This window comes from Pseudomonas sp. Q11, assembly GCF_024494355.1.
GTDB classification, from domain to species: domain Bacteria; phylum Pseudomonadota; class Gammaproteobacteria; order Pseudomonadales; family Pseudomonadaceae; genus Aquipseudomonas; species Aquipseudomonas hefeiensis.
In genome coordinates, this window is sequence record NZ_JAKNQY010000001.1 from 400,469 (window position 1) to 457,345 (window position 56,877).

Genomic DNA, 56,877 nt, shown 5'->3' on the forward strand with positions numbered 1-56,877 from the left:
CAACCGTGGCTTCGACCGGTTCGGCGACCGCTATCAAGGCTGGGTGGCCTATGCGCTGAAACGTAGCGGTCGTTATCTGCTGATCTATGGCGTGCTGCTGGTGGGCATGGGCCTGCTGTTCAGTCGCCTGCCCTCCTCGTTCCTGCCGGTGGAAGACCAGGGCTACACCATCACCGACATCCAGCTACCGCCGGGTGCCAGCAAACACCGTACGGTGCAGGTGGTGGAGCAGATCGAAGCCCACAACGCCGGCGAGCCGGGGGTCAGCGACAGCACGGTCATCCTCGGTTTCAGCTTTTCCGGCAGTGGCCAGAACGCGGCGCTGGCCTTCACCACCCTCAAGGACTGGTCGCAACGCGGTGCCGAGGATTCGGCAGCGTCGATTGCCGACCGTGCCAACCTGGCGCTGGGTCAAATCAAGGACGCCATGGCGTTCTCGGTGCTGCCACCGCCCGTGGATGGCCTGGGCACTTCCAGCGGTTTCGAGTTCCGTTTGCAGGACCGGGGAGGCCTCGGCCATGCCACCTTGATGCAGGCCCGCAGCGAATTGCTCGCCGCCGCCGAAAAAAGCCCGATGCTGATGAATGTGCGCGAAAGCGCCCTGGCGGAGGCACCGCAGGTGCAATTGGAGGTCGACCGCAAGCAGGCCAATGCCCTGGGCATTTCCTTTGCAGATGTCGGTAGCGTGTTGTCCACGGCGGTGGGTTCGGCCTACATCAACGACTTCCCCAACCAGGGCCGCATGCAACGGGTGGTGGTCCAGGCCGAAGGCGACCAGCGCAGCCAGGTCGAGGATTTGCTGAAGATCCACGTGCGCAACAACAGCGGGAAAATGGTCCCGTTGTCGGCGTTCGTCCAGGCCCGCTGGACCCAGGGGCCGGCGCAATTGACCCGCTATAACGGTTATCCGGCGGTGAGCATTTCCGGCGAACCGGCACCGGGCTACAGCACCGGGCAAGCCATGGCCGAAATCGAACGGCTGGTGGCCCAAGGGCCGACGGGCCTGGGCCAGGAATGGACCGGGTTGTCCTTGCAGGAACGCCTGTCCGGCAGCCAGGCACCCATCCTGTTGGGCCTGTCGCTGCTGGTGGTGTTCTTGTGCCTGGCGGCGCTGTACGAGAGCTGGTCGATCCCGACCTCGGTGCTGCTGGTGGTGCCGCTGGGTGTGCTCGGTGCGGTACTGGCCGTGTCATTGCGCGGCATGCCCAACGATGTGTTCTTCAAGATCGGGCTGATCACCATCATCGGCCTGTCGGCGAAAAACGCGATCCTGATCATCGAGTTCGCCAAGAGCCTGTACGACGAGGGCCACGACCTGATCGACGCCACGCTCCAGGCCGCACGCCTGCGCCTGCGGCCGATCATCATGACCTCGCTGGCGTTCATCCTTGGGGTGGTGCCGTTGGCGATTGCCAGCGGTGCCAGCTCGGCGAGCCAGCAGGCCATCGGCACCGGGGTGATCGGCGGGATGATCACAGCCACGCTGGCGGTGGTGTTCGTGCCGGTGTTTTTTGTGGTGGTGATGAAGCGTGCCAGGCGTGTTGATCCCAAGTGAGGCTAGGCCGGAGCAACGCCATCGCGAGCAGGCTCGCTCCCACAGTTGATCTTCAGCAGACACCCTATCCGCGTGCATCCGAAGTCCTTCTGTGGGAGCGGGCTTGCTCGCGAAGAGGCCAGCACATTCAGCATCTTCATTGACGGTGACGCCGCCTTCGCGAGCAAGCCCGCTCCCACAGGAGTTTGAGGGGCACATGAGTTTTGTGCCTGTCGAAGATCAACTGTGGGAGCGAGCCTGCTCGCGAAGACGGCAGCGAGCCCAGCCATCTCAGTCCGCCTGCACCGTGACCTGACGCTGTTCGCCCAAGCCCTCGATCCCCAGGCGCATGGTCTGGCCCGGACGCAGGAACACCGGGTGGGGCTTGATGCCCAGGCCGACACCAGGCGGCGTGCCGGTGGAGATCACATCCCCCGGTTGCAGGCTCATGCACCGACTCAAGTAGGCAATCAATTGCGGCACGCTGAAGATCAGCGTTCGGGTATTGCCGTTCTGATAGCGGTGCCCGTCGACCTCCAGCCACAGGTCCAGTGCATGCGGGTCGGCGATTTCGTCCCGGGTCACCAGCCAGGGCCCAAGAGGGCCAAAGGTGTCGAAACCTTTGCCCTTGTCCCAGGTGCCCCCGCGCTCCAGTTGCCATTCGCGCTCGGAGACATCATTGATGACGCAGTAGCCGGCGACATGCTCCATGGCGTTGGCTTCGTCGATGTAGCGCCCGCCCTTACCGATGACCACGCCCAACTCGACTTCCCAGTCGGTCTTGAGTGAGCCACGGGGGATCTGGATGTCGTCGTTCGGTCCGCAGATGGCGCTGGTCCACTTGTTGAAGATAATCGGCTCTTTCGGCACGTCCATGTTCGACTCGGCCGCATGGTCGGCATAGTTCAGGCCAATGCAGATGAATTTGCCGACCTGCCCGACACAGGCACCGATCCGAGGCTGGCCGGCAACAAGGGGCAGGTTGTACGGATCGAGAGCAGCGAGCGCTGCCAGGCTGTCCGGGCCCAGGGCCTGTCCGGCGATATCCGGCACATGGCCCGACAGGTCGCGGATCTGCTGATCGGCATCCAGCAGGCCGGGTTTTTCCGAACCTTTTTCGCCGTAGCGCAACAGTTTCATGGCGTTCTCCTGTTCAGATTCAAAGTAAAAACCGGGTTCAGATACTCATGCCGCCATCGATCACATGCACACCACCGGTGGTGTAGCTCGACGCATCGCTGCCCAGGTACACGGCCAACTGCGCGATTTCTTCGGTACTGCCGATACGACCCATGGGCTGGCGCTCAAGGAACTGCCGGTAAACCTGTGTCTCATCCACCCCTTGTTGCGCAGCCTGGGCGGCGATGCGCTGACGGAGTGACGGAGAGTCCACGGTTCCAGGGCATATGGCGTTACAACGGATGCCCTGAGTGACGAAGTCGATAGCCACAGCCTTCGTCAAGCCCACTACCGCCGCCTTGCTGGCCGCATAGGCGAAACGGTTGGGCACGCCTTTGATGCTGGAGGCCACCGACGACATGTTGATGATCGAACCGCCGCCCCGCGCCTGCATGCCTGGCAGAAATGCGCGGATCATCCGGTACATGGCCGTGACGTTGAGGTCCAGCGAACGCGCCCAGGCGGCTTCGTCGCACTCCAGGATGTTGCCGCTGTGAACGTAACCGGCGCAATTGAAGAGCACGTCCAGCCCACCGATACGCTCGCAAGCGGCGCTGATGGCAACGGTCGACGTGACGTCCAGGGTGATGGCAGTGACCCCTTCAATGCCTGTGAGGGCATGGATATCGATGTCAGTGGCGAACACCTCGGCGCCGGCCCGGGCGAAAGCAATGGCGCTGGCCAAGCCAATGCCCTGCCCCGCTGCCGTCACCAGCACCCGCTTATTCTGCAGATTCATGCAGTCTCCAGTTGCGCTGCCGTGTCGGCGTGCTTGGGAGTCCTGCCGAGCATCGAGGCAGGGATGGCCAGGATCAGTGCGCCGCTGACCAAAAGACACAGGGCGAGTACATAGGTGCCGTTGTTGATGTTGCCCGTGAGGGTTTCCGCCACGGCGGTGATCATCGAACCGGTGAAACCCGACAAGTTACCGATGGCGTTGATCATGCCGATGCCGGCCGCGGCGGCGACGCCCGACAGCACGGTGCCCGGCAAGGTCCAGAAAATCGGCATCAGGCTGAGGATTCCCGAGGCGGAGACGCTGAGGAAAAGCACGGACAACACCAGGTTGTCGGCGAAGAAGGCACTGAGGATCAGGCCGACACCACCAATGAAGGCCGGAATCGCCGCGTGCAGGCGTCGCTCACCGGTGCGGTTGGAGTGGCGTGCGTTGAGCAGCATCGCCACGATTGCCACCGAGTACGGGATGGCCGTCAGCAAACCGATGTGCAAACTGTTGGTGATACCGGTGCTCTTGATGATCGAGGGCATCCAGAACGCCAGGCCGTAGAAGCCGGTATTGAAGGTCAGCAGAATCAGCACCAGCAACCACACCCGCGGGTTGAAAAATACTTCGCTCAGCCGTGTGGCCTTACCCTGGTTGTCGGTTTGCAGATTGGCCTTGAGCATGGCTTTTTCCGCGACGCTCAGCCATTTGGCTTTATCGATGTTGTCGGCCAGGCAGACGATCACCACAAACGCCATGATGATCGAAGGGATGCCTTCAATGAGCAGCATCCATTGCCAGCCGGACAGGCCTTGTACCCCGTGCATGCTGTTCATCAGCCAGCCGGAGAGAATGCCGCCCAAGGTCAGGCTGACCGGCAACGCCAGCAGGAACCCGGACATCACCCGGCTCTGCCGGTGGGTCGGAAACCAGTAATTGAGGTAGAGGATCACGCCAGGGAAAAAGCCCGCTTCGCAGATCCCCAACAGGAAACGCAGCACATAGAACATCGTGCTCGATTCGATGTGGAAGAAAGTCGCCAACGGCACGGTGTAGGCCACGGCCATGGAGACCACCGCCCAGGTCAGCATGATCCGGGCAATCCAGAACCGTGCGCCAAAGCGATGCAGCAACAGGTTGCTGGGGACCTCGAAGAGGAAGTAGCCCCAGAAGAACATACTGGCGCCCAAGGCATACACAGTGTTGCTGAATTGCAGCTCGTTGAGCATATCGAGCTTGGCAAAACCGATGTTCACCCGATCAAGGTAGGCTGCCATGTAACACAACAGCAGGACAGGCAGGATGCGCCAGATAACCTTGCGGTAGGTCCGGTCCTCAAAATCGAGTCCGCTGGCTTGCGACTGCGCGGGTAAATGCTCGGATACGGTTTGCATGAGGTCACCCCTGGGCATGTGGGCATGCCTGATTGTTTTTATTGAGTCAGTCACTCTACTGGCGGGATCTGATTCTTTCCCAATGGCATTTTTGGATTAAGCGATAACGGTCAGTTATCGGAGTGACACCGACAAGTGCTCAACTTGTGCCGAGGGGATTTATCTGTGGGAGCAAGGCTTGCCCGCGATGCAGGCGCCTCGTATTTGCGCTGACCGCGTCGTCTTCATCGCGGGCAAGCCTTGCTCCTACAGATTCACCTACTTTCTTGAGTGGACGATGGTGCGGCCAGGCGCGCGTTTTCCTTGAGGATTTCGGCGAACTCCAGCGCCGCCCCCACCAGTTGCTCGCCCTTGCGCGTGAGGATGCCGTAATCCTGCGGCACCAGGTGCAAGGGCGTATCGAGGGTTATCAACTGGCCGCTTTCAAGCAGCGGGTTGACCATGGCATTGGGCAGCATGCCGATCATGGGTCCGCGCTGTAGAACCTGGAGGAAAGTCTGCATGGAGATGGTGTCGATGGTGTTACGCGGCATGCCTACCCCGGCCTCGGCAAAGGCCAGTTCCATGCGTGCGCGAATCGGTGTGCCTATCGGGTAGAGAATCCAGGGCAAGTCCACCAGTTGCTGCAAGGACGTGGGCCCCGCGTTTGCCAGCGGATGCCGGTTGTTAACCACGATGCAGAACGGCTCCGGCGCCAGCGCCTGGAAGTCATAGCGCTGCTGCTGGCTTTGATCGGTAAAGCGGGCCACTGCCAGATCGAGGGTTTTTTCTTCGAGCATCTCCATCAAATGGTTACTGGTCTGTTCAACGACCTCGATCGATAGCAGCGGCCATCGTTGCTTGATCTGCAGGATCGCCTCGGGCAAGGCCACCGCCGTGGCGGCAAAAATCCCGCCGACCTTGAGATAACCGTGACCGCCCTCGCGCAGGCTGCTGATTTGCTCAACGAACGAACGTGCATCATTCAAGGCGATTTGCGCATAACGCAACACATGCTCCCCCAGCGCCGTAGGTGGCATGCTGCGGGGCAGCCGTTCGAACAATGCAAAGCCAAGCAGGCTTTCTATTTCCTTGAGCATCTTGCTGATGGCCGGCTGACTGAGGTTCATCTGCTGCGCCGCCAAATGCATATTGCGTGTGCGCCCCAAGGTATCGATCAACATCAGGTGGCGAAATTTGAGCCAGCCGCAGAAGCTGGAAAAGGACAGATCTGACATGGACGTTCCTCGGATCAGCAATAACCTGACGTTATCAAATACTGAATATATCTCATTGGAGTTTATCGACCACCCACCCTAGCGTGAAGGCTTTACGAATCAGGAAACCTTTCCATGTCGCTACTGCTTACTCCCGAAAATACCCTGCCGGTCGATGGCGTGGCCGGAGCCCTGATTGGCCGTGCCTGGGTGCCGGGCCGGATTGCCGGGCCTTCGCCCATTGTGCTGCGCAGCGACGGGGTGTTTGATCTGTCGGAGCGTTTTGCGACCTTGAGTGACTTGCTGGAAACAGAATCACCACTGGCTGCAGTGCGGCAGACACCCGGCACCTTCATCGCTACTGTCCAGGCCCTGCTGGCCAACAGCGGCCTCGACGCCGACCCGTCCAAACCGTCGCTGTTGCCCCCCCTGGATTTGCAAGTCATCAAGGCCGCCGGCGTGACCTTCGCCGCCAGCATGATCGAGCGGGTAATCGAGGAGCAGGCTGGCGGCGACTCAACGAAAGCCCGAGCCGTACGCGCCACCGTGCAAAGCGTAATCGGCGACAACTTGCGTTCGATCGTGCCGGGCTCTGAGCAGGCCATGCGCCTGAAAGCCTTGCTCATCGAACAAGGCATGTGGTCGCAGTATCTGGAAGTCGGCATCGGCCCGGATGCGGAAATTTTCACCAAGGCACCGGTTCTCGCCGCCGTCGGCAGCGGCAGCCGCATCGGCATTCATCCCGGCTCCCAATGGAACAACCCGGAACCGGAAGTGGTGCTAGCGGTGAACAGCCGTGGCCAGATCCACGGCGCCACGTTGGGTAACGATGTCAACCTGCGGGATTTCGAAGGCCGCAGCGCGCTGCTGCTGAGCAAGGCCAAGGACAACAATGCGTCCTGCGCCATCGGGCCGTTTATTCGCCTGTTCGACGAGCACTTCAGCCTGGATGATGTGCGGGCCTGCGTGGTCGATCTGCAGGTACAAGGTGAAGACGGTTACCGGCTGCATGGGTCGAGCTCCATGAGCCAGATCAGCCGCGACCCGCAGGACCTGGTCAGGCAGACACTCAATGCCAATCACCAATACCCGGATGGTTTTCTGCTGTTTCTCGGTACCCTGTTCGCCCCCACAGAAGACCGTGATCAGGCCGGCGGCGGGTTTACCCACAAACTGGGTGACCGGGTCAGTATCAGCAGCCCGTTGCTTGGCAGCCTGCATAACCAGGTGACCCACAGCGCTGACGCCGCACCCTGGACCTTTGGCGTGAGCGCTCTGCTGCACAATCTCGCCTCCCGGGGGTTGCTCGCCCGCTGACGCAGAACCGTTTGCCGATTCGCCCAATTACAAGAGAGAAATGAATCATGACTGACACGCCAAAACGCCGACTGCGCAGCGAGCAATGGTTCAATGATCCTGCCCACGCAGACATGACCGCCCTGTATGTCGAACGCTACATGAACTACGGGATGACTCGCGAAGAGCTGCAATCGGGACGCCCGATCATCGGCATCGCCCAGACTGGCAGCGACCTGACACCCTGCAACCGTCATCACCTGGAGCTGGCGCAACGGGTCAAGGCCGGTATTCGTGATGCTGGCGGCATTCCCATGGAATTCCCGGTGCACCCGATCGCCGAGCAGTCGCGCCGCCCCACTGCGGCACTGGACCGGAACCTGGCCTACCTGGGGTTGGTGGAGATCCTTCACGGTTATCCATTGGACGGCGTGGTGCTCACCACCGGTTGCGACAAGACCACCCCGGCCTGCCTGATGGCCGCGGCCACAACCGACCTGCCGGCCATTGTGCTGTCCGGGGGCCCGATGCTCGACGGTCACCACAAGGGCGAGCTGATCGGCTCCGGCACCGTGCTCTGGCATGCGCGCAACCTGATGGCTGCCGGCGAGATCGACTACGAAGGCTTCATGGAAATGACCACTGCGGCATCGCCGTCGGTGGGCCACTGCAACACCATGGGCACCGCCCTGTCGATGAACGCCCTGGCCGAAGCCCTGGGCATGTCGTTGCCCGGTTGTGCGAGCATTCCAGCGCCCTATCGCGAGCGCGGGCAAATGGCCTATGCCACCGGCAAACGCATTTGCGAACTGGTACTACAAGACGTACGCCCGTCACAGATCATGACCCGCCAGGCGTTCGAGAACGCTATTGCCGTCGCTTCGGCATTGGGTGCCTCGAGTAACTGCCCCCCGCATCTGATCGCCATCGCCCGGCACATGGGCGTCGAACTGAGCCTGGATGACTGGCAACGGATCGGCGAGGAGGTGCCATTGCTGGTCAATTGCATGCCGGCGGGCCAGTACCTGGGCGAAGGCTTCCACCGGGCCGGGGGCGTACCAGCGGTCATGCATGAGCTGCAAAAAGCCGGGCGCCTGCATGAAGACTGTGCCACGGTCAGCGGCAGAACCATCGGCGAAATCGTACGCAGCAGCCTGACCAGTAACGCCGATGTGATTTATCCCTTCGACACCCCGCTCAAGCACCGTGCCGGCTTCATCGTGCTCAGCGGCAATTTCTTCGACAGCGCGATCATGAAAATGTCGGTTGTTGGTGAAGCGTTCCGCAAGACCTACCTGTCCGAACCCGGCGCCGAGAATAGCTTCGAAGCCCGCGCCATCGTGTTCGAAGGACCGGAGGACTACCACGCCCGGATCGACGACCCGGCGCTGGACATCGACGAACGCTGCATCCTGGTCATCCGCGGTGTTGGCACCGTGGGTTACCCCGGCAGTGCCGAAGTGGTGAACATGGCCCCGCCGGCCGCGCTGATCAAACAGGGCATCGACTCCCTGCCCTGCCTCGGTGACGGGCGCCAGAGCGGCACATCGGCGAGCCCGTCAATCCTCAACATGTCCCCTGAGGCGGCGGTGGGAGGCGGCTTGGCATTATTGAAAACCAACGACCGCCTGAAAGTGGACCTGAACACACGCACCGTGAACCTGCTGATCGACGAGGCCGAGATGACCCGGCGCCGACTCGAATGGACGCCGAACATCCCGCCATCGCAAACGCCCTGGCAGGAGCTTTATCGGCAGTTGGTGGGCCAGCTATCCACGGGGGGCTGCCTTGAACCTGCCACGTTGCACCTCAGAGTGATTGCCCGCAGCGGTGAGCCGCGCCACTCTCACTGACGAAGGCGAGCCTGTTCGTTGACCCACTACCGCTCGGACTGCATGGTGGCTTAGAGCTTGTGGCTGCCCAATGCCAGGTACCGCTGCGGTGACGCCTTACGAAGTCGGGCCGCCAGAAATACACCCGCCAACAGGGCCACGGGAATAATCGCGCAGAGACCGTATGACAAGGCCTTGCTGGCGCCCGTCAACACATCGAAATGCATGACCGCGATGACCAGGACCGACAATAGGGCAAGACAAGAAAAACCGGGGAAAATCCGCCCACGCCAAACGCCCAGCTTGAGCTCAGGGTGGCGCCGGAAGAAGACGAAGACTGCTGCCGAAGTGATCGCCATCAGTAGAATCACGCAAAGCGTCGCCAAGTTGGACAGCCAGGCAAATAGCTGCAGGATCGGATCGGCATCCATGGCGGCGAAAATCAGCACGACCACGGCAGAAATCAGGCTCTGCAAAGCCGACCCCATATGGGGACTTTGGTGGACGCGATGAGTAGTACCCAACTGGCGCGGCAACAGGCCGTCACGCCCGATGGCGTAGAAGTAACGCGCCGCGGCGTTATGAAAAGCCAGCAGGCCGGCATATATGCTGACCATGAACAGCACCCGGATAATCTGAGTCAGATACGGGCCGACGAAATGGTCGGACATGCCATAAATGAACGTGGTGGGATCCTGCAGGGCTTGCAGCGTTGCAACGATCTTGTCTGCCCCGACGCCCACCACCATCGACCAGACCGACAGCGCGTAGAAACCACCAATCAGCAATACCGAGCAGTAGGTGGCAATCGGAATGGTACGTTGCGGGTTCTTGGCCTCTTCGCCATAAATAGTCGTGGCCTCAAAGCCGATAAACGCCGCAAAGCAGAACAGCAAGCCGATTGACGGCGTGCCGCTGAACACATGGCTGCGATCAAACGAGTCCAGATTGATGCCGCTGTCGCCACCGGTTTTCAGAATGGCGAAATCCAGGGTCAGGATGGCCAGATACTCGGCAATGACCACAATCGACAGCAGCCGGGCCGAGAGATCGATCTTGCGATAACCCAGAATCGCGATGCTGGCCATGGCCATCAACGAGTAGGACCACCAGGGCAACTCCAGGCCGAAGACGCTGGCCATGGTGCCACTGACCACTCCCCCGAACATGCCATAGAGGCCGACCTGCAGGATATTGTAGGCAAACATCGCCAGCACCCCTGCCGCTCCTCCGGCCATCCCCCCCAGGCCTCGGGCGGTGAACGCATAGAAACCACCGGCGTTGGTGAGATGTCGGGACATGGTGGTGTAGCCCACTGAAAACGCGAGTAACACCAGCAAAGCCAGAAGCAACAATGCCGGTGTGCCGGCGCCATTGCCTAGCATGATGCCTATGGGGAAGCCTCCGGCGATGACACTCAAGGGGCTCGCCGCCGAAACCACGAAGAAGATGATGAAGCCGACACCCAGGGCGCCACGCTTGAGCTCCGTGGAGCTGTTGACCGGGGTAAATACACTCATGTTATTGACCTTATTGTATGAGGCAGTCGCTGTGAGATCGGTGAGGTCAATCGCTACCGTCACCCAATAGCGTGTCGTGTTGTCGCACGCGGGCTTCGATCCTATGCCCGCCCGTGTGCACCCCACTATCCCAAATCGGTAACTCGCAGAGCTCGCCCCAAAAAAGTCAGTCAATCCGCAGGTTATTTCTGCTTATTCGGAGATAGCCGCCTGGCTTTTAATACCGCCAGCCATCCACCCGGCTCTTATCACCTCATTGCAAAGCGATACGTGTCGTCAGTTGCGCCGCCGCGCCCATCACCAGGTCACACAGGTAGCTGCGCTGAAACGCGTGGAACCGCTCACTGCGCCCAACCAGGGTCATGCTCCCGAGGATTCGCCGCTTTTCGTCGAAGATCGGCGCCGCCACGCCACTGCGTCCCGGGTACAGCTCACTTTCGCTGATGCAGTAACCTTGTTTGCGAATGGCGAGCAGGCTCTTGGTAAACGGCTTCCATTCCAGCCCCAGATGCAGCAATTGGTCCTGGTCCGCATGGGCATCATAGAGGCGTCGTATCTGGCGTGGCAGCAGATAAGCCAATACCACCCGGGAGGTCGCGCTATGGAAAAGGTCGATCGGTCGTCCCTTGCCACCACCGACCGGGCCGGCATCGGAGCCACGCTGGATCAGCACATTGACCACTGAGTCGCCATGCCACTCGCTGACCAACGCATCCAGACCGGTGTCGGCGACCAGTTTGTCGACCAGGTCCCGACTGCACGCCAGCAGCGGATCGTAGTTCGCCATCTGATGCTCCAGCGTGATGATTCGCGGGCCCAGCGCGTAACCGCGCGGCAAGCGTTTCAACAAGCCGGCATCGCCCAGTTCGCGCAGATAGCGGTAGGCGGTGGCGGGCGTGTAGCCAAGCTCCCGGCAAATGATTTCCACGTCAATGAGCGGCTGTTCCGGGCGAAAGAGGTCGAAGACCTGGAGCAGGCGGCGAAGGCTATTCATGTTTTCTTGAGATCCTGATGAAGTGACAGCTCCCCCCGCTGCCGGGTACAGCGGGGTTGTTGTTCAGGCACGCGCGCAGACAGGGATGGCGGCACGGGCGGTTTGGGAGGGTAACTCTGCGAACAACGCCTGGTACTCCTCGGCAAAATGGCTGAGGTGGTAGAAGCCCCATTGGGCGGCGGCATCGCCGATCGAGAGATGGGAGGCCGGGGTAGACATCAACGTGCGCCGCACACCGTTGAGCCGAACCGAACGCAAGTAGTTCAGCGGGGTGGTCTCGGCCACCGAGCGGAAGCTGTTCTGCACCGTGCGCCGACTCACCTGGAGGCGCTGGCACAACTCGATCACGCTGGGCACATTGAGCATCTCGACAGTCGTTAGACGGTGGCACTTCTCGACAATAAAGCTGCGCGTGGAGCTCGGGCTGCGCTGCTGCTTGTCGCAGGCCGGGTCGGTGAGCAGTTGCAACAACTCACCGAGCATCGCCTGCTCCAGCCCCTGCTCGCCCACGCTGTCGAGCGCTTCGTCGACAACGGCCAGAGAGAGCACCGCCAGCAATCGACGCCGGGCCTGGGCGAAGCGCTGCGCGGACACCCGGATCACCGGCTGGCGCAGCAACCGGCTGATTTCCCTGGCCGACGCTGTTTGCTCCAGCGCCTGCTCGAACCATTCGCGTTCGAATGTGATGGACAACAGTTCCATGCCCATCGGCATATGGAACATGAACTCCTCGCCGCCGTGCAGAAAGAACAGGCTGCTGTCGTCCACCTCGCGACCTTGCATCCGCGTCGAACCCGGCACGTTGATCGGCACGGCAAAGCACATCTTGCCGCGCGGAGCCACGCCGTGCTGCACCACACGCTGGTTGATCTGCTCGCTGAACACGTGGCAACGCGCGGTGCTCAGCTGCATCAAAGAACTTTCGGCAAGGCCGGCGGTTAACTGGCTGTAGTCCTGGTTCCACTCCTGAATGGTGGCCGCATGGACATGGATATCGCGAAAATGGCTGATCTGGTGGTTTTTCATGATGCGCGAAAACCTCGGCCGATATTATTGTTTTTTGCCCGCGTTTATTTGCGATATTCGCACATAGATAAAATAGCGCATAGCTAATTCTCGTATCTGCCACTCGTCGAAACCGGCGGGTGGGGTCGGCTCGTCTATTTGCCGATTCGGGATAACGGCCAGGGACGCTCCATGAGAATGATCGGCACACTGAAAACGCCATCCAGAGAGTTCGTCATGAGTGAATCCAAACTAGAATCCCTACACTTCGCGGATGCCCCGCGGATTATTTCCAGCACACTGCCCGGCCCCCTGACCCGCGAGGCCCTGGCGTTATCGGCGCGTACCGAGTCGATGGCGCGTGGCGGCGGCCGCATGCCCATCGCCATGGACCGCGCGTTCGGCGCGACTTTCAAGGACCCGGATGGCAACACCTATATCGATCTGTCCGCAGGCGTGGGCGTCAGCAGCGTAGGCCGCTGCCACCCCAAGGTGGTACAAGCGATCCGCGAACAGTCCGAGGTGCTGATGCATGCCCTGGAAATCAACAGCACCCGGCGCACCGAACTGGCCGCCAAGCTCTCGGAGATCGCTCCCGACGGCCTGCGCGGCGACTGCATCACCTTCTTCACGCAAAGCGGCAGCGATGCGCTGGAGGCCGCGATCAAGTTCGCCAAGCGCATCACCGGGCGCCACCAGATCCTCGCCTTCCACGGCGGCTACCACGGCGTGTGGAACGCCTCCGGCGCCCTGACTACCGGCACGGCCTACCGCAAGGGCTACGGTCCGATGATGGGCGGCGTGATTCACGCGCCCTACCCCTATGCCTACCGCTTTCCCTTCGACACCACGCACAAAAGCGCCGAGCAGATCGCCGGCGACTACGTGGACTATCTGCTGAACAGCCCCTACACCGCCGCCGATGACGTGGCGGCCGTGATCGTGGAACCGGTACAGGGCGAAGGCGGCTACGTGCCGCCCTCGCCAGAGTTCCTGCAACTGTTGCGCAAGGCCTGTGATCGCGCCGGCGCGCTGCTGATCGTGGATGAAGTACAGTCCGGCGCCGGGCGTACCGGCAAGATGTGGGCAGTCGAACATTCCGGCGTGAAACCCGACATGCTGACCTTCGGCAAGGGCATCGGCAGCGACCTGCCAATGGCAGGGCTGATCATGCGCTCGGACCTCGCGGCCTTGATTCCCGACGGCTCAATGCCCAACACCTTCGCCGCCAACTCGTTGTCCGCGGCCGTGGCGCTGACCAATATCAGCATACTGCAGGACCCGGAGCTCGGTCTGCTCGAGCGTGCCCACACCCTGGGACTGGAGGCGCAGGAACGTATCCGTGGCTTCAACAGCCCATTCGTTGGCGAAGTCCGCGGCCGCGGTCTGATGATCGGTATCGAACTCGTCGAAGACCCCATCACCAAGACACCGCTGGAAGGCGCCAAGATCGGTCAGCTCATGGGCTACCTGATGAACCACGGTGTGCTGATGATCCCGTGCGGACGCTACAGCAACGTGATGCGCGTGATGCCCTCGCTGACGATCCCGCGCTCACTGTTCTTCAAGGCCCTGGACATCTTCGGCGACGCCCTGGCCTCCCTCAAGGCATGAGGTGTGTCACCTCCGACCATTCCCCATCACGCATGGACACCTACATGACTCAGTACCTGAAACACTTCATCCAGGGTGCGCCCTTCGAAGCCAGCGACGGAGGTCGTATTCCTCTTATCAACCCCGTGACCGAACAGGTCAACGGCAGCTGCGCAAGCGGTACCGCCGAGGATGTGGACCGCGCCGTGGCAGCGGCGCGCGCCCAACTTGAGGGGGGCGCCTGGAGCCGCCTGGACGGCGCCCAGCGCGGTCGCCTGTTGTCGAAACTGGCTGACCTGGTGGAGCGCGACAGCGAATTGCTGGCCGATATGGACGCCAACGCCATCGGTCGCTCACCGCTCGAACCACGCCGGATGGACCTGCCCAACGCAATCGCCAACCTGCGCGCCGCCGCCGGCTGGGCCAACCAGCTTGAAGGGCGCACCATTCCCACCGGCGGCTACTTCGGCAGCAAAACCCTCTCGTACACCGTACGTGAGCCGGTAGGTGTGGTCGGTGCCATCGTGCCGTGGAACTCACCGCTGATGATCACCGTGTGGAAGCTCGCCGCATTGCTGGCGGCAGGCTGCACCGTGGTCATCAAACCCTCGGAAGAAACCCCGCAATCGGCCCTGCATCTGGCAGCACTGGCTCAAGAAGCGGGATTTCCCGACGGCGTGATCAACGTGGTCACCGGTTACGGTGCGCAGGTGGGTCGAGCCCTGTGCGAACACCCGCACGTCGCCAAGATCAGCTTCACCGGCAGCCCCGAGGCCGGGCGCGAGATCCAGCGTACCGCCGGAGTCCTGTTCAAGCGTGTGGCGCTGGAACTGGGCGGCAAGAGCCCACAGATTGTGTTCGACGATGCGCCCTTCGATGACGCGCTGTTTGGCTGCACGCTGGGCCTGTTCGTCAACCAGGGGCAGATCTGTGCCGCCGGCTCGCGCATCCTGGTACACCGCAGCCTGGCCGAGCGCTTCGCCGCGGCGCTTGCCGAGGCCGCGCGCGCGGTCAAGGTAGGCGACCCTCGCGAGCCTGGCGTACAGATGGGGCCGGTAGCCAAGAAAGCGCAGTTCGATCGCGTCAACCGTTACATCCAGATGGGTATCGACCAAGGCGCCTCTTTGTTGGCCGGCGGTGTATCCACCCCGGAGCAAGGCTGGTTCGTGCGACCGACGATCTTCGCCAACGCCCGCAATGACATGACGATTGCCCAGGACGAAATTTTCGGCCCCGTCGGCACGGTCATCACGTTCGACAGCGAAGAAGAGGCTGTGGCACTGGCCAACGATAGCGCCTACGGCCTGGCGGCCACAGTCTGGACGACCGATCTGGTACGTGCGCACCGCGTGGCCGCTGCGGTAAAGGCCGGCGCCATCGGCGTCAACTGCTGGAGCCCGCTGGACGCCAACCTGCCATGGGGCGGCGTCAAGGCCAGCGGCATTGGTCGTGAAGGTGGGCTTGCCGGTGCGCTGGCCTACACCGAGGAGAAAGTCATCACCGTGCTACTGCCCACCTGAGAAAACTCACTGCACCTACCCTCTCAGGGCCTTGGGTCCCGAGGGGGTATGAATCGTGCATTTTCGATGCCTTGATGATCAATGAAGAGACTGCGATGAACACCCTAAAACAAGCGACAATTGATCGGTATCCGACCTCCCTGCGCATGCTGCACTGGGTGCGTGCCATCGTCATAGCCGGCCTGCTCTGGGCCGGCTGGCATATGACCGGGCTTGATGATGAAGTGGCGAGCAAGTATGAGCTCTATTACCCATGGCACAAATCCTTCGGGGTGCTGGCATTCCTGTTGGTGCTGGTCCAGATCGCCCTGCGTTGGCGTACCCCCACGCTTCCGCAACCACCGCAAACACTGGCCGGGCATGAGCGATTCCTGTCGCGTTTTGTGCAACGTTCCATGTACGTACTGATCGTGGCCGTACCGTTGATGGGCTATTCGATGTCGAGCAGCTACACCATGAGCGACGGCGTGTTCTTTTTTGGCGTGAACCTCCCGGAGCTGCTGGCGAAGAATGACGATTTGTTCGTCGTGTTCCAATGGCTGCACAAAGTGCTGGCCTATACCCTGCTCGGGCTGATCCTGTTGCATGTCGTGGGCGCCCTCAAGCACCGCTTCCTCGACCGGGACCCTCGAAACGACGTCTTGCGGCGCATGCTGTGACTGAATCACGGCTCGGTGAATGCAGGGATGCGCCACCGTTGGTGACGCCCCTGGTCTAACTATTCTTACGTCGCAAACAGCGGCTCAGAATGCGACCCAAACAATGAATTGGAAGTAGGTGTTGAGCGATGCGCTACCACTCTGGTTGCCTCCGTTGCCGAGCCACTTGTCAGGCTTGTAGAAACCAACGAGCGGCGAGAGCGTGATGTTATCCGTCACCATCCAATCCAGAAACAGATTGACCTCACGCGCACTGTAATCCTGATCTTGCCGATCAGAGAGCTGATGGTAGTCGAAGTACATTGCGTTAAGGGTCAACTTATCGGTCGGGTTGACTGAGAGCAGCACGTCGCTGATACGCATGTTCGAGGTGACTGAGCCGGCGTAGTTCACACCGATCTCACCCTGGTAACGTTTGCGGTAGCCGCCCTGAAACAGGAAGTCCCACCCTTCGGAGTAACGCGCGTAGCGATAGCTCACCGTCGGTTGCCATTTGACATCGGCAAAGGTGTAGCCCGCATCAAAGAACATCGCCCGCTGCGAGCCCGAACGTTTTTCCTGGCGCGCCACCTCGAACGCGAAGTCGGCATTCTCGATGCCAGCATTGCCCTGGCCACGGATGCTGTAGATATCCATGCCCTTGCGCTCACCCCGATCGGCAAAAACGTATCGCTCTTCGACATCCAGGCCACGCACGTACGTCGAACCGATCGAGCCAATGGGCGTCGTGTAGTCGATGGTGGCGGCCGCCACTTCGGTCTTCGACTGCCCGGGATTATCCGATTTCAACCATATCAGGCTACCGTGAAGGCCCTGCGTACCACCCACCTTGAGGACAGCGGTGTTCCCGAACGCCAATCGCGGGCCCAGGTAAAAGGCTCCGCCGCGATTGAACCGGCCATCCGCTACGCCCTCGATAGGGTTGAAGGCATTTCCGGGGGCGAACCCATCATCGGTGATCAGAAAACCGTCCACCGTAACGACCTGTCGGCCAAAGGAGAAATCAACGCCGTCCGTGCCCAGCGCCGGAATCAGATCACCCGACTTCCAGCCCAGGTAGGCGTCTTCCACGGCTGTTTCCCTTTCATTCCCGGCGGTGAGTGATCCTGCGTCCCCATCACCCCATGATCCCGTACTGATCAGACTGAATCCGCCGTAGATCGAACCTGCACCGATCTTATCCGTCGTGCCGTTTACACCATACTTGGCGAAGCCTTCCTGCCATCGCATCCTGCCGGGCTCTGCTTCGGGGTCGCCGATGTAATTCTTTTCGCTGCCGAACCAGCCAAATCCCGCCCACAGCTCGGCGTTCAGCACGGTGGCACCTTCATTTTCATTGTAGAGCTCGTAGCCATGAGCCTGGGGCTCAAATGCACAGAGTGCGACCAGCGAAAGCAATGGGGCGTAAGGGGGGGTGCGCATGACGTCTCTCCTGTTTTTATATTTATGAGGCGAGGCGCGAGTGTTCCGCCTGGGTTGCGCAAGCGGTAACCCAAATCAGCACTTGCAGGGGCTCGATGCCCGTTTCTTCGTGCGCGTTATCCCTTCTCTGCAATAAACATTTCCACGACGGGCAGCGGTTGCCGTTTTGGGCTACGGCCCCTGCTCCCATCCCCCTATGCTGGGCCCATAAGAACGTATAAAAACCGAGGCACTCGCCATGACACCTTTGTCGTCCCCGCTATTACGCAAGGGGCTTGGTCTGCTGACCATTGCCGCCTGCATCGCCCTACCCTCCGTGGTCTCTGCCCACCATTCGTTCGCGATTTTCGACCAGACCAAAACGATCACGCTCAAGGGCGTGGTCGGACGCTTCGTCTGGAGCAACCCCCACGTCTCGATTTATTTCGATTCGCCAGGGCCCCCGCCTCAGCAATTCAAGATCGAGACCGGCAGTGTCAACGCCTTAAGCCGCACCGGCTGGAAGTCCGACTTGATCAAGGCCGGCGATGCCGCCGAGATCACCTTCAAGCCGCTGAAAAACGGTGATCCGGGCGGGCTGCTCGTGGAGATCAAGATCGGTGACGTGGTGCTGTCCGGTGGAGGCTGAGAAACCGCATTCCTACGCCATGAGACCTGAATGAACAGACCAACGGGATGGAGACGCTTTCAATGAAACCGACACGAACCTTGAACCTGACAAGCTTCTTCCTGGGCGTGCTACTCATGACTGTCGCCGGGGTGAGCAGCGCGGCCGCCTCTAAAACCCAGGACGCCAAACACGGCGCGGGCACACGCCCCGACATCAGCGGCACGTGGGAGCGGACTCCGGACGACTGGTTCGGAGAGGACCCGGACAATCCGGTGCACCCCGGTGGCCCGATGGACCTGAAGGAGCCCTATGCCAGCGAATACGTCGCGTTGAAAAAGCGCCAGGCCGCCGCGAACGAGGCCGGCACGCCACTGGCCACCACCAGCTCCATGTGCCTGCCCGAAGGCATGCCGGTATTGATGGCGGCGCTCTTCCCCATCCAACTCATTCATGACGATAAGCAAGTGGTGGTGCTCGGCGAATATCTCCAGCAAGTGCGCCGCATCATCCTCAACGAAGCCATGCCTGCGCTGGATACGCTGGACCCCAGCTACCAGGGCTACTCGCGCGGCCGCTGGGAGGGCGACACGCTGGTGGTGCAAACACAAGGCGTGCGCACAGATGTGGCCTTCTACGACGTTCCGCACAGCAAGGAAATGAAAATCACCGAGCGCATCAGACTGAAGGCGCCGGATCGCCTGGAGAACCAGGTAGTGATCGAGGACCCGCAGGTACTCAACAGCCCTTACCGCTTCACGTTCGACTACAAGCGCTCCGACTACCGCATTCACGAATATGTCTGCGAGAACAACCAGATCGTGATCGACAGCGAGGGCAAGACGAGCCTCAAACGCGACTGAACCGATGCCCTCATCGATAACCACTTGGAGGTGACCTAATGGAACGACTGATCAAAATCAGCATCCTGCGGCCGTCGATGCAAAGCGCCTTTCTGTCACTCGTGTTGATCTCCAGCGCGTCCGCCGAGGTGCCCCGGATGCCCACGGCCATTGCGGTGCCGCCGTCCGGCCAACTGCCTCTGTCATCGGCAGAGCGCGCGGGCACCGAACACAGCGACCTCGACCGCTACGGTTACGTCGAGGAGGAGTTCTACCTGCAAGGCATTGCCCCGGCAATCACTGCCGCGGGCAAGCCTTTGCTCGAGGCGCCTTATACCACCCGTATCCTGATTCGCAAGCCGACGGACCCGGCACGCTTCAACGGCACCGTCGTGATCGAGCCGTTCAGTTGGTTCGGCGAGCGTGCTGCCGGCTGGATTCTGACCCGCGATTACTTGCTGCGACGCGGCTACGCGTATGTCGGGTACACGCTGAATATCAACCAACCGCCAGTCGATCCCAAGTTCCTTTCAGACACCCCGGACGCCGAGGCCGAGCAGATCGCCCAGTACGGGCGGATCGTGAACTTCGAGTTCATGCGCCGCTTCGACTACGCCCGCTATGCGCCGCTGGGCGCCTACTACGATCCGCAACGTTTCATCCGCGGTGACACGCCGGACCCGTTCGCACCGCAATCCCAAGGCATCGGTGCGCAGCTGGCGCTATTACTCAAGAGCAATGGGCCACAAGGCCCGTTGTCAGGTCTGGACGTGCAACGCGTGTATGTCGACAGCTGGGCCGTCACCGCCCAAGTCTGGATGGACTACCTCGACCAGGGCCGGCACCAGCAATGGCGAATGCCCGACGCAAGCGCGCTGATCGATGGCTACATGACCGGTCGCATGGCCTACGGCGAAGTGGGCGGCGACGTCATTCGAGTGCCGCGCCAGATGCCCGAAGGCGTGCCGTTCGTGACCGTTTACAGCCAGTCGGAACTGATGCACGACGTGATCGAAGGCATCGACCTGCCGCCGGACACCGACAGCCCGCAGTTGCGTTATTACGAAGTGACCGGCATGCCGCATTTGCGCCTGGCCGACCTCGGCACCGAGCACACCGAGCACCTCGCTGCCGACATCGGCAAAGGCGATGACCCACAGTGCCGGACGCTGTACGACGAGCCGGTGGAAATGGTGGTGTCGGCGTTACTCGATGGCATGGACAAATGGGTACGCGAGGGCAAGCCGATGCCAAAGGCACCCAGGGTCGTGCGCGACGGCAAGGTGGCAGCGCGCGACCCTGCTACCGGCAATCTGCAAGGGGGCGTACGCCCGCCGTGGGTCCAGGTGCCGAGTGCGACCTACCTCACCGATCAAGAGACCGGCTGCGGCCTGATCTACGACACGAAGGTGGCTTATTCGCAGGATGCGCTGCGCCGACGCTATGGAAGTTTCAGCCACTACCAACAGGCATTCGAAGACGCCAAGGGCGTGTCGATCGAGCAAGGGTATCTGCTGCCGGAAGATGCGGCAGGCCTGCACACGATCGCAAAACCTGAAGATTTCTAACCCTCTGACCCTGCGGGAGAGCAACAAATGTCCTCCATACCTGTCATTGCCTGGCTCTATGCGACACCGGTGAGCACCGCCATCAGGGACTTGCTCTGGGTGGTGCCCACTGTGCAGAGCATTCATATCATTGCCATCGCGGTGATCTTCGGCTCCGCCGTCATTTCCGACCTGCGCCTGGCCGGCGTACTCGCCACGGACGAGCCTTTGCGCGGCGTGGTTCAACGCTACTACCCGTGGATGCGCAATGCGCTTGTCGTCCTGCTTGCCACGGGGTTGATCATGGCCATCGGCGAACCGGACCGCGTTCTCCTCAACAACACGTTCTGGCTGAAGATGGCCCTGGTCATCGGCGCGTTCACCTTGGCCTGGCGGCTGCGGCGACCCTTTCTGCGCCCTGCCGTCCCTGCACACAGTGACGACGACAAGCCGCCGGTCAAGGCGCTGGTCTGGCTGTCGATCGCCTTGTGGTGCGTGGTGATCATCTGCGGTCGCTGGATCGCCTACTCGATCTAAACGTTTTCAACCCCAGTTCTCAGGTATTCGTCATGGACATTCAATCAATACTGCAAGCCATCGAGGCCAGCTCGCTCGCCACCCTGGTCCGTGAGTCGGGCACGGCTTTTCCGGCCCTGGAATCGGTGCATGTGATCGGCATCGCACTGGTGTTCGGGAGTATCGCGGTGGTGGACTTGCGCCTGCTCGGCATTGCCTCCCACCGCCGCAGCGCAGTACGGCTGATCCGGGAACTGCTGCCCTACACCTGGCTTGCTTTCGTTGCGTGCGTGATCACCGGTTCGCTCATGTTTGCCGCCAATGCCATCACCTATGCGCAGAACCCCGTGTTCCTGTGGAAAATGGCCGTGTTGATGCTGGCGGGCCTGAACATGGTGATATTCCATTTGGGCGCCTTTCGCCGCATCGACGAATGGGACACCGTGCTACCACCCCCCGGCCAGGCGCGTATCGCCGGGTTCAGTTCGATGGCGTTGTGGATCGGCGTGATCTGCCTCGGCCGCTGGATTGCGTTTATCTGATGGCCCGGCTATCGCCACGCAGGCACCACGCCAACGGCACAGCCGGTGATGTGGCCAGCAGCGCATTCACGCTTGTGCACCCGCGCTCCGGCCGATGGGAAACCGTGGGCATGCTGCTTGCGGCGCTGATCATCATCGCCAGCGTGGCCGGTTATATGTTGCTGCGGCCACAGAAAGTCGGCCCACCCACCGCGTTGAGCTGGCAGGTGCGCTCCTTCGATGGCCTGGGTTCGGTCGATCAGGCCATCCATAGTGCGCTGTTGCCTGCCGGTGAAGAAATCATCTGGAACAACAACGACACCGGCGGCTGGATCACCCTGGATCGTGCCCAAGAGCTTGTGCTGCCGCCCTTCTATCGGGACGCCTTCTGGAAGGCCAATGGTCAGGTGCACTGGCAACTGATCCTGCCCGGCACCCACCTGTCCCATAGGCAGTCTGCCGACAAACACACCGACAACGACACACATGCCGACGCCGCCGCGGCTCCCACGGTTCCCCCCTCCAGCGAGGTGTCGCAAGCCACTCAGGGCCAGGGCGCCACGGTCTATTACGGCTCCGGCGGCAGCGTGCCGGGCCAGAGCGCCTACCTGCTCGTCATCGGTCATGCCCATGCCGGGGTGATGTGGGCCAACCAGGCGACGATCTGGATCCACCCCAATCCGAACGCGCCCTACCCCTCCATCGTCAAGGCCGAGTCGCTGGTCGGCGACGGCTGGCGACAAGTCATTCCTTACGACGGCACCAGTGAAATCGAACGCGTAAAAGGAACCCAACCATGAATGCCTTTATAAAACACCGCACACTGTTGCGCCGTTGCCTGGCGTTGCTGCTGCTGATCCCCGCCATCGCCTGCGCCAGCCCGGAACACCCCGCCGGCAAGCGGCTCAAAGTCGGCGTCACATTGCATCCCTACTACAGCTTCGTGGCCAACATTGTTGGTGATCGGGCGGACGTCGTTGCGCTGATCCCGGCGCAGGCCAATCCGCATAATTACCAGCCGCAGCCCGACGACATTACCCGCGCGATGAACATCGATGTGCTGGTAGTCAACGGCATTGGCCACGACGAATGGGCCTTCGAGATCATCAAGGCCGCCGGCCGCCGCGAGACGCTGCCGATCATTCAGGCCAATGCCTCGGTGGCACTCATTCCCATCGGCGGCGACCAGGACGGCGTCAAAGTGGTGAACCCACATACCTTCGTCTCCACCACGGCGGCGATACAACAGGTGTTCGAGATCGCCCGCCGCCTGGGCGAGCGCGACCCGGACAACGCGGCAGCCTATAGACAGAACGCCCTGGCGTATGCCGGACGGATCCGCGCCCTGCGCGCACGCTTCATGAATCGCTTTGCCGCGCTGGATCTTTCGCCGTTTCGTTGCGCGACGTTGCACGGCGGTTACGACTACATGATGCAAGAGTTCGGCCTGTTTGTGAGCGCCGTGATTGAACCGCGTCACGGTGTGGCGCCGACTGCCCGCCAGTTGGCCACCACGATCGACACCATCAGGAAGGCCAATGTAAGGGTGCTTTTCGCCGAAAAGAACTTTTCCATGGATCTGGCCAAACCGATTGAGGCAGCCACCGGAGTAAAAGTCTTCACCCTGTCCCACATCACCGGCAGCACCTACAGCGCGGACGAATTCGAGGTAGCCATAGGCGAAAACCTTGAAACGTTGGCCGAAGCCGTCGAGTTCACGCAACGATGAAGAAGGATCAAGCGATGCGCGGACCTGCCGTGATGTTCGATAACGTCTCGCTGCAACTGGGCGGTACACAGGTACTCGATGCGGTGAGCTTTCGGGTGGAAGCCGGTGCGCTGCACTGCCTGGTCGGCCCGAACGGAGGGGGCAAGACCTCACTTGTGCGCGCGCTGCTGGGCCAGATGCCGCATTCCGGGGTTATCCGCTTCGAGGGTGTCGCCAAGCCGGTGGGCTACGTGCCGCAACTGCTGGATTTCGACCGCAACGTGCCGATGACGGTCAACGATGTGATGGCACTGCTCACTCAACGCCGGCCGGCTTTCCTGGGCTCAAGTCGCTCCGCCAGGGCGGCGCAGGCCGAGGCCCTGGCGCGTACCGGTGTGGCCGGAATAGGTACAAAACCATTTGGCAGCCTGTCCGGTGGGCAGCGCCAGCGCGTGCTGCTGGCCCAGGCGATCAGCCCCGCGCCGTGGCTGCTGGTCCTCGATGAACCCACCGCCGGTATCGACGAAGCCGGTGTGCGCCTGGTGGAAGCACTGGTGGCCGAGTTGCACGACTGCGGCGTCACCGTCCTGTGGGTCAACCACGATCTCGAACAGGTCAGGCGTATCGCCCAGTCCGTGACCGTTATCAATCAAAGGGTGCTGTTTCATGGCCCGGCCGATCAGATCGACTGCCGATTGGAGGATATTCGATGAGTGCCTTGTACGACTTCATCCGCGATCACCTCCAGACGCTCGCCGCGCGCCAGATGCTGCCGCAACCGTTCGAATACGAGTTCGTGATCAATGCGCTGATGTGCGCCGTTCTGATCGGCCCCTTGCTGGGTGTGCTGGGCTCAATGGTGATGATCAAGCGCATGGCTTTCTTCAGCCAGTCCGTTGGCAATGCGGCGATGACTGGCGTCGCCATTGGCGTGCTGATTGGCGAGTCCTATACCTCTCCTTACCTGTCGATGTTCGGCTTCTGCCTGCTGTTTGCGCTGACGCTGAAATACACCCAGCACCGCACGACGCTGGCCAACGACACACTGATCGGGGTGTTCCTGTCCATTTCGCTGGCAGTCGGCGCCTCGTTGCTGCTGTTCGTGTCGGCGAAGATCAACACCCACGTGATGGAAAGCGTGCTGTTCGGCTCCATCTTGGCCGTGGACCACACCGACATGAATGTACTGCTCGGCGTAACGGTCATTTGCGCCCTCATCGGGCTGCCCCTGTACAACGGCATGTTGCTGTCCAGCCTTAATCCGAGCCTGGCACATGCGCGCGGCGTGCCGGTGCGTAGCGTCGAGTACATGTTTGTGGTGTTGGTCACTCTGGTGACGGTGGCCTGCCTGAAAATCATCGGCGCGGTATTGGTCGAGGCCCTTCTGCTGATACCCGCCGCGGCGGCTCGCAACGTCACTCGCTCACTTGCGGCACTGGTCACGCTGGCCATCCTGATTGCGACGTTTTCCTGCGTGGTCGGCATCCTGGCGCCTATGCAATTCCACATCCCAGTGCCGACCGGCGGTGCGATCGTGCTGGTCGCCGCTCTGGTGTTTGTCTTGACCACCATCATCCGTGCGACCTCGTCGCGATTCAGAGGGACCAACGTATGAAATGGCTTTGCCTGTCACGTGGATCCTGGCTGGCGGTGTTGGCCCTGCTGCTTGGCACCCAGTTCCCGGTCTTTGCCGATACCGGCCGCCAGCGGGTGCTCGTTGCGCTGCCGGCGGTGTACGCACTTACGTCGGCGCTCAGCGAAGGCACGCTCATCGAGGCCGTGCGGCTACCGCCGGACAGCCCCGTGCCCATGGAGAGCCTGGCCAATGCGCTGTCGCGTCTCGATCCGGCCGTGTTCCAGCAAGCCGACGCCGTGGTGACCCTGAGTCATCTCTGGCGTGCGGACCCATTGTATGCAACGGCCCGGCGCCACAACCTGCGCATCATCGAGATCGATGCCTCGCGTTCATGGGACACGATCAAGCCCGGCGTGGCCGTGATGCGCGTGCCACCGAACGACGTGCCCTGGGCCGTCGCGAGCAACATCGATAGCGGCCCGTCGCCCTACGCCTGGCTCGGTCCCGTCAACGGCATGCGCATGTCGGCGCTGATCGCTGCCGACCTGACACGCCTGTCCCCCGCCGATGCGCCTCGAATCGAGAGCAACCTCGCCGCACTTGAAAGCCGCCTGCGCCGGCTCAAGGCCGACTACGGCGCGCGAATGGTAGTGCTGCCGGATGTGCGCGTACTGTCGCTGGCGAACGAGTTCACCTACCTGTTTGGCGAGTTCGGCATCTTTGTCGACGGCTGGTTCGTGCGCCAGGACCTTGACTGGAGCGACGCCGATCGCGCCGCACTGACCCGATACCTGCGCGAGCGTGACATCCGCGTAGTGGTCCACAAGTGGATGCCGGATGAAAAGATCGCCAGGGCCATCCAGGATGGCGGCGCACGGTTGCTGCTACTGGACACCGGCAACCCGGGAGAACTCGCCGACGCAGCCGGCGACTACACCGCACTTCTGCGCTCGAACCTGGAAGCGTTGCTGGCGGCCTTCGCCCCGGCTGGCAACGACACTACAAGCGGCGATGATCAATCGCCTTCCAATGATCAACCTCGTCCGTTGAGACCAAAGATCCTATGAGCCACATAACTTCAACCATTCGAATATCGATGGCAGGCACCCTCTTGCTCTGCCAGACAGCGTTGGCTCATGGCCCCGTGCTCGACTGCTATATCGAGCGCGATGACCAGGTGAAGTGCGAGGCAGGATTCACCGATGGCAGCTCGGCCGCCGGCAGAAAAATCCATATCCAAAACCCAAGCGACAAGGTGTTGCTCGAAGGCGAGGTCGGCAAGGACAACACCTACACCTTCCAGCCCCCCACCGGAAACTATTCCGTGGTGTTCCTCGGTGGAGCCGGCCATGACGTAACCATTCAGTCCTCCGACATATCAAGGTGAAAATGACCATGACGTTCAAACGAAAACTGCTCCAAGCCATTGCCGCGACTACATTCAGTGGCTTGACCGGCGCTGCACAAGCGCATTTCCAGATGCTCTACCTCGAGGAAACAGCGCTGCAGCGTGCGGAAAAACTGGAGTTCGCGCTAGTGTTCACTCACCCCTTCTCCGGCGGCCCCACCATGGCCATGGATGAACCCCGGGCCTTTAACCACACCAGCGCGCACGGCGGGGAAAAAATCAATCTGCTCGAATACTTACGTCCAGTCGAGTGGCAGAGTCGCGATAACCGGTCGACGGCCTATCGAGCATCGATCCCACGTGAGCTGGTGCGCTCACTGGGTGACCATATCTTCGTACTCGAGCCCGAGCCTTATATGGAAATCGAAGAAGGTGTCTACATCCAGCAATTCACCAAGCTGATCGTGAACGTGGGTGGAGTACCCGGTCACTGGGCAGAACCACAAGGGTTGCCGGTTGAGATCCAGCCCCTGAACAAACCTTATGCCAACTGGACCGGCGGAGTATTCCGCGCCTTGGTGCTGGCCGACGGCAAGCCCGTCCCGTTCGCCGAGATCGAAATCGAATACCTCAACCATTCCGTTGATGTCGAGAAAAACGCCTTCGGCCAGCAGGACTACATAACGGCCCCTCAGGCTTCCTTCAAAGCCCTTAGCACCTACTCGGACTCCCAAGGCATTGTGACCATTGGCCTGCCCCGCGCCGGGTGGTGGGGCATTGCAGCACTCGACATTGGGACAACGAAAACCCACAAAGGCAAAGCCCTGTCGCAAGACGCGGTGCTGTGGGTGCAGGCCAGAGACATGGAGTGACACAAACCCGTTGCGCGTAATGCCGTGGAGTTGATCATCCTTGTTTCCAGGTCGAACGTGCCTTGGTTATGCCACAGGACTTGAAACAGAGCCTAGGTGCCCAGCCTGATAGTGCCTGGTAGTACGTCCCCGTAGAGTATTGTCTGATGTAGTGCACTGAGCTGCTGCGGAGAGAGAACGGACCCGGCCAGCTCATTGTACTTGGCGACCAGCTCCTCATCCGACAGGGGATCCTCCGGGTCTCCTTTTCGGGTTTCCTGAAAGTGGTCGATCTGACGCCCATCCTTTAGCCGTACAAGAAGCCTGGCCATGCGTTTTTTTGGATAGGCTGCCGCCAGTTCTGCATCCTCGGTGACGGTCACTTTCTGCATTAGTGCACGAATGTCTGACCGCGCTAAGGCGTCGGGTGAAAACGCAGCCAGACGAACACCGCCAAGCAGTAACTGCGCAGCGATGCAATATTGGATACTGAAGCGGGCCTCTTGGGCTGATTGGGGATCGGCACGGTTGCACATCTGATAGGTAGCGCCGTACCCGTCTACACGGATTGAGTCGATAGCGTCGACATCAAAACCTTCTTTTCCCTGCAATAACTTCAGGCCATCGAGTGCTGGGAAGATATGCCCGCAACAACCATGATTCTTGACCGTCATCCGCGTAATGGGCGTCCACTCGCCAATTCCCTCGAGTGCCGTTCGCCAGTCTCCGTTGGAGACGCTGGTTGCCGCAGCAAAGCCCTTGTCACCATGAAGGCTATCCAGAGAAGCCGTCACGCCATTAGCCGCAGCGATACCCGCGAGGATACCGGCATCCGCGGCATGGCCGGGGTGTAGCGCCTTCGCCATACCACCGTCCTGGAGATTTTGCTGGTGTCCACCAGCAAAGCTGCTCGAGAGAGCAATAGCATGCGCGATTCGATCCGCATCAGCACCCAAGATCATGGCAGTCGCCACTGCGGCACCTATCGTGCCAACGGTCGAGGTGGTATGCCAGTAACGATAGTGGCTGGGTTGAACAGCCAGGGAGATCCGGCATCCGACCTCATAGCCAGCGATGATCGCGCGATGCAGTTGTGCAAGTGACACACCTTTGTCCTGAGCGACGGCCAGCGCGGCGGAAACGGTCGGACTGCCCGGGTGATACCCGCCGTCCTTAAAGATGTCGTCAAATTCGACCGTATGGCTTGCAATGGCATTGAGCAGCGCAGAAGTCCGCGCAGAACCGAACTGACCGTTCACGTAGCAGATCGCATTACCCTGTCCTAGTTGGGAGGAAAGGGCTTCAGCCAGCAGAGTTGCGGGGGGCAATACACAGCCGGGTAATGTTGTGGCAAACCAATCGAGGATGACGCGGCGCGTAGCCCACGTCACGTTTTCGGTCAGGTCGCGGCTTTGCCAACTGGCCGCTGCATTGGCCAGCACTTTAATTGGATTGGTCATCGAGAGCCCCTTGACAGTCAGTTGACAACACCCGCTACTCGCAATGCTTCAATCTCCTCGCTCCCGTAGCCGAGTTCTGCAAGAATTTCGGCGCTCTGAGCACCAACGGGTTGCGGTGTAAGGGTGATCTGCGCAGGGCTGTCAGACAGACTGAATGCCGCAACTGGAACCGTCAGTCCATCGATTGCGCCGTTCTCTATTGCGTGTCTATGCAGCACATGCCGGCTAGCGACCTGACTGTCAGAAAGGGCTTCTTCCAGACGGCGAATGCGAGCAGCTGGGATGTGCCTTGACTGTAAAAATGCCTCCCAATAATCCGCAGACATCGTACCGATGATTTTTTTCAGCACCTGTGCCTCTTGCGCATGCGCGTCCAGACGTTGATTGTTATCGGTCTTGATCATGTCCTCGCGACCGAGTGCCGTCCATAGACGACGCTGTTGATTGAGGTTTGAGGCACCAATCATCAGCGGGGCATCGGTCGCCTGATAGCAGCCGATCGTTGCAAATGGGAAAGTGTTGCCCTTTTGCTCTGGATGCTTGCTATTCCAGAGGAATCCGGTGAGGTGAGAGCTGGTCAATATCAGCGCTACATCCAGCATGGAAACATCAATAAACTGGCCCTTCCCTCCATTTCGTTCCCGCTGGAAAAGCGCTGTCGCGATTGCATACGCCGCTGTCGTGCCCGTCGCATAGTCCACAACAGGCGCCCCTGATTTCAAGGGTCTGCCATCGCCGTGGCCGGTCATCGACATCATGCCGGAAAAAGCCTGGATCACGTTGTCATAGGCTGTCTGCTCCCGCCGAGGTCCGGTCGAGCCAAAAGCCGAAATAGAGCAATAAATCAGCTTGGGATTGAGCTTTGACAACTCATCGTAACCCAACCCCAACTCATCGAAAGCACCCGGGCGATAGTTTTCCACAAACACATCGGCCGTAGAGATAAGCCGCTTCATCGCCTCGCGTCCCTCAGCAGTTTTGAGGTCTAGAGCCAATGTTTTCTTATTGGATGCCTGGGCCATGAAAGCAGTACCCATGCCAATATCGTTCAGCGCGCGATCAGAGCCCTGCATGCGCGCTTGGTCGGGATCATTGGGTGACTCGACCTTGATGACTTCAGCACCCAAGACGGCCATCTGATAGCTGGCAAAGGGACCTGCGAGTACATGCGTCGTATCCACGACACGAATTCCATCAAATGCTTTAGACATGGATCCTCACCCACTTATCACTACGCGAACCCTGTGCGGAAGACGAACTTGCCAGTCAAGTCTTGCTCTCGTTCTCTCACGAAAGCGATCCCGGAGGCAGCAGCCCTCAGTTGATCCGTCTTCACAGGGAAATCTGTTTTTAGAACTTTCCTGGCAACTGGCGCCTAACTTGAAACCGGCCCACCCACCAGTCGATCATTTAGCGAGGCGTTAACCCATTCAGACTCAACCTGACACCCGTTGAAAACCAGCAACTTCACTGAATATAACCGGCTGCTTTAAGCTGGGTTTGCGCTACATCCGTTACGCGATTGACAAAATCCGTGTACTCCCTTGGGCCCATCCAAGAGTCCACGACACCGGCATTGCGAGCATAATTCTGATACTCCTCTGACCGCATCGCCTTGTGAATAGCATCAGCAATCTTCTGCTGTGTCTCCTTTGGAATATTCGCAGGTCCAAACACTCCACGAACCTGCAGCCAACTGGTGTCGACTTGATATCCTTGCTCTCCAAAGGTAGGCACATCAGGTAAACCAGTGAGACGATCCTCTCCCAGTACGCCCAGGCCGACCAAACGACTTGCATCGAAGAAGGAACTAACGGCGCCTAGATTTGAGACACCGACATCAATGTGTCCCCCCAACAGTGCCGCAACAATATCCGGGGTAGAGTTAAATGCGATCCAATTAAACTTTACACCAGCGGCCTTCTCTAGCATCGTGATGCCAATGCTCTGCATGGAGCCTGCCGGCCCAAAGCCACCCACATTGACCTGCCCATTTTTTGCCCTGGCCATCGCCACCAGGTCATTCAAATTCTTCATATCGGAACCAGACTTGACGAACAGCAAGATCGCGTCTTCCTGTGTCGACGCTATCCAAGAGAAATCATCAATGGAGTATGTCCCTCTGAGATTCGTAAGCATGCTCGTAAAGTGCGACAACGTGTTGACACCGAGCGTCAAGCCATCTGGCTTGGCAGAGAGAATTCGCGTCATCTGTGCTGCGCCGCCACCACCAGGTGCATTGATGACTACCACTTTCTGACCAATCTCCGGCTCTAAAGTCTTTGCCAGCGTTCTGATGAAGACATCTGCACTGCCACCCGCTGCCGTGTGCATAATCATGTTTACGGGACCGCTGGGCCAGTTGCTTTCGGCCAGTGCGACGTCAATACCACAGAGCATTGTCACGGCAGCAAGTGTGGTTGCACTCAGGTAGCGGCGAGCGCTCTTTACAGTTTTACTTAGCATCTTCTGACACTCCTACGATTTTATTTTTTTAGTACTCGATATGGGGCCAGCCCCTGCACCAAGGCTCGCAAAAAGCAACCCGAAACGGTACTGACGATTTGTCAGCCAAAGGCGGCGTTTATATTGGGCAGAGCAGTAAACAAATGAGGGCAGCATCTGACCTTTTCAGCACAGCGTTACTTTGCACGCCCTCAGCGTTAGCAGATAAACATGGAAGCAGTTGACCGCTATGGCTTAACAGCACCGAGAGAACATCAACGGATCGCCCTCTTGTACTACTGCTCCACGATCAGCAACTCCACAGTGTTAATAATTAATCCGTCATCGCCAACAGCTCTCGCATCCACGAAAGGAATTTCAGCAACGGCTCAGATGGCCGCATTTTTCGCGGCCACGTCAGATAATAACTCTCACCGGTTTTATAAGTATGCTCGAAAGGGGCGATAAAACTTCCATTCTTAATCTGGCGTTCGACAAAGGCCTTGACGGCGATAGCCATCCCAATATTCATCGATGCGGCCTCGTAAGCCAGCGCTGAATTATCAAAGCGAATACCTGCATCGGCGTCGACGCCCGCATTGACCGATGACAGCCAGCTTGCCCAATCGTTTGGGCGCGCCATGGAGTGAAGCAGACGTATATGGGAAAGATCCTGCGGCGATTCGAGCTTCGCGGACTCCATCAGCATCGGCGAGCATATGGGAATCAGCTCAATATCGACGAGCTTTTCCGCATGCAGGTCAGGCCAATCCCCATGGCCCGAGCGAATCGATGCATCAATGTTTTGTGTTTCGAAATCCACCGGAGCCAACGAGGATGAAAGCCTGACCTCAATTGATTCGTTGACATCATGAAAGTTAGCGAGCCGGGGAATCAGCCATCTCTGCGAGAAGGTGGTATAGGACTGGATGGAAAGAATATTCCGTCTTCCTCTGCGTGAAACTTTACGCGCCGCGTTGCTGATGTCCTGGAAAGCGTGCGTAATGCCCTCGTAAAGTTCCTTGCCTTCCCGCGTCAGCTCGATCCCCCTGTGCAAGCGTCGAAATAAGGCGACCCTAAAATACTCCTCGAGCACCCGCACCTGACGACTGACGGCGACCTGCGATACGTTCAACTCTTCTGCAGCCGTTGTCAGGCTACAAAGCCGGGCAGCAGCCTCAAAAGCTCTCAAAGGATTCAGCGGGGGAAGTGGATATTTCATTCAATCACCCGTAAACGCGGTAATTATTCCAAATAGAAAAAACATCTTCATAGCTTTAAGAGCAACGCTCATCACTAAAGATATCAGCCACATTCAATTAACCACGTTTAAAGCACCTGATGCATCGAACCTGCCCCGAGGGGAGGTCCGATTCAAAGGAGGTTGAGCGGGTAACTGACGATCACTCGAGCGTCGTTAGCGTCACGGGAGAAGTCAGACCGATAGGTAGCACTACGCAAGCGCATGCCCAGTCCTTTTAGCGCCCCACTCTGAATCACGTACTGCAACTCGATATCGAGTTCGCGCTCACCTCCTGAGTCAGCGCCCCGGACTTCCGCACCACTGCCTCGCAGGTAACGAGTCATAAAGGTCAGGCCGGGAATACCCACTTTAGCGAGGTCAAAGTCGTAGCGTAGCTGCCAGGATTGCTCATCCTTTTCGGCGAAATCTCCGATCTGAACAAAGTTGACCAGGAAGGGGTTGGAACCCGCCACATAGGGAAAAGCCGAGTCGCCCGACATCAACTGGTAACCAACGCCCAGCGAATGTCCGTTCAACTTGTATGTACCGATCGCGCTAAACGCCCGGTTGTCGATAGCTCCGCCCTGCGCCAGCCCTTCATCGTCACTCAGGAAAAAGCGGATATCGCTGTTGAACGCCCCCCAATCTCCCTTACGCCGGTCGGTAATACCAAAGAACTGCTGCCGATAGATATCCTCGAAGCGAGCGTATTGGTAACTGAGGCTAGTGGTCTTCAAAAACTGATAGGTGAGCCCCATCACATCGAATTCCCCCCCATCCAGAGATCCACTAAAACGGCGATTTTTGTTATTGAGCGCCAAGCCTTCGTCGCCAGTCTGATCGCGTTGAACGGTGCGCTGGATTTGCGCCCCCGTGAACTCAAGCCCTTTCAACTCTCGCACCTGGAGTTGCATCCCTTCGAAGGTTTGCGGCAGCAGGCGGCCATCGTTAGCCTGCAGCGTGGGCCACTTGGGCAACAGGGTCCCAACCTTGAACTCGCTATTGGATGCACGCAGATTGAAGGTACCACCGGCCTTTGAGTAGGTATCAGGCACCTCGCCGTCATCCTGCACCGGCAGAAGCCCAGTACCAGCCCGACCGGGGCTGGAATCAAGCTTTACACCGAGCATACCAATAGCATCGAAGCCAATACCCACCGTCCCAGGGGTGTAGCCAGACTGGTACCGCAGAATAAAACCTTGGGCCCACTCTTCTCGCTGCGACTGCCCACTCCCCTCCCTGAAGTCACGATTCATGTAGAAGTTTCGAAGTTCAAGCGAGGCTTTGCTGTCATTTAGAATGCCTTCTGCGAAGACCGATGGAACACTGGCAGCAAGTCCCGCCCCTACTACGCACAAGGGCATCTTTTTTATTAGTGTCATTGCAAGTACCTAAATGGACCGGACACCGCAGCCAACCGCGGAACTGGTCAAGGGTGGGTGGAGGAAAACGAAACAAATCACTCGGCAAGCCGAGACCTGGCGCGCCAACTCGCACGCGCATGATGGCTCGCTAGGAATTACCCAATCGGAATCAATTCAAATAGGCGACTGCATGATTGGAATTGATTATTCATTAATATGGAGAACACGCCTATCCGGAGACAAAGAGCCTATTAAACAGAACACTGAATACTTGACATGACGCCACATGAGATTTACTACGACTCGATCATCACGGGCGAGCGCCAAGCAATATACAAATACCGAGGAGCGCCGCAACGGAGCCTTAAGATAGGGAATGTTCATAGCGACCTATTTGTTGTTATGAGTCTGAAATGAAACGTTCATCGATTATGCAATCGAAATTCGAATGGTCAACCGAGCCGTTCCACTCCTTGGAACAGCAAGCTGCCTGGAGGACGGACATCAGGTCATCTGGAATTCCCCCCGCCTGGGTGCAGGATTGGTTTTGATTCAATTAGCCGGTGCCCGCGTTCCACCTGGAGGACCTGTTCAAGCGAGCTGCGCCTTGACGCAACTGAACGACCATGCGTTGATGCTGCGTTGCCAAAAAGAGGGCAGAGCATCAGTCGCGACCGCAATAAGCCAGCCAAAGGTTGCGCCGTGCCGGTGTCGCTCATTTGCCCGCCGTGCGCCTACCGGCAGTACCGCTCATCCGGAACCCACAGAGCGCCATGACAATGACCACCAAACAATTTTACGCATTGGAAGACGCCAACAACGGTGCGATGCTCCCGGGCATTCCCGGTCAAGGCAAGTCAACACCAAATCGGTCCCTGGAGCGCGGCCTGGATTTGTTGAGGGCTTTTCGTCCGGGTAGTGAATACCTGACTAACGGGGATCTAAGCGAAAGGACCGGCCTCTCCAAGTCGACCGTAAGCCGCCTCACACAAACGCTAGTCCGTGCAGGTTTCCTGGACTACGACCCAATCAGTGGTGCCTATCGGCTAGCATCTTCCTTGCTAAGTCTGGCGCACACCCTGTATCACGGAAGCTCTCTGGTACGGATATCGGAACCGCTGATGCGTCAAGTCGCCAGACAACTCCAAGTGAACGTTGGATTAGCGGCCGCGGACGGCGATGAGATGGTGTATATCGAGTCGATTAGGCTCGGCGCGCGCAAGTCTCCGCGCATCGTGGGAACAGGGCAGCGTCTGCCCATAGACCTGACCGCACTGGGACGGGCTTATCTGTCAGTTCAGGATGAGGTTCGACGCGAATCGCTGCTGGAACATTTCAAAGCACGGCGATGTGCTTCCCGCTGGGCAGAGTTGAGCAGAGAGATCAACGATGCCATTCAAAGCGTTATGTGCCATGGTTACTGCGCAGCCTCCTGGCAGCCTCAAGTGGTATCAATAGCCGCCCCGCTTAATCTACCCACTTATCGCACCCATGCACTCAATATCAGCCTCTCAACCACCGAAAGTATCGACAAGGTGATCACGCGCTATTCGGGGCCTCTGCTTGAGTTGACCGAGACGATCAGGAGCCAATTGAGCGACCGGAATGATTCATGAAGCTCAACAGGCGTGCACCTCTCATCAGCGCTTTTGCCACTCGCTAGGATGAACGCCCTAACTCGAACCTTCGAGCCACTGCAATGAACCAATGAACGCCCGGCATGAATATGCATATCCGCACAATTTGAAATGAAACAATAACTGCAACGTTGTAGCCAAGGAACTGCGCAGTCAATGCCATTTCAGTAACCCCTCCAGGCGCAGCACTGAGCACCATGACCTCCCATGGAAACCCTGACAGGACAGCAAACGCAACGGCCATCAAGCTTGTCAATAAAAGGAAAAAGAGCATGGAAATGACGATGGAGAGCGTCAGTCTAACCTCCAGAAATAGATCCTTTGTAAACACCGACCCTAACCAAGTACCCAGGACAACTTGAGCTACAGCCATGATTATCGAGGGGTAAGGAGCAATATGAAAGCCACTACTGGATACTGCGGCAGAAACCAGTAAAGCACCAAAAAAATAGGGATTGGGCAACCTGAGAAGTTTAAACAGCACAGCACCAGCCAAAGCAGAGATGGCTAGCAGCAAAACACCGCCAGGATCAAACTGGCTAACCACCCCACTATTTCGCTCAGCATTTCCTGGCCAACCATCCAACACATACAGTGCGATCGGGACGATGACCACGACACTCGCTATTCTGATTGTTTGAGACAGTACCACCACTCCCTTATTCAACCCGAACCTTTCAGCGATCACGGCAGCCTCCACCGGACTGGTGGGTATGGTGCATAGCAATGCCGTTGAATAATCAAGACGTGTAAATCGTTTAAGCAATAATGAAACAAGCAGGGCACTCAGACCTGTAAGAACAGCCAATCCAACAATAGCGAACCCCATCTCAAAAATAACGGCCAACGCATCGCTGGTAAATGCCAATCCCACGGTAGAAGCAATTATCATTTGGCCATAGGGTCGAGTTTTCGCCGAAACAGTCGCCCTCATCAAACCGGTAATATAAAGAAAGGCCGTTAACAACAGTGGGCCAATCATGAACGGCAAAGGCATCCCAATCTCTAGAAATACCTGCCCCACACAAAAGCAGAGAACATACAGCAACAACAACCGGAAAACGCCGAAAACATTTATACCCATCACGACACCCTCAATTTCTAACTCGCACCATGACCCATTATTCTAGAATGAAGGTAGTTACAATAGCATCCCAGCAAAACAATCGTGATACTCACAGTATTCGCCACCTGCAACCGGTAAAAAAAGAAAGCAACCTCCAAGCATAAAACAGCCCGACACAGCAAACCATGATTGGTTTGAGGTATCGGGCCTCAACCGGTCCAAATTTTCGTCAAAGTTCAAACTTTGCGATCACCTGACAACGTTGTTACTTTTATTTAAGCATCCATCACACCAAGCGTCCTCTGCTGAACTTATCATGCAGGAAGCGTATGGCAGGCGTCGCGAAAGAGAGCACTGCAACCGCCAGTAAAACCAGGGTCAGCGGGCTACTATAGAAAACATCATACTCACCATTGGAAATAACCAGCGCTCGGCGGAAATTGGTTTCGAGCATCTCCCCGAGCACCAGAGCCAGGATGATCGGAGCCAGCGGGATATCAAGCTTGCGCAAGACATAGCCGACAATACCGAAGGCCAGTGTGACGTAAACAGGAAACATTGAGTTCTCGGAAGCGTAGGCCCCCATCAGGCAGATGACCGAGACCGCAGCCGCAATAGCCGGACGAGGAATATCAGCTACTTTCGCCCAGTACCTCGCCCCTGCCAAGCCGATGAAAATCATCACTGGCACACTGACCCAAAGGGCCGCTATAACGGTGTAGGGAATCTCGGGATTCGTCGTGAACAGCAAAGGACCCGGCTGAATACCGTGAATCATCAGGGCACCGATCATGATGGCTGTTGTCGGAGAACCCGGAATACCCAGCGCAAAGAGTGGCGCAAGCGCACCCGACACCGCGGAATTATTGGCAGACTCCGCTGCGGCGATCCCTTCTAGACTACCTTTGCCGAACTCATTGGGCGTTTTCGATACTTTCTTGGCTACGGCGTACGAAACGAATGACGCGATAGAGGCTCCGGCACCCGGCACAACGCCGATGACATATCCAATAATAGAACTTCTCAACAAGTTAAACTTCAATTTCCCAAACGTTTTCAAAGGCACTGCAAGGATGCTGTTCACCGGATGACTCTTGGTCTTGGCAGAAGGCCCTGCCTCGACCATAAAAATAACCTCCGAAAGTGCAAAAAGACCTAACAGCACCGGCACCAGTGGAAAGCCTTCGAAAAATTCAGGATTTGGGCTAAATCGGGGAATACCGGTCTGCGAATCAAGACCGACCGTCGCAAGCGCCAGACCAATGGCCATCGCGATAGCGCCTTTGACAGGCGAACCATTCGACAGAGTAGATACAAGGCTCAACCCCACAAGGGCCAACGCAAAATAGGCTGTAGGCCCGAAGTTCAGCGCAAATTCCGAAAGAGGAACGGCTGTCAGGAACAACAGGACCGCACTGATAAATATGCCAATACCCGATGAAACTATTGATATCGTCAGCGCAACGCCAGCCTTGCCTTGTTGGGTTAGCGGAAAGCCATCCCAAGAGGTAGCTACTGCCGCCGCGGTCCCCGGCGAGTTGATCAGTATTGCAGAAATAGCGCCGCCATATTCGGCAGCAGCGTAGAGAGAGACCAAAGTTACGATTGACACAAGAGGATCAAGGCTATACGTAAACGGAATCAACAAAGCAACACCGAGACTCGGGCCCAACCCCGGGAGCGCACCTATCATATATCCTAGTAGTGCACCCACAATTAAACCGACCAACACCAGAGGGTCGGCAAAAGCCGAAAACCCGATCAATATATTATCAAACATGGTGATACCTCAAGAAAAGCTGACACCGAGGGCCAGAACGAAGATCGCATACAACCCAAGACTCAAGCCCAATGAAACAGCAATGATCTGGACAAATCGACGCTCACCCACAACAAGCATGATGAGAGAGGAAAGTCCTGCCACCCCAATAATTGGCCCCAGGGTATCCAAATAGCTACCGATACTTAGCAGCACCAAAACTGCGAGTACCACCGACAGGGGTCGAAAAATCGCGACCTTTTCTTGATTGCTCTTGCGAAAACACTTGATCACGCCGAGACAAAGCATCAGAGCCACAGCAAGAAGAGCTGAAACGGCGATTATTACGGGAAATTCACCCACGCCTATTCCATTCGGGCTTACCGGTCCAGGCAGGTTCATGGCATCCCAACAATACCCCCCAAACACGCACAACAGGGCAACCCCTGCAAGAACATCCAACACGCCAAAGGGCGCTTTGACTACACGACCCATACAGCACTGATCTCTTGCCGATTCCTTCGGCCTATCTGGAGTCGTCGATGCACTCGATGTGTTCATTTGCATTACCTCTCACCGCGACAAAAGTCTCGGATTTTCCACGCCTGCCAGTGGCGCGATTGTTTTTATTTTTTGGGCTGCCTACTTCCTGATGCCGCCAGGCAAACTTTTGCCCAGCTCCAGCTGTAGATTTAACGACCAGCAGAACTCAACCCGTCTTTTTACCGCGCCCCCACTATGACTGAACGCGCAGCAGCCCTGAACTGAGCATTTATTTGGTCTAGAGCAGCCGGTTGTTTGGCATCAGCTATCAGAACCTCAGTTGGGCCGACGCTCAGCCGCCCAGAATCCGTGCATCAGACAGATCCGCACCCCTCAACTTAGTGCTCACAGTCCACCCGTTGCTGGACAACCCGAACGACATCCCAACGTTTTGTTAGACCAATCGGCATGTTTAGTCATTTGAACAGCTGACTCGTTAACTCAAGAATGCTCAATAGGATGAATGAAGGGCTAACTGTCTCAAGCGCCAGATTAGTTGGCACTCACACAGTCAGCCTGTCATTCCGCCAGGCATAACTCGAATCGGTTTGATTAAATTACAAGAGAGCAAAAAATGAGTCAGAACAATCTCATCACCTACCACCAAGAGAACGGGGTTGCCATCCTGACCCTAAACCGGCCAGAAAAACGTAATGCGATGAGTGATGCCATGCGCACTGAGTTGGTACAGCTTTTGGAGGGCTTGCGTGGTGACCGTAATGTTCGCGCTCTGATCATTACAGGCACCGGTAAAGGGTTTTGTGCTGGCGGAGATATATCCGGCATGCAAGCCCGCATGGAAGCGGATCCAGCGGTCGTTGGGTTTAACGGCTGGGAGCGCCAGCAAGGCGTGCATTATGCCGCCAGCCTGCTGCTCAACCTGCCCATCCCGACTATCGCTGCCGTCAATGGAGCTGCCGCAGGTCTCGGCGCAGACCTCGCACTGTCTTGCGATTTTGTCGTGGCCGCCCGTCCAGCGACCTTCACTTGGGCTTATATCGCTCGTGGCCTCATCCCTGATGGTGGCGGCCTGTACTTTCTGCCACGGCGTGTCGGCCTAGCCCGTGCCAAGGCTCTGATATTTAGCGGTCGTCGTGTTGAAGCCGAGGAAGCAGTCCAACTGGGTATCGCAGACCGGATGTGTGAGGCTGACAATCTGCTGAGTACCGCTATCGCCATAGCCGATGAAATGAGTAGCGGTTCGCGCACTGCGATTGCCCTGACCAAGTCCATCATCAACCACAGCTACGAGATGTCAGAACACCAGGTGTTCGCCGAAGGCAGCAAAGCCCAAGGTATTTGTTATACGTCCCGGGAACACCGCGCCTCGGTGCAGGCCTTCCTCACTGCCGCCAAGGAGGCAGGCAAATGAAACAACAACTCCATGCACTACTTAACCCGAAAAGCATCGCCGTCATTGGCGCCTCAGCAGATAGCAATAAAACCTCTGGGCGTCCGATCTCCTATCTTTTGAAACACGGCTTCGGTGGCGCTATATACCCGGTCAACCCCAAAGCTACCGAGATCCAAGGCTTAACCTGCTACGCCAGTATCGAGGCATTACCGCAAGCCCCTGATGTGGGTCTTGTGCTGCTCAGCGCAAAACGCAGCATTGAGGCCGTCCGCGCTCTTGCCAAGCTCGGCTGCAAAGCGGCCGTCGTCTTGGCCAGCGGTTTTGCCGAGGCCGGTGAAGACGGACATGATTTGCAGCAGGAGCTCAAAGCAGCCGCAGGCTCGATGCGCCTTCTGGGTCCGAATACCATCGGTTTAGTCAACCTGTCCGCACGCATCCCACTCTCCGCCAGCGGCGCCCTTGAGATCAGCGATCTGCCCGCTGGCCATGTCGCTGTGGTCTCCCAGAGTGGTGGGATTCTCGGTGCCCTGCTCTCCCGCGCAGCAGGCCGCGGCATCGGCCTCTCGTCGCTCATATCCACCAGCAACGAGGTAGACCTTGAGGTCAGCGACTTCATTGACTACTTGGTGGATGATGAAAACACCAAGGTAATCGCGCTCTATCTGGAGAGTATTCGCAATCCTCAGCGCTTCCGTGAAGTCGCGCTGCGTGCCCGGGAAGCGGGTAAACCGCTGGTAGTGTTCAAAATTGGTCGTTCCGAAGCCGGCGCCACTGCGGCCAGCTCTCATACCGGCGCACTGGCCGGTGAAGACCGAGTCTACGATGCCTTCTTCCGGGAACTGGGCGTGATTCGTGCCAACACCTTCGACGAGTTCCTCGACATTCCCGCGGTGCTGGTTGCCGGTCGCCAGTTGGCTGGCCGCCGTGTAGCCATTCTGACCTCCACCGGAGGCGCAGGAACGCTGATTGCCGACAGTCTGGGGATGACCCATTTCGACACCCCCAAGCCGGATGCCGACACCGCTGAGAAGCTGCGTGCACTGCAGGGGGATACCCCCACCACTCTCGACCGCAACCCGATCGACGTGACTCTGGCCGGGCTTCAACCTGACCTGCTGCGCCAAGCGATCCGCACGCTGTTGAAAAGCGACAGCTACGATGCGCTCGTGGTAATTATCGGATCATCAGGTCTGGCCATGCCCGATCTGGTCGTCTGCGCCATCCAGGATTGCCTGAACACCAACAATAAACCCGTGCTTGCGTACGTCAGCCCCTATGCACCGGAGACGCTCAAGCGCCTCAACAGCGCCGGGATTCCGGGATTCTGCTCCCCGGAAAGCTGCAGTGCCGTGCTCGAAGCCTTGTACTTCTCCGCTCAGCCTCTCCCTTCCACACATGCGGTACCCAGTGCCCAGCTTCCCGATATGACCGCGCTGGCAGAGGGTTCGATCGATGAAGCGTCCGCCAAGGTCTTGTTTAGTCAAGTGGGTATCAGCGTGCCGGAAAGCCGTGTGGTCACCAGCCGTGAGGAAGCCGTCCATGCCGCTCGCGAACTGGGCCAACCGGTAGTCCTCAAGGTATTGGACGCTAACCTCCTGCACAAGAGCGATATTGGTGGCGTAGCCCTGCATCTGACTGCAGACACCATCGGAGCGCGCTTCGACCAGATGATCATGGATGTGGGCAGTCACGTAGGTTACCGCCCAGATCGGTTCCTGGTCGAAGCCATGGTTGCGGGCGGCCACGAACTCATTCTCGGCGCCAACCGTGATGCCCTAGGTACGGCGATCCTGCTGGGGGCCGGTGGTGTCACCGCCGAACTGTTCAAAGACACCACTCTGTGCATGTTGCCGGAACAGGGGGGGCTGACGCTTGAGCAAGCCAGGGCGATGATGCAGAAACTGACCACCTGGCCGTTACTCGATGGCTATCGTGGCTCCGTGCGCCGGGATACCGAGGCACTTGCCCAGGCAATCGTTAACTTCTCGGCCCTGGTCGCCGCGCTTGGCGACCGTCTGGTGACATCCGAAATCAACCCACTCTTCGTCCAGCCCGAAGGCCAGGGTGTTGTGGCGGCCGATGCCGTACTGGTCCTGAGCCAGGCAAGCGCCCACCCAGTCACCGGAGAAAGGCGCTATGGCTGAAGCACAAAATGACAGCCGGGTTCATCTTGCATATGAAGGTGATATCGCGGTCATAACCATCGATAACCCTCCCGTCAACAGCAGCACTGAAGCGGTAAGAAGAGGAATCCTGTCCGCGTTGGCGGACATCGATGTCGAGCAGACGCGCGCGGTCGTTTTGACCGGCGCCGGGCGGAATTTGATGGCCGGCGCCGATTTGCGCGAGCTTGAAAACGAACCAACGGAACCCACCCTGCCCCAGGTTACATCGGCCCTGGAAACCTGCGCTCTGCCGGTGATTGCAGTCGTAAAGGGATACACGCTCGGCGGCGGTTTGGAGCTGGCCCTGGCCTGTGATGTAAGGCTGGCAACGGCAAATGCCACCGTGGGCCTACCGGAAGTAACGGTCGGTATCATCCCCGGCGCGGGTGGCACTCAACGCTTACCTCGAGCGGTCGGCGTTTCCACAGCACTGAACATGATCGTAACCGGAAAACCGGTCAACGCAGGCAGAGCCTTGAAGCTTGGTCTGGTGGATCATCTGCTGATGGAAACCGATGCTCAAGCTCAGCACGCTGAAGTTCTGTCCTTTGCGTGCGACTATAAAGGGGGCAAAAGACCATTGAGCGCGCGCGCGGTTCCCCTTGAGGACAAGGCAGCACTGAAAGCACTGGCCCACAAGCTGGTGTCAGGCTGCCGCGGCCTCCCCGCGGCAGCCGTTGCGGCAGAGGTGGTCCTGGTAGCTGATGAGCTGAGCTTCGCAGATGCCATCGTCAGGGAGCGCTCACACTTTCTTGCCCTACGCGGCAGCGAATCGGCCGAGGCCCTGCGCTACCTGTTCTTTGCAGAGCGTACTGAGCCATATACTCCAGAGCAGCAAGTTGCGGGACGCACGCTCGAGCGAATAGCGGTCATCGGTGCCGGCACCATGGGCAGCGGCATCGCACTTTGTGCGTTGAATGCCGGATACAGCGTCGACCTGATTGAACTGAACCCGGAAGCTCTCGAAGCAGGCGTAAGCCGCATCAAGAGCGAACTGGAACGAGAAGTCGACCGGCAGCGTTTGAGCGCCAACAGCCGAGATGCCGCCCTTTCCCGCCTTACTGCAACTCAGGATATTCACGTCGTCTCAAATGCCGACCTGGTGATCGAAGCGATCATCGAGGAGCTGGGTGCCAAAAAGTCGCTGTTCAATAGCCTGGCCGCACTGGTGAGCGAAGATACTCTGCTGGCGACCAACACGTCCTATCTCGATATCGACAAGATCGCTGCGGGTATCCCACACCCGGAGCGCGTGCTGGGTCTGCACTTCTTCAGCCCAGCGCATCGCATGTCGCTACTGGAAGTCGTGCGCAGCAGCTCGACCAGCGATGAAACGCTTTGTACAGCGCTGAAGTTCGCTGGCTGCCTGAAGAAGAAAGCAATCGTCGTCAACAACGCCTGGGGCTTTGTCGGTAACCGGCTATACGCCGCCTATCGTCGCCAGTGTGAGTTCATGCTCGAAGAAGGTGCAAGCCCCGAAGAGATCGACGCAGCCATCGAGAGTTACGGCTTCGCCATGGGACCGTTCAAGGTGGCCGACATGTCGGGGCTGGATATCGCCTGGAGGATGCGTCAGCAGACCATCGATACGCGTCACCAGCGTCGCTACGTAGGCATTGCGGACCTGATCTGCGAAGCCGGTCGTCTGGGGCGCAAGACTGCCGAGGGCTACTACCGGTATAGCGGAGACAGCCAGCCGCAGACCGACGCTGCAGTCGCCGAGATCATCGCCAATTACCGTCTTGAAAAAGGCATCGAGCCAAAACCGTTCAGTCGTGAAGAAATACAGCAGCGCGCCATGCTGGCGTTGATCAACGAAGCCTTGCTGCTGCTCGGAGAAGGCGTCTGCCAGCGCCCGGAGGATATTGATATCGCCTTAGCCCACGGTTACGGATTTCCCCGCTGGCGGGGTGGGCCGATCTTCATCGCCCGCAAGATGGAGTTGGCTGAACTGAATGCCGCTCTGGACCGTTTCGTCGAAGTCTCTGGCAAAGGTCAGGAACGTGGTGATGCGGCCCTGATAAAACTTGATGCCAATCGCGCAAAGGAGTGACAACAATGTCAGAAGCTTACATTTGCGATGCTATCCGCACACCATTTGGCCGTTTTAATGGCGCCCTGTCATCGATTCGCACGGACGACCTGGCAGCGTTGCCTATCGAAGCGTTAATCCGTCGTAACCCGACGCTGGACTGGAGCCAAATCGACGATGTGATCTATGGCTGCGCCAACCAGGCCGGTGAAGACAACCGCAACGTCGCCCGAATGGCGTCGCTGTTGGCCGGCCTGCCGATTTCGGTGCCTGGATCTACGCTCAATCGCCTGTGCGGCTCCGGCCTCGACGCAGTGGGCAGTGCCGCCCGAGCGCTGCGCTGTGGGGACGCACAGCTGATGATCGCCGGCGGTGTCGAAAGCATGAGCCGCTCTCCCTATGTGCTGGCCAAGGCGGAGCAAGCGTTTGCGCGTAACCAACAATTGGAAGATACCACCATAGGCTGGCGCCTGATCAACCCGAAAATGCAGTCGATGTACGGAGTCGACGCGCTGACACTGACCGCCGAGAACGTGGCGGAAGAGGAAGGCGTGTCGCGTGCGGACCAGGACGCCTTTGCCCTGCGCAGCCAGCAGCGCTGGCAACGAGCCCAGGATTCTGGCTTCTTTGCCAACGAAGTTATCCCGGTGACAATCAAACAGCCGCGCAAGCCCGATCGGATCATTACCCTGGACGAGCATCCTCGCCCGCAAAGCGCTCTCGAAGGACTCAGTGGTTTGAGGGGTGTCATCAAGGAAGGAGGTACGGTGACAGCCGGTAACTCTTCGGGTATCAACGACGGTGCCTGCGCGCTGCTGATGGCCAGCCCCGACGCCGTTGACAAGCACGGGCTCACTCCGCGCGCCCGGGTAGTCGCCATGGCCACCGCGGGTGTCGCCCCCCGCCTCATGGGCATGGGCCCGGTACCTGCGGTGGAAAAAGTCATGCGCATGTCCGGCCTGCACATCGAACAGATGGACGTCATCGAGTTCAACGAAGCCTTCGCATCACAAGCCATCGCCGTGTGTCGACGTCTGGGGTTGAGGGACGATGACCCGCGGGTCAACCCTAACGGGGGCGCGATTGCCATTGGTCATCCTCTGGGCGCGTCAGGTGCGCGACTGGTCACGACCGCCCTGAACCAACTGGACCACCAGCAAGGCCGCTATGGGCTTTGCAGCATGTGCGTTGGGGTAGGCCAAGGCGTGGCACTCATCATCGAGCGCCTCTGACCTGATACGGACGTCGTGAAATAAACGCAGGCGTAAACCCTGCAGCCAGGATGCCCGTTTCAGCCCGGCTGACAACAGCGTTTGCAGTCGGGTTCATCGACCCACTCAGTCATAGGACAGGCACATGAGTCCTTATTTTGAAGCATCGATCAAGCCTCGCTTCAGCGAAACCGATATGCGCGGACATATCAATAACACCGTGATCCCTGTCTGGCTGGCGGACGGACGTGCAGCGCTATTTCGTGAAGAACTAGGATCCCGGGTACCGACAATGGTCGTCAACCTGAACGTCGATTTCAGCCGTGAGCTTCACTGGGGATCGCTGGTTACAGTGCGAACCGCCGTCGAAAGAATCGGCAACAGTTCCGTCTGCTTCCTACAGGAGTTGTGGCAGAACGATCGGCCGTGTGTTCAGGCACGAACGACCATCGTGACTCTCGATATCGAGACGCGCAAACCGCTCCGCGTACCAGACATCGAAAGAGCTTTGTTGACTCCGTACCTGACAAGCGCTGAGAAATAGGTTGGTCTGCACGTTGTCCCCTACTCTGCTCCTAATGCAACGCGGAAAACATACGCGATCGAATAAACCTGGGCGCGGAAACGGTCCTCATTATTGACCCGGTTGCCCATCAAATTAGTTTAATGAACCGAATGCCCATCCGATGCTCAAGTCGTCGGCCAACTACAGGCCGACGACCTAGGCATTATTCGGCTTATTTCCCGCCCTCGCAGTTGACCATCCAGGCAATCCCGAAACGGTCTTCAAACATGGCGAAGCGCTCCGCCCAAAAGGTCTTCGCCAAGGGCATCTGTACGTTGCCACCCGCACTCAAGCCGTTGAACAGCCGCTCGGCCTCCTCCACGCTGTCGACGTTGAGGGAAACCGAAACGCCTTGCGGCTGGCGATACGGCTGGCCTGGCGGGCAATCGGAAGCCATCAGGCTGAAATTGCCCACGGTCAGGCAGGTGTGCATGATCAGGTCGGCGTCCTTGGGCATGCCGACGTCCTCCGGCGCCTCGGCAAAGGACATGGAAAACAGCTCGCCGCCAAGTACCTCCTTGTACAACGCAAAGGCTTCCTTGCAGCGGCCGTTGAAGGTCAGGTAAGGGATGATTTTCATGCTCGCAACTCCAGTAGTCGGCTTCACGATTGATTGGACAACTGCGCCCGCAGACGCTCTTCCTGCTCGCGCAACTCGGGGGTAAAGCTCTCGCCAAAATCCTCGGCTTCGAAGATCTGGCGGATCTCGATTTCACTGTCACTGATCATCGGGTTCGGGCAGCGTTTGACCCAGTCGATGGCTTCCTGCAGCGACTGGACCTGGAAGATCCAGAAGCCGGCAATCAATTCCCTGGTTTGCGCAAAAGGCCCCTCGACGACGGTCCGGTTCTTGCCGGAAAACTGCACGCGCACACCCTTGGCACTGGGATGCAGCCCTTCCCCGGCGAGCATCACCCCGGCCTTGAGCAATTCTTCATTGTAGGCGCCCATGGCGGCGAGCAATTCTTCGCTGGGCATCTGTCCGGCTTCCGATTCCGGGCTGGCTTTGACGATCACCATAAATCGCATGCGCTTATCTCCTGAGAGTGGATGGATTAAGCCGCCCTTGTGGTGGCTCTACGGACTAATCGAATGGCAAGGGTCGAAATCGACAGCCTGACGCAATTATTTTTTTGGCAGGCCGTTGCGGCTTCAGCCATGGATCACTCGGACCAACGGCGCAGCCTTTCACACCATCCGAATGAACACCGCAAACCGCAGAACCTCTGAAACAGCCGTCAAGCCCGGCGATAGGCGCTGGGCGTGACGCCCACCTCGCGGCGAAATACCTGGGAAAAATGGCTGGGGCTCGAGTAGCCGACTTCCAATCCGACATCGATGATACTTCGGTCCGTCTCCAGCAGCAGATGCCGGGCCCGGCTCATGCGCAGGCGGATGAAGTACTGCGAGGGTGAAAGCCCGGTGGCGCGCTTGAACATGCGGCTGAAGTGGTACTCGCTCAGTTGCGCAACCCGCGCAAGATTCGCGAGGCTGAAATCTGCGCCCAGCCCCTCGGTCATTGCCTCGATGACGCGGCGCAGTTTGTAGGCCTGCAACGCGTTGTTGCGCCGGGCACTGCGGTTGGGGTCAAGGTAGCGCCGCACCAAGTGCACGGCCAGCGCCTGAGCCAGGCTGTGGGCAAACAAGGGGCTGGGCTGGCGCTCGTCGATGAGCTCCTGGCGCAGTTGCTCCAACAGGAAACTGATTCGGTCATCCCGGGCACCGGAAACATCGAGGAAGGTGACCGGGTCGGCGTGCTCGCCCAGTACCTCGCGCGCGGCTTGATCAATCAATGGCAGGCCGAGATACAGGTGCAACACCTCGAAAGTGTCACAGCCTTGGGTCTGCCAGCGCATCTCGTAGGGCTCGCCAGTGTTGGTGAGAAAGAAGTCGCCGGTCTTGACGTCGGACGCGACCCATTCCCCACCCAGAACGCGCTCCTCGACCCGAGCCGCGCCCGCCAGCACCCACACCAGCAGAGGCTCGACCACAGCGGGCACCAGGATGGGCTTGGCGATGCTGTGATGGCTGAATCGCAACATCACCACGTCCCGCATCTGCGGGCGCGGCGGTAATGTCCGCGGCGTTCCCGGCAAATAGTGCAGCATCGATTCGCCCGTGATGCGTTGAGCATCGCTGGCTGCGAGGTTTTGCGGATCGGGTTGGTGCACAGAATGCTCCATCGACAAAGCCCTCTGACGAGGGCTGGTGTCGATAGGATAACGCGGCGGCGGCCATGAGCAAGGTCGCGGGACAGACCGGGTGCGCCTGGGTCTCGCATGTTGGAGCAAAACCCCAACAGTCCAGGCAAGCCTGCGAAAGCCCGAACATGCACGTTGAGAGACAGTGAAGCCGTCGATAACGACAGCGCCTCACGGGCGCCGGGCCGGCGAATGTCTCCTCGGCTCGCAACGCAGGAGAGCATCATGACTGATATCACCTACCGCATTCCCCACGAAGTCGCCGGCAAAGTCGCGCTGGTCACCGGCGCGGCCAGTGGCATCGGCAAAGCCATCGTACTGTTACTGCATGCTCGTGGCGCCAAGGTCGTTGCTGAAGACCTGAACCCCACCGTCGAAGAGCTCGCCCGCCCCGGGCTGGTGCCGCTGGTGGCGGACATCAGCGAAGACGCAGCCGCCGAGCGCGCGGTCGGCCTGGCCGTCGAGCAGTTCGGTCGGCTGGACATCCTGGTTAACAACGCCGGGATCATCATCAACAAGCTTGTCATCGACATGACCCGCGAAGACTGGGAGCGCATTCAGGCAGTCAACGCCACTGCGGCCTTCTTGCATTGCCGCGAGGCGGTGAAGGCGATGATGCCCAACAGATCCGGGGCAATCGTCAACATCGCCTCTTACGCATCCTACTTCGCCTTTCCAACGATCGCTGCCTACACCGCGTCCAAGGGCGCGCTGGCCCAGTTGACCCGCACGCTGGCGCTCGAAGTGATCGAGCATGGCATCCGCGTCAATGCCATCGGCGTCGGCGATGTGGTGACCAACATCCTCAATGACGTGGTCGACGACGGCCCCGGTTTTCTGGCCAAACACGGCGAAGCGGCACCGATCGGCCGCGCTGCGCAACCGGAAGAAATTGCCGAAATCGTCGCCTTCCTCGCCTCGGACCGCGCGAGTTTCATGGTCGGCTCGGTGGTTATGGCCGATGGCGGCATGACCGTAACCGCGGGCTGATCGCACAGCAGAAGGGGAATGGGAATAGGAAATGCAACGTACTCAACCGACTATCGCCCGTCCCCCCTACGCCGCCATGTGGATTACCGCATCGCAAGTGACAGAGCAACCCGGCTCTTTTTGGCTGGGTGCTCTCGTCTCGCCAGCTTAAGAATGCATAAAACCAGCATCGGGCGGCGACTGGACGTCCGTTTCACCGTCAGCGTTGCGCCACCGGCTAGGCACGGAACGCATCAACCTTGAGTCCATACCGACTCATCTTGTTGTACAACCCACCACGCGACACATTCAGCCGTTGAGCAGCCAGGCGGATGTTTCCGCGCGTGTCTGTGAGGGCGGCGATGATTGCATTCATTTCATGGGTGCCAAGGTCCGGAGCCGTCCGCGGCTCAGGGGCGCTTCCCCACGTCGATGGTCGCCCTCGCTGCCTGATCTCCAGCGCAAGATCGCTCGGCTCGATCAGCTCGCCCATCGCCAGGTTGGTCGCCCGCTCAATGACATTTTCCAGCTCGCGAACATTGCCCGGCCAATGATAGGCGCCAAGCATATCCAGCGCCCCGGCTGAAAGGTCCTGCGTCGACTTGCGTAGCGACCGGGCACAACGCGCGAGAAAATGCCGCGCCAGCAACGGCACGTCCTCGCGGCGCATCCGCAGTGGCGGCACGGTCAGGTTCAGGACGTTGAGCCGGTAATAAAGGTCCTCACGAAAGGCGCCCTCAGCCACCGCCTGGCTCAGGTTGCGGTGAGTGGCGGCGATGATACGAACGTTGACCCGCAGCGATTTTTTCGCCCCCACTCGGGTGACCTCGCCTTCCTGCAGGACGCGCAGCAAGCTGACCTGCGCATCAAAGGACATGTCACCGATTTCGTCGAGGAAGATCGTCCCGCCATCGGCCAATTCGAACTTGCCTGCCGAGCCACCGCGCGCCGATCCGGTGAAAGCGCCTTCGACATGACCGAACAGTTCGCTCTGCACCAGGTCACGGGGAATGGCCCCGCAATTGACCGCCACAAAAGGACCGCCACAACGGTCGCTGGCATTATGGATCGCCTGGGCGAACAGCTCCTTGCCCGTGCCGCTCTCGCCGAGGATCAGCGTGGTCGAGTCACTGCGGCTGGCAATCCGCGCCAGGTGCATTGCACCCTGAATCGCCTGTGAACGGCCCAGGATGGTTTCGAAGGTGTAGCTGGCCTGGGTGCCAATGATCCGCCGGGTGATTTCCCGGATGCGGCGGTTTTCGCGCAACGAAACGATCCGCCCGCCTTGCTCCAGCGGGCAGACCGACACCAGGCATGCCAGATGGCTGCGGTCGTGCAGTTCAAAGGTGCAATCCAGATCCCGCACCCCTTCCCCGCCCCCAAACAAAACTGCATCGGTCAATTCGCTCTCCCCCAGGCTCTTAAAGGGACTGCCGAGCAGGTCACGGCCCACGCGGAACAACTGCCGGGCGTAATGGTTGAGCGCCTTGATGCAGCCCTGCTCATCCAAGACCACCAAGCCTTCGTTGAGCACCTCGAGGACTGTTTGTTGTTCTTCCAGCAAGGCTTGCAGCGCCATCTGCCTCGAGACCGCCTCGGCCGCGGCCTGGACGGTGCCCAACGTATGGAAATGAAACCAGCCTGGCTCTGCCGTCAAGGTCAACATGCCCAGCGTCCGCCCCCGGGTATCCCGGATAGGCGCGGCGGCGCAATGCATGCGGCGCTGGCGCAGGCCAAGCCCGAAGTTCTCCTCGGCCAGCACATACACCAAACGGTCTTCGACGATCGCCAGCCCGGTGCAATTGGTGCCCTGTACCGACTCCAGCAGGCGACTGCCTATGGGGGTGAGGTCCAGGCCACAAAAATACAAAGTCGTGCCTTGGGTATCGGTCAAATTGATATGGCCCTTGGGGTTGTAGGCGAGCAAACCGCGCATGACTTGCGCCGCTGCGGCGATCAGCACCCGGTTGGCTGCCAGTGTCGCGGCGAGGTCGTCGGGCGCGACAAAACGGTACTCACCGTCTTCTGGATCAAGGCCGGCATGGACGCTGCGCAACCAGGACGCCCAAATCACCCGCCGGATCCCGGCAGGCCGTTCGATAGCCCCCTGCAAGCACGCTCGCCAGGCCTCATCCAGCACAGTGCTGGGCCCTTCGTTCAATGACGCAGGGCCAAGCGCGGTGAGGTAATCGCGGTCTTCGGCGCTCAAGGCTGCAGGTTGCTGATTCATTATTCGGCCATGTTCATATTTTCGACATGTCAGTATAGACATGTAATCAAAATGAACATAAATGCAAACGACAAAGAATAAAATCTGTTTAATATCAATTAGTTAATTATTGGCACAGCGCTTGCTCCCTGCTTGAACAGACGAGGACATTCTTAGCGCCAAGTCGTAAAAACAATAAGGGAGTCATGTTCATGAGCACATCCAGGATCATCCGCCTTGGCCTCATCGGCGCTGGCCGCATGGGCAGTTTTCACGGCCTGAGCGCCGCCCGGCACATCCCCGGCGCGTGCCTCGCCGCCATCGCCGACCCTACCCCCGGCCAGGCCGCGCGCCTGGCGGCAGAACTGGACGTGCAGAAGGTCTACACCGACCCACAGCAATTGCTGGATGACCCGGACATCGACGCCGTGCTGATTGCCGCCCCGGCGCGCAGCCATGCCGAACTGGTGATCAGTGCGGCCCAGGCCGGCAAAGGTGTGTTCTGTGAAAAACCGATGGCTATCACCCTGGACGAAGCGGACCGCGCCATCGCTGCCGCTGCCGATGCACGGGTGACGCTGCAAGTGGGCTTCAATCGCCGCTTTGCCAGAAGTTTCCGCACCGCTCATCTGGACGTGGTTGCCGGTCGGATCGGTACGCCACAACTGCTGCGCTCGCTAACGCGTGATCCAGCGCTGAACAACCCGGCCGCATCGCCACAATGGGTGATCTTCCTCGAAACCCTGATTCATGACTTCGACACCTTGCGCTACCTGAATCCGGGTGCCGAGGCCGTTGAAGTGTTTGTGATGGCCGATGCCCTGATCGCACCGGCCTACAAGGACAAGGGATTTCTCGACACGGCGGTGGTCACGATCCGTTTCGACAACGGGGCCATCGCCACAGCCGAGGCGAATTTCCAAGCCGTGTATGGCTACGATGTCCGGGGCGAAGTGTTCGGCAGCGCGGGCATGCTGACCATGGGCAACGTCAACGACTCTGACTTGCTGCGGTACCTGGCCAATGGGGTCCAGGCCGACACCCAGCGCATGGACACCGACCTGCTGCGTGATGCCTATGTGGCTGAGCTCAACCACTTCGTCAGTTGCGTGCGCAGCGGTGAAAAACCTCTGGCCAGCGGTGAAGACGCCCGGGCGGCGCTGGCGATTGCCCGTGCCTGTATCGAATCCTTTCAGCAGGGCAAAACGGTGCGTGTGCAAGGAGCTCTGTCATGAGTTTCACACCGTTCAAACTGGCGATCAGCGCCGAGATGGTCTTTCTCGACCTGCCCTTTACCGAGCGAGTCAAACGCATCCATGCGCTGGGCTTCAGCGTCGAGATATGGAACTGGACGAGCAAAGACATCCAGGCCCTTGTCGCGACCGGCGCGGATTTCACCTCCATGACCGGCTACATCTCGGGCAATCTGACCGACCCCGAGGATATCCGGCAACTGCTCGACAGCGCCCAGGAGTCTTTAACCGTCGCAGCCCAGTTGGGTTGCCCGAGCCTGAACCTGCATGGCACCGGCCTGGGTGATCAGGGCTTGCCGGTCAAACCCGTGGCCCAGACCACTGGCCGCATGTGGTTGAGCGCCTGCAAGACGCTGGAAAAAATAGCCCGCCTGGGCGAGGACGCGGGCCGGGTATTCCTGCTGGAAAACCTCAACATTGAAGTCGACCATCCGGGCACGCCGTTCGCCCGCGCTGACGACACCCTGGCGCTGATCGAGGCCGTGGGCAGCCCGCACCTGAAGATGAACCTGGACCTCTATCACGCCCAGATCGGCGAAGGAAACCTGATCGAACTGATCCAGCGCGCCGGCAGCGCCATCGGCGAAATCCAGGTCGCTGACGTTCCGGGCCGCATGGAGCCCGGCACCGGTGAGATCCATTACCCCGCCATTGCCAGGGCCCTGTTCGGTATGGGATACAGCGGTGTCGTCGGCCTCGAAGGCTGGGCCAGCGGTGACAGCGAAGTCGCGCTTGAGCGTTTCAGGCAGGCCTTCACGCTTGATGGATGAAGCCGGCACTGGATTCATTAGAACCCGCGGCAAATTTTCATTTCTTGATGACGTTCAACTCATAACAACAAAAGGAAAACCATCATGCGTCGTTGCACACTGCTTTTCGCCACCCTGCTATTGCTCTTGAGCCAATGGGCCGTCGCCGACTATCGCATCGGCGTCAGCATCGCCAGGGTCGACGACAACTTCATGACCTATGTGCGTAACGGCCTGGATGAGGCCGCGAAAAAGGAAAACGTGCAGATTCAATTCGAGGATGCGCAAGGCGATGTGGTGCGCCAACTCAACCAGGTCCAGGGTTTTATCAACCAGAAAGTGGATGCGGTGATTGTCCTGCCGGTGGACACCTCCGCCACCGCCAACATCACGCGCGCGGCAGTCGCAGCGAAGACACCGCTGGTCTACGTCAACCGTCACCCGGACGAACGTACCCTGCCCAAAGGCGTCGTCACCGTGGCGTCCAATGACATTGAGGCTGGAGAACTACAGATGCGCTATCTGGCCGAAAAACTCGGCGGCAAGGGCAACCTCGCGATCATCATGGGAGACCTGGCGCAAAACGCTACCCGCGACCGCACCGAAGGCGTCAAACAGGTGCTCAAGGATTATCCCGGCATCAAGATTGTCGAGCAGCAAAGTGCCGAGTGGCAGCGCAGCAAAGGCATGGACCTGACCAGCAACTGGCTGCTGGCCGGCACGAGTTTTGATGCCATCGTCGCCAACAACGACGAAATGGCCATCGGTGCGGCCATGGCGTTGCAGCAGGCCGGCAAAGCCAAGGGCGAGATCGCGATTGTCGGCATCGACGGCTTGCCTGACGGCCTGGCGGCCATCAAGCGCGGGATGCTGGTCGCCTCGGTATTCCAGGACCCCAAGGCCCAGACGTCCAGCGCGGTACAAGCAGCGCTCAAAATGATCAAGGGAGAAGCGGTAGAACAAGACGTCTGGGTGCCCTTTCAGTTGATCAGGCCTGAGCAACTGGCGGTGTTTGAACAACATTACAAGTAGCGGACAGGCTCAACGAATCGCCGCGATTCTGGCTAGGGATCAGCGGCGACTCGCACATCCAATACAGGTGGTCGGAGTATGGCCACCGTGCTGGAGAGCGCGCGGCTTGTCGGTGGAATCTCCTACTCCAGCGCCTCGACGCGGCACCTGGTTTTCTACACGCTCTTTTTCAAGCTTTCAGGGCTGCCAGCGCATAGGCCATCCATGACCAGGTTCATCAATCTGGCGAGACGTGAGCGCCATTCACTCTGGGAATCCATTTGCCATATTCCGGCTATGGCTAGGAAAAAATCGTCGTTAGTGACGCCGCTACGAATCGTTCCGGCCTTTTCATTTGCCCTCAAAAGCAATTCGGCTGCTGCCTGGACTGGCGCGTACCCCGATTTCCCTGGGAACTCGTAAATAGAAGCTGCTTGTCGTATCGCGGTCGCAAGTCCCACCTTTGTCATTGCATATTCAGCGAGGCAGTCCATCCATTCTCGAAGGGCCTCCTTAGGTGGTTTTGTAGCGAGCAGTTGTTCTGCCAACAAGGCTACCTGCTGCATTTCAAATTGATAGAGCTCAAATACCAGCTCTTCTCTGTTGGCGAAATGGCGATAGAAAGTGCCCTGTCCCACTCCGGCTTTCTTCGCAATCGCACTCAGCGGGACCGCAGGATCGAGTGTCAGCTCTGCCACAGCGACCTTCAGTATTCGTTCTCGATTTTTCTTGGCGTCAGAGCGCATCGCCAATTCGTCATTCCTGGGCAAAGTTATTTCCTTCGCTGCATTGCAAAGCGGACAGTTGTCCGGTAATTTTTGTCTAAGTGGACACCTGTCCGCTTACTTCTTCTTACTGGAGTTTACTATGAACAGCACAGGCAACACGATTCTGGTTACCGGCAGCACCTCGGGCATAGGCCTTGGCCTGGCGCTAAGGCTTCACAAGGCGGGTAACAAAGTAATCATCGCGGGACGTCGTAAGGATCTGCTAGACAAAATCGAATCGGAACACCCGGGTATTGAATCAGTATTGCTGGACATCTGCGATCCAACATCCATCCAGCGCACCAGTGAAGCGCTTGCGATCAGTCACCCGAATCTGAACGTTCTCATAAATAACGCTGGCATCATGCACTGGGAGGACCTGACTGATCCGCAAAACCTGAGTACAGCCGAAGACATCGTGACAACGAACTTGCTTGGCACGATTCGCATGACGTATGCCTTCACTCCCCAACTGATCAAGCAGGCAAGAGCAACGATCATCAATGTCAGTTCGGCTTTGGCATTCGTCCCGCTGCCTGCAACTGCGACCTACAGCGCAACCAAAGCGGCGGTTCATTCCTTCACCCAAAGTCTTCGAGTGCAGCTAGAGGCCTCATCAGTCGAGGTTATCGAGCTTGCGCCGCCGGGTGTGCGTACCACTTTGCTTGGACAGGAAAATGACGAACACGCCATGCCTCTGGAGGAGTTTTTGGATGAAATTTTCGAACTGTTCAAGATCTCTCCGACCCCACAAGAACTTGTCGTCGAGCGCGCAAAGCCATTACGGTTTGCCGAAGCGAGCGGCTCACACAGTGAGGTCTTGAAGATGCTTGCGGGATACCAACCACCGGCAGAATGATGTTAACCGTGTGGGTAGCGTCTGATACGTCGCGACACGCTTAATGCATTCTCACACCCAGCCAAACGGTAATCGAATAGGGTTTATATGCGAGGAGGTTATTGACATGAAAATCGGAATTATCGGCGCGGGCAACGTTGGGGCTACGCTTGCCCGTAAGCTCGCTGCGTGCGGTCATGAAGTGAAACTGGCCAACTCGAAGGGTCCTCAGAGTATTCAGAACCTCGCCAACGAAATCGGTGTACAGGCGGTGGCCAAGGAAGACGCAGTGTCCGGGGTGGACGTCGTTATCCTCTCGATTCCATTCGCTAGCCATCCTGATCTCAGGCAGACGTTGAGTAGTGTTCCTGAGAAGGTCGTCGTCATTGACACATCCAATTACTATCCGGGACGAGACGGGGCGATCGAAGAGGTAGACGACGGCAAGCCCGAGAGCATCTGGGTAAGCGAGCAGATTGGCCGCCCGGTCGTCAAGGCATGGAACGCCGCCCTCGCAGCGACTCTTGCCGAGAAAGGCCAACCAGCCGGGTCTTCAACACGCATAGCCTTACCAGTAGCTGGGGATGACCCCCATGCTGAGGCAATCGTGCAGGATCTTGTCGAGGATACCGGCTTCACCGCGCTTGCCGCT

General features: G+C 58.9%; 51 protein-coding genes (2 of these 51 only partly in view). 30 read left to right on the top strand and 21 right to left on the bottom strand.

All coding sequences use genetic code 11. From position 1 onward, the window contains the following. Positions 1 to 1,555, top strand: the 3' portion of a protein-coding gene (locus tag MA884_RS01725) for an efflux RND transporter permease subunit (RefSeq protein ID WP_256228687.1). Its footprint begins 1,541 nt before the window's first position; only the last 1,555 of its 3,096 coding nucleotides appear in the window; its start codon lies beyond the left edge, outside the window; the stop codon is at positions 1,553 to 1,555. A gap of 270 nt (positions 1,556 to 1,825) precedes the next feature. Here MA884_RS01725 and MA884_RS01730 read toward each other — a convergent pair whose 3' ends face one another. The 4 genes from MA884_RS01730 to MA884_RS01745 all read right to left on the bottom strand — a co-directional run bounded on the left by MA884_RS01730 (position 1,826) and on the right by MA884_RS01745 (position 6,048). Continuing rightward, the gene (locus MA884_RS01730; RefSeq protein WP_256228689.1) at positions 1,826 to 2,674 is read right to left on the bottom strand and encodes an ureidoglycolate lyase; all 849 of its coding nucleotides are present in this window, start codon (positions 2,672 to 2,674) and stop codon (positions 1,826 to 1,828) included. Between the two features lie 37 nt (positions 2,675 to 2,711). Beyond that, positions 2,712 to 3,452, bottom strand: a complete 741-nt coding sequence (locus MA884_RS01735) for an SDR family oxidoreductase (protein ID WP_256228690.1) — start codon at positions 3,450 to 3,452, stop codon at positions 2,712 to 2,714. Beyond that, a complete protein-coding gene (locus MA884_RS01740) occupies positions 3,449 to 4,831 on the bottom strand; it encodes an MFS transporter (protein ID WP_256228691.1) in 1,383 nt (460 codons plus the stop codon). Before MA884_RS01740 ends, MA884_RS01735 begins: the two co-directional genes overlap by 4 nt. A gap of 254 nt (positions 4,832 to 5,085) precedes the next feature. Beyond that, positions 5,086 to 6,048, bottom strand: a complete 963-nt coding sequence (locus MA884_RS01745) for a LysR family transcriptional regulator (protein WP_256228692.1) — start codon at positions 6,046 to 6,048, stop codon at positions 5,086 to 5,088. A gap of 114 nt (positions 6,049 to 6,162) precedes the next feature. Here MA884_RS01745 and MA884_RS01750 point away from each other — a divergent pair, with 114 nt between their 5' ends. After that, positions 6,163 to 7,344 (top strand): fumarylacetoacetate hydrolase family protein, encoded by a 1,182-nt coding sequence (locus MA884_RS01750; protein WP_256228693.1) that lies wholly within the window; start codon positions 6,163 to 6,165, stop codon positions 7,342 to 7,344. 47 nt (positions 7,345 to 7,391) lie between these two features. After that, positions 7,392 to 9,176 (top strand): IlvD/Edd family dehydratase, encoded by a 1,785-nt coding sequence (locus tag MA884_RS01755; protein WP_256228694.1) that lies wholly within the window; start codon positions 7,392 to 7,394, stop codon positions 9,174 to 9,176. A 50-nt stretch (positions 9,177 to 9,226) separates the two neighbouring features. Here the strand turns inward: MA884_RS01755 and MA884_RS01760 are convergent, their stop codons facing one another. From MA884_RS01760 to MA884_RS01770, 3 genes are all read right to left on the bottom strand, one after another. Continuing rightward, positions 9,227 to 10,675 (bottom strand): APC family permease, encoded by a 1,449-nt coding sequence (locus tag MA884_RS01760; protein ID WP_256228695.1) that lies wholly within the window; start codon positions 10,673 to 10,675, stop codon positions 9,227 to 9,229. Positions 10,676 to 10,928: 253 nt separating this feature from the next. Then, a complete protein-coding gene (locus MA884_RS01765; RefSeq protein WP_256228696.1) occupies positions 10,929 to 11,669 on the bottom strand; it encodes an IclR family transcriptional regulator in 741 nt (246 codons plus the stop codon). Between the two features lie 63 nt (positions 11,670 to 11,732). Beyond that, the gene (locus MA884_RS01770) at positions 11,733 to 12,695 is read right to left on the bottom strand and encodes a helix-turn-helix domain-containing protein (RefSeq protein WP_256228698.1); all 963 of its coding nucleotides are present in this window, start codon (positions 12,693 to 12,695) and stop codon (positions 11,733 to 11,735) included. Between the two features lie 216 nt (positions 12,696 to 12,911). Here MA884_RS01770 and MA884_RS01775 point away from each other — a divergent pair, with 216 nt between their 5' ends. The 3 genes from MA884_RS01775 (at position 12,912) to MA884_RS01785 (ending at position 16,446) form a co-directional block, all read left to right on the top strand. Next, entirely contained in the window at positions 12,912 to 14,288 is a 1,377-nt protein-coding gene (locus MA884_RS01775; RefSeq protein WP_139049776.1) for an aspartate aminotransferase family protein, read from the top strand. 44 nt (positions 14,289 to 14,332) lie between these two features. Next, the gene (locus tag MA884_RS01780) at positions 14,333 to 15,787 is read left to right on the top strand and encodes an aldehyde dehydrogenase (protein ID WP_256228699.1); all 1,455 of its coding nucleotides are present in this window, start codon (positions 14,333 to 14,335) and stop codon (positions 15,785 to 15,787) included. Positions 15,788 to 15,882: 95 nt separating this feature from the next. Then, complete coding sequence (locus MA884_RS01785) at positions 15,883 to 16,446, top strand: cytochrome b (protein ID WP_256228700.1); 564 nt, start codon at positions 15,883 to 15,885, stop codon at positions 16,444 to 16,446. 84 nt (positions 16,447 to 16,530) lie between these two features. Here the strand turns inward: MA884_RS01785 and MA884_RS01790 are convergent, their stop codons facing one another. Further along, complete coding sequence (locus MA884_RS01790) at positions 16,531 to 17,868, bottom strand: alginate export family protein (protein WP_256228701.1); 1,338 nt, start codon at positions 17,866 to 17,868, stop codon at positions 16,531 to 16,533. A 238-nt stretch (positions 17,869 to 18,106) separates the two neighbouring features. Between MA884_RS01790 and MA884_RS01795 the strand changes: the two genes are divergently transcribed. The 12 genes from MA884_RS01795 (at position 18,107) to MA884_RS01850 (ending at position 27,405) form a co-directional block, all read left to right on the top strand. Beyond that, positions 18,107 to 18,496 carry a DUF6152 family protein gene (locus tag MA884_RS01795; RefSeq protein ID WP_139049772.1) on the top strand — a complete coding sequence of 130 codons (390 nt, stop codon included), beginning with the start codon at positions 18,107 to 18,109 and terminating at the stop codon, positions 18,494 to 18,496. 62 nt (positions 18,497 to 18,558) lie between these two features. Then, positions 18,559 to 19,338, top strand: a complete 780-nt coding sequence (locus tag MA884_RS01800; protein ID WP_256228702.1) for a hypothetical protein — start codon at positions 18,559 to 18,561, stop codon at positions 19,336 to 19,338. A 38-nt stretch (positions 19,339 to 19,376) separates the two neighbouring features. Further along, the gene (locus MA884_RS01805; RefSeq protein WP_256228703.1) at positions 19,377 to 20,885 is read left to right on the top strand and encodes an alpha/beta hydrolase domain-containing protein; all 1,509 of its coding nucleotides are present in this window, start codon (positions 19,377 to 19,379) and stop codon (positions 20,883 to 20,885) included. Between the two features lie 27 nt (positions 20,886 to 20,912). Then, positions 20,913 to 21,401, top strand: a complete 489-nt coding sequence (locus tag MA884_RS01810) for a DUF6644 family protein (RefSeq protein WP_139049769.1) — start codon at positions 20,913 to 20,915, stop codon at positions 21,399 to 21,401. Between the two features lie 32 nt (positions 21,402 to 21,433). Then, a complete protein-coding gene (locus MA884_RS01815) occupies positions 21,434 to 21,922 on the top strand; it encodes a DUF6644 family protein (RefSeq protein WP_256228704.1) in 489 nt (162 codons plus the stop codon). Next, the gene (locus MA884_RS01820) at positions 21,922 to 22,701 is read left to right on the top strand and encodes a DUF6162 family protein (RefSeq protein WP_256228705.1); all 780 of its coding nucleotides are present in this window, start codon (positions 21,922 to 21,924) and stop codon (positions 22,699 to 22,701) included. Before MA884_RS01815 ends, MA884_RS01820 begins: the two co-directional genes overlap by 1 nt. After that, positions 22,698 to 23,630 (top strand): metal ABC transporter solute-binding protein, Zn/Mn family, encoded by a 933-nt coding sequence (locus MA884_RS01825; protein WP_256228707.1) that lies wholly within the window; start codon positions 22,698 to 22,700, stop codon positions 23,628 to 23,630. The genes MA884_RS01820 and MA884_RS01825 overlap by 4 nt, the downstream gene beginning before the upstream one ends. A 14-nt stretch (positions 23,631 to 23,644) precedes the next feature. After that, positions 23,645 to 24,322, top strand: coding sequence for a metal ABC transporter ATP-binding protein (locus tag MA884_RS01830; protein WP_256228708.1), 678 nt, complete (start codon positions 23,645 to 23,647; stop codon positions 24,320 to 24,322). After that, positions 24,319 to 25,224 carry a metal ABC transporter permease gene (locus MA884_RS01835; RefSeq protein WP_256228709.1) on the top strand — a complete coding sequence of 302 codons (906 nt, stop codon included), beginning with the start codon at positions 24,319 to 24,321 and terminating at the stop codon, positions 25,222 to 25,224. Before MA884_RS01830 ends, MA884_RS01835 begins: the two co-directional genes overlap by 4 nt. Beyond that, positions 25,221 to 26,252 carry a metal ABC transporter substrate-binding protein gene (locus MA884_RS01840; protein WP_256228710.1) on the top strand — a complete coding sequence of 344 codons (1,032 nt, stop codon included), beginning with the start codon at positions 25,221 to 25,223 and terminating at the stop codon, positions 26,250 to 26,252. Before MA884_RS01835 ends, MA884_RS01840 begins: the two co-directional genes overlap by 4 nt. A 29-nt stretch (positions 26,253 to 26,281) precedes the next feature. Next, positions 26,282 to 26,572: a hypothetical protein gene (locus tag MA884_RS01845; RefSeq protein ID WP_139049763.1), complete on the top strand. Its 291-nt coding sequence runs from the start codon at positions 26,282 to 26,284 to the stop codon at positions 26,570 to 26,572. An 8-nt stretch (positions 26,573 to 26,580) separates the two neighbouring features. Beyond that, the gene (locus tag MA884_RS01850; protein WP_256228711.1) at positions 26,581 to 27,405 is read left to right on the top strand and encodes a DUF4198 domain-containing protein; all 825 of its coding nucleotides are present in this window, start codon (positions 26,581 to 26,583) and stop codon (positions 27,403 to 27,405) included. A gap of 92 nt (positions 27,406 to 27,497) precedes the next feature. Here the strand turns inward: MA884_RS01850 and MA884_RS01855 are convergent, their stop codons facing one another. The 5 genes from MA884_RS01855 to MA884_RS01875 all read right to left on the bottom strand — a co-directional run bounded on the left by MA884_RS01855 (position 27,498) and on the right by MA884_RS01875 (position 33,914). Further along, positions 27,498 to 28,844 (bottom strand): MmgE/PrpD family protein, encoded by a 1,347-nt coding sequence (locus tag MA884_RS01855; protein WP_256228713.1) that lies wholly within the window; start codon positions 28,842 to 28,844, stop codon positions 27,498 to 27,500. A gap of 17 nt (positions 28,845 to 28,861) precedes the next feature. Continuing rightward, on the bottom strand, positions 28,862 to 30,055 hold the full coding sequence (locus tag MA884_RS01860) for a CaiB/BaiF CoA-transferase family protein (RefSeq protein WP_256228714.1): 1,194 nt from the start codon (positions 30,053 to 30,055) through the stop codon (positions 28,862 to 28,864). Between the two features lie 256 nt (positions 30,056 to 30,311). Continuing rightward, on the bottom strand, positions 30,312 to 31,310 hold the full coding sequence (locus MA884_RS01865) for a tripartite tricarboxylate transporter substrate binding protein (RefSeq protein ID WP_256228715.1): 999 nt from the start codon (positions 31,308 to 31,310) through the stop codon (positions 30,312 to 30,314). 313 nt (positions 31,311 to 31,623) lie between these two features. Next, on the bottom strand, positions 31,624 to 32,511 hold the full coding sequence (locus tag MA884_RS01870; RefSeq protein ID WP_256228716.1) for a LysR substrate-binding domain-containing protein: 888 nt from the start codon (positions 32,509 to 32,511) through the stop codon (positions 31,624 to 31,626). Between the two features lie 152 nt (positions 32,512 to 32,663). After that, entirely contained in the window at positions 32,664 to 33,914 is a 1,251-nt protein-coding gene (locus tag MA884_RS01875; RefSeq protein ID WP_256228717.1) for an OprD family porin, read from the bottom strand. A 755-nt stretch (positions 33,915 to 34,669) separates the two neighbouring features. On the opposite strand from MA884_RS01875, the gene MA884_RS01880 reads away from it, so the two are divergent. Beyond that, entirely contained in the window at positions 34,670 to 35,512 is an 843-nt protein-coding gene (locus tag MA884_RS01880; RefSeq protein ID WP_371134714.1) for an IclR family transcriptional regulator, read from the top strand. Positions 35,513 to 35,555: 43 nt separating this feature from the next. On the opposite strand, the gene MA884_RS01885 is transcribed toward MA884_RS01880, so the two are convergent. The 3 genes from MA884_RS01885 to MA884_RS01895 form a co-directional block, all read right to left on the bottom strand. Then, positions 35,556 to 36,617, bottom strand: a complete 1,062-nt coding sequence (locus tag MA884_RS01885; protein WP_256228768.1) for an AbrB family transcriptional regulator — start codon at positions 36,615 to 36,617, stop codon at positions 35,556 to 35,558. A gap of 268 nt (positions 36,618 to 36,885) precedes the next feature. Continuing rightward, the gene (locus MA884_RS01890) at positions 36,886 to 38,379 is read right to left on the bottom strand and encodes a tripartite tricarboxylate transporter permease (protein ID WP_256228718.1); all 1,494 of its coding nucleotides are present in this window, start codon (positions 38,377 to 38,379) and stop codon (positions 36,886 to 36,888) included. 9 nt (positions 38,380 to 38,388) lie between these two features. Next, positions 38,389 to 38,853 (bottom strand): tripartite tricarboxylate transporter TctB family protein, encoded by a 465-nt coding sequence (locus MA884_RS01895; RefSeq protein WP_256228719.1) that lies wholly within the window; start codon positions 38,851 to 38,853, stop codon positions 38,389 to 38,391. A 622-nt stretch (positions 38,854 to 39,475) separates the two neighbouring features. Here MA884_RS01895 and MA884_RS01900 point away from each other — a divergent pair. The 5 genes from MA884_RS01900 (at position 39,476) to MA884_RS01920 (ending at position 46,207) form a co-directional block, all read left to right on the top strand. Next, a complete protein-coding gene (locus tag MA884_RS01900) occupies positions 39,476 to 40,273 on the top strand; it encodes an enoyl-CoA hydratase/isomerase family protein (RefSeq protein ID WP_256228720.1) in 798 nt (265 codons plus the stop codon). Beyond that, positions 40,270 to 42,399, top strand: a complete 2,130-nt coding sequence (locus MA884_RS01905; RefSeq protein ID WP_256228721.1) for an acetate--CoA ligase family protein — start codon at positions 40,270 to 40,272, stop codon at positions 42,397 to 42,399. The genes MA884_RS01900 and MA884_RS01905 overlap by 4 nt, the downstream gene beginning before the upstream one ends. After that, positions 42,392 to 44,473 (top strand): 3-hydroxyacyl-CoA dehydrogenase NAD-binding domain-containing protein, encoded by a 2,082-nt coding sequence (locus tag MA884_RS01910; protein ID WP_256228722.1) that lies wholly within the window; start codon positions 42,392 to 42,394, stop codon positions 44,471 to 44,473. Before MA884_RS01905 ends, MA884_RS01910 begins: the two co-directional genes overlap by 8 nt. 5 nt (positions 44,474 to 44,478) lie before the next feature. After that, the gene (gene pcaF, locus MA884_RS01915) at positions 44,479 to 45,684 is read left to right on the top strand and encodes a 3-oxoadipyl-CoA thiolase (protein WP_256228723.1); all 1,206 of its coding nucleotides are present in this window, start codon (positions 44,479 to 44,481) and stop codon (positions 45,682 to 45,684) included. 124 nt (positions 45,685 to 45,808) lie between these two features. Then, positions 45,809 to 46,207, top strand: coding sequence for a thioesterase family protein (locus tag MA884_RS01920; protein ID WP_256228724.1), 399 nt, complete (start codon positions 45,809 to 45,811; stop codon positions 46,205 to 46,207). A gap of 193 nt (positions 46,208 to 46,400) precedes the next feature. Here the strand turns inward: MA884_RS01920 and MA884_RS01925 are convergent, their stop codons facing one another. The 3 genes from MA884_RS01925 to MA884_RS01935 form a co-directional block, all read right to left on the bottom strand. Beyond that, on the bottom strand, positions 46,401 to 46,808 hold the full coding sequence (locus MA884_RS01925; RefSeq protein WP_256228725.1) for a VOC family protein: 408 nt from the start codon (positions 46,806 to 46,808) through the stop codon (positions 46,401 to 46,403). A 23-nt stretch (positions 46,809 to 46,831) separates the two neighbouring features. Beyond that, on the bottom strand, positions 46,832 to 47,257 hold the full coding sequence (locus MA884_RS01930) for a YciI family protein (protein ID WP_107322852.1): 426 nt from the start codon (positions 47,255 to 47,257) through the stop codon (positions 46,832 to 46,834). A 209-nt stretch (positions 47,258 to 47,466) separates the two neighbouring features. Further along, complete coding sequence (locus MA884_RS01935) at positions 47,467 to 48,411, bottom strand: helix-turn-helix domain-containing protein (RefSeq protein ID WP_256228726.1); 945 nt, start codon at positions 48,409 to 48,411, stop codon at positions 47,467 to 47,469. A 243-nt stretch (positions 48,412 to 48,654) separates the two neighbouring features. Between MA884_RS01935 and MA884_RS01940 the strand changes: the two genes are divergently transcribed. After that, entirely contained in the window at positions 48,655 to 49,419 is a 765-nt protein-coding gene (locus MA884_RS01940) for an SDR family NAD(P)-dependent oxidoreductase (protein ID WP_256228728.1), read from the top strand. A 217-nt stretch (positions 49,420 to 49,636) separates the two neighbouring features. On the opposite strand, the gene MA884_RS01945 is transcribed toward MA884_RS01940, so the two are convergent. Next, a complete protein-coding gene (locus tag MA884_RS01945) occupies positions 49,637 to 51,628 on the bottom strand; it encodes a sigma-54-dependent Fis family transcriptional regulator (protein ID WP_256228729.1) in 1,992 nt (663 codons plus the stop codon). A 191-nt stretch (positions 51,629 to 51,819) separates the two neighbouring features. Between MA884_RS01945 and MA884_RS01950 the strand changes: the two genes are divergently transcribed. From MA884_RS01950 to MA884_RS01960, 3 genes are all read left to right on the top strand, one after another. Then, positions 51,820 to 52,842 carry a Gfo/Idh/MocA family oxidoreductase gene (locus MA884_RS01950; protein ID WP_256228731.1) on the top strand — a complete coding sequence of 341 codons (1,023 nt, stop codon included), beginning with the start codon at positions 51,820 to 51,822 and terminating at the stop codon, positions 52,840 to 52,842. Then, complete coding sequence (locus MA884_RS01955; protein WP_256228733.1) at positions 52,839 to 53,630, top strand: TIM barrel protein; 792 nt, start codon at positions 52,839 to 52,841, stop codon at positions 53,628 to 53,630. The genes MA884_RS01950 and MA884_RS01955 overlap by 4 nt, the downstream gene beginning before the upstream one ends. Before the next feature lie 84 nt (positions 53,631 to 53,714). After that, entirely contained in the window at positions 53,715 to 54,641 is a 927-nt protein-coding gene (locus MA884_RS01960; RefSeq protein ID WP_256228734.1) for a sugar ABC transporter substrate-binding protein, read from the top strand. A gap of 155 nt (positions 54,642 to 54,796) precedes the next feature. Here the strand turns inward: MA884_RS01960 and MA884_RS01965 are convergent, their stop codons facing one another. Then, positions 54,797 to 55,366 (bottom strand): TetR/AcrR family transcriptional regulator, encoded by a 570-nt coding sequence (locus MA884_RS01965; protein WP_256228769.1) that lies wholly within the window; start codon positions 55,364 to 55,366, stop codon positions 54,797 to 54,799. Between the two features lie 121 nt (positions 55,367 to 55,487). Between MA884_RS01965 and MA884_RS01970 the strand changes: the two genes are divergently transcribed. Next, the gene (locus MA884_RS01970; protein WP_256228735.1) at positions 55,488 to 56,246 is read left to right on the top strand and encodes an SDR family oxidoreductase; all 759 of its coding nucleotides are present in this window, start codon (positions 55,488 to 55,490) and stop codon (positions 56,244 to 56,246) included. Between the two features lie 43 nt (positions 56,247 to 56,289). Continuing rightward, positions 56,290 to 56,877, top strand: partial view of an NADPH-dependent F420 reductase gene (locus tag MA884_RS01975; protein WP_305518253.1) — the 5' portion only. The gene runs 210 nt beyond the window's last position; the window shows 588 of its 798 coding nt (coding positions 1-588); its start codon is at positions 56,290 to 56,292; its stop codon lies beyond the right edge, outside the window.

What these genes read in the sequence shown, in the direction of transcription:
- MA884_RS01740 (WP_256228691.1), bottom strand. Translation starts at nt 4,831, where the DNA reads ATGCAAACCGTATCCGAGCATTTACCCGCGCAGTCGCAAGCCAGCGGA.
- MA884_RS01735 (WP_256228690.1), bottom strand. Translation starts at nt 3,452, where the DNA reads ATGAATCTGCAGAATAAGCGGGTGCTGGTGACGGCAGCGGGGCAGGGC.
- MA884_RS01805 (WP_256228703.1), top strand. Translation starts at nt 19,377, where the DNA reads ATGGAACGACTGATCAAAATCAGCATCCTGCGGCCGTCGATGCAAAGC.
- MA884_RS01865 (WP_256228715.1), bottom strand. Translation starts at nt 31,310, where the DNA reads ATGCTAAGTAAAACTGTAAAGAGCGCTCGCCGCTACCTGAGTGCAACC.
- MA884_RS01790 (WP_256228701.1), bottom strand. Translation starts at nt 17,868, where the DNA reads ATGCGCACCCCCCCTTACGCCCCATTGCTTTCGCTGGTCGCACTCTGT.
- MA884_RS01890 (WP_256228718.1), bottom strand. Translation starts at nt 38,379, where the DNA reads ATGTTTGATAATATATTGATCGGGTTTTCGGCTTTTGCCGACCCTCTG.
- MA884_RS01785 (WP_256228700.1), top strand. Translation starts at nt 15,883, where the DNA reads ATGAACACCCTAAAACAAGCGACAATTGATCGGTATCCGACCTCCCTG.
- MA884_RS01870 (WP_256228716.1), bottom strand. Translation starts at nt 32,511, where the DNA reads ATGAAATATCCACTTCCCCCGCTGAATCCTTTGAGAGCTTTTGAGGCT.
- MA884_RS01930 (WP_107322852.1), bottom strand. Translation starts at nt 47,257, where the DNA reads ATGCGATTTATGGTGATCGTCAAAGCCAGCCCGGAATCGGAAGCCGGA.
- MA884_RS01945 (WP_256228729.1), bottom strand. Translation starts at nt 51,628, where the DNA reads ATGAATCAGCAACCTGCAGCCTTGAGCGCCGAAGACCGCGATTACCTC.
- MA884_RS01765 (WP_256228696.1), bottom strand. Translation starts at nt 11,669, where the DNA reads ATGAATAGCCTTCGCCGCCTGCTCCAGGTCTTCGACCTCTTTCGCCCG.
- MA884_RS01885 (WP_256228768.1), bottom strand. Translation starts at nt 36,617, where the DNA reads ATGGGTATAAATGTTTTCGGCGTTTTCCGGTTGTTGTTGCTGTATGTT.
- MA884_RS01840 (WP_256228710.1), top strand. Translation starts at nt 25,221, where the DNA reads ATGAAATGGCTTTGCCTGTCACGTGGATCCTGGCTGGCGGTGTTGGCC.
- MA884_RS01965 (WP_256228769.1), bottom strand. Translation starts at nt 55,366, where the DNA reads ATGCGCTCTGACGCCAAGAAAAATCGAGAACGAATACTGAAGGTCGCT.
- MA884_RS01745 (WP_256228692.1), bottom strand. Translation starts at nt 6,048, where the DNA reads ATGTCAGATCTGTCCTTTTCCAGCTTCTGCGGCTGGCTCAAATTTCGC.
- MA884_RS01960 (WP_256228734.1), top strand. Translation starts at nt 53,715, where the DNA reads ATGCGTCGTTGCACACTGCTTTTCGCCACCCTGCTATTGCTCTTGAGC.
- pcaF (WP_256228723.1), top strand. Translation starts at nt 44,479, where the DNA reads ATGTCAGAAGCTTACATTTGCGATGCTATCCGCACACCATTTGGCCGT.
- MA884_RS01775 (WP_139049776.1), top strand. Translation starts at nt 12,912, where the DNA reads ATGAGTGAATCCAAACTAGAATCCCTACACTTCGCGGATGCCCCGCGG.
- MA884_RS01800 (WP_256228702.1), top strand. Translation starts at nt 18,559, where the DNA reads ATGAAACCGACACGAACCTTGAACCTGACAAGCTTCTTCCTGGGCGTG.
- MA884_RS01935 (WP_256228726.1), bottom strand. Translation starts at nt 48,411, where the DNA reads ATGGAGCATTCTGTGCACCAACCCGATCCGCAAAACCTCGCAGCCAGC.
- MA884_RS01750 (WP_256228693.1), top strand. Translation starts at nt 6,163, where the DNA reads ATGTCGCTACTGCTTACTCCCGAAAATACCCTGCCGGTCGATGGCGTG.
- MA884_RS01860 (WP_256228714.1), bottom strand. Translation starts at nt 30,055, where the DNA reads ATGTCTAAAGCATTTGATGGAATTCGTGTCGTGGATACGACGCATGTA.
- MA884_RS01810 (WP_139049769.1), top strand. Translation starts at nt 20,913, where the DNA reads ATGTCCTCCATACCTGTCATTGCCTGGCTCTATGCGACACCGGTGAGC.
- MA884_RS01910 (WP_256228722.1), top strand. Translation starts at nt 42,392, where the DNA reads ATGGCTGAAGCACAAAATGACAGCCGGGTTCATCTTGCATATGAAGGT.
- MA884_RS01880 (WP_371134714.1), top strand. Translation starts at nt 34,670, where the DNA reads ATGACAATGACCACCAAACAATTTTACGCATTGGAAGACGCCAACAAC.
- MA884_RS01895 (WP_256228719.1), bottom strand. Translation starts at nt 38,853, where the DNA reads ATGGGTCGTGTAGTCAAAGCGCCCTTTGGCGTGTTGGATGTTCTTGCA.
- MA884_RS01925 (WP_256228725.1), bottom strand. Translation starts at nt 46,808, where the DNA reads ATGAAAATCATCCCTTACCTGACCTTCAACGGCCGCTGCAAGGAAGCC.
- MA884_RS01970 (WP_256228735.1), top strand. Translation starts at nt 55,488, where the DNA reads ATGAACAGCACAGGCAACACGATTCTGGTTACCGGCAGCACCTCGGGC.
- MA884_RS01815 (WP_256228704.1), top strand. Translation starts at nt 21,434, where the DNA reads ATGGACATTCAATCAATACTGCAAGCCATCGAGGCCAGCTCGCTCGCC.
- MA884_RS01875 (WP_256228717.1), bottom strand. Translation starts at nt 33,914, where the DNA reads ATGACACTAATAAAAAAGATGCCCTTGTGCGTAGTAGGGGCGGGACTT.
- MA884_RS01950 (WP_256228731.1), top strand. Translation starts at nt 51,820, where the DNA reads ATGAGCACATCCAGGATCATCCGCCTTGGCCTCATCGGCGCTGGCCGC.
- MA884_RS01730 (WP_256228689.1), bottom strand. Translation starts at nt 2,674, where the DNA reads ATGAAACTGTTGCGCTACGGCGAAAAAGGTTCGGAAAAACCCGGCCTG.
- MA884_RS01940 (WP_256228728.1), top strand. Translation starts at nt 48,655, where the DNA reads ATGACTGATATCACCTACCGCATTCCCCACGAAGTCGCCGGCAAAGTC.
- MA884_RS01955 (WP_256228733.1), top strand. Translation starts at nt 52,839, where the DNA reads ATGAGTTTCACACCGTTCAAACTGGCGATCAGCGCCGAGATGGTCTTT.
- MA884_RS01770 (WP_256228698.1), bottom strand. Translation starts at nt 12,695, where the DNA reads ATGAAAAACCACCAGATCAGCCATTTTCGCGATATCCATGTCCATGCG.
- MA884_RS01830 (WP_256228708.1), top strand. Translation starts at nt 23,645, where the DNA reads ATGCGCGGACCTGCCGTGATGTTCGATAACGTCTCGCTGCAACTGGGC.
- MA884_RS01835 (WP_256228709.1), top strand. Translation starts at nt 24,319, where the DNA reads ATGAGTGCCTTGTACGACTTCATCCGCGATCACCTCCAGACGCTCGCC.
- MA884_RS01795 (WP_139049772.1), top strand. Translation starts at nt 18,107, where the DNA reads ATGACACCTTTGTCGTCCCCGCTATTACGCAAGGGGCTTGGTCTGCTG.
- MA884_RS01755 (WP_256228694.1), top strand. Translation starts at nt 7,392, where the DNA reads ATGACTGACACGCCAAAACGCCGACTGCGCAGCGAGCAATGGTTCAAT.
- MA884_RS01905 (WP_256228721.1), top strand. Translation starts at nt 40,270, where the DNA reads ATGAAACAACAACTCCATGCACTACTTAACCCGAAAAGCATCGCCGTC.
- MA884_RS01825 (WP_256228707.1), top strand. Translation starts at nt 22,698, where the DNA reads ATGAATGCCTTTATAAAACACCGCACACTGTTGCGCCGTTGCCTGGCG.
- MA884_RS01900 (WP_256228720.1), top strand. Translation starts at nt 39,476, where the DNA reads ATGAGTCAGAACAATCTCATCACCTACCACCAAGAGAACGGGGTTGCC.
- MA884_RS01780 (WP_256228699.1), top strand. Translation starts at nt 14,333, where the DNA reads ATGACTCAGTACCTGAAACACTTCATCCAGGGTGCGCCCTTCGAAGCC.
- MA884_RS01760 (WP_256228695.1), bottom strand. Translation starts at nt 10,675, where the DNA reads ATGAGTGTATTTACCCCGGTCAACAGCTCCACGGAGCTCAAGCGTGGC.
- MA884_RS01855 (WP_256228713.1), bottom strand. Translation starts at nt 28,844, where the DNA reads ATGACCAATCCAATTAAAGTGCTGGCCAATGCAGCGGCCAGTTGGCAA.
- MA884_RS01845 (WP_139049763.1), top strand. Translation starts at nt 26,282, where the DNA reads ATGGCAGGCACCCTCTTGCTCTGCCAGACAGCGTTGGCTCATGGCCCC.
- MA884_RS01820 (WP_256228705.1), top strand. Translation starts at nt 21,922, where the DNA reads ATGGCCCGGCTATCGCCACGCAGGCACCACGCCAACGGCACAGCCGGT.
- MA884_RS01920 (WP_256228724.1), top strand. Translation starts at nt 45,809, where the DNA reads ATGAGTCCTTATTTTGAAGCATCGATCAAGCCTCGCTTCAGCGAAACC.
- MA884_RS01850 (WP_256228711.1), top strand. Translation starts at nt 26,581, where the DNA reads ATGACGTTCAAACGAAAACTGCTCCAAGCCATTGCCGCGACTACATTC.